General features: G+C 59.3%; 44 protein-coding genes, 6 tRNA genes, 3 rRNA genes, 1 pseudogene and 1 riboswitch (2 of these 55 cut by a window edge). Of the genes and pseudogenes, 13 read left to right on the top strand and 41 right to left on the bottom strand.

What is annotated here, in order from left to right:
- A protein-coding gene (locus C4J88_RS20255) for a dicarboxylate/amino acid:cation symporter (protein WP_124407955.1) crosses the window boundary here: on the bottom strand, positions 1–654 show its start. It extends 678 nt beyond the left edge of the window; 654 of the gene's 1,332 nt are visible here — the first part of the coding sequence; it begins with the start codon at positions 652–654; the stop codon falls past the left edge of the window.
- A gap of 340 nt (positions 655–994) precedes the next feature.
- On the opposite strand from C4J88_RS20255, the gene C4J88_RS20260 reads away from it, so the two are divergent.
- Positions 995–1,993 (top strand): AraC family transcriptional regulator, encoded by a 999-nt coding sequence (locus C4J88_RS20260; RefSeq protein WP_124368037.1) that lies wholly within the window; start codon positions 995–997, stop codon positions 1,991–1,993.
- A 231-nt stretch (positions 1,994–2,224) separates the two neighbouring features.
- Here the strand turns inward: C4J88_RS20260 and C4J88_RS20265 are convergent, their stop codons facing one another.
- Genes C4J88_RS20265 through C4J88_RS20275 form a run of 3 tightly spaced genes read right to left on the bottom strand, consistent with a single transcriptional unit; the run spans position 2,225 to position 4,572 of the window.
- Positions 2,225–3,571: an ATP-binding protein gene (locus C4J88_RS20265; protein ID WP_124368038.1), complete on the bottom strand. Its 1,347-nt coding sequence runs from the start codon at positions 3,569–3,571 to the stop codon at positions 2,225–2,227.
- Positions 3,568–4,245 (bottom strand): response regulator, encoded by a 678-nt coding sequence (locus C4J88_RS20270; RefSeq protein ID WP_010208358.1) that lies wholly within the window; start codon positions 4,243–4,245, stop codon positions 3,568–3,570. Before C4J88_RS20270 ends, C4J88_RS20265 begins: the two co-directional genes overlap by 4 nt.
- Positions 4,246–4,263: 18 nt before the next feature.
- On the bottom strand, positions 4,264–4,572 hold the full coding sequence (locus tag C4J88_RS20275; protein ID WP_124368039.1) for a hypothetical protein: 309 nt from the start codon (positions 4,570–4,572) through the stop codon (positions 4,264–4,266).
- A gap of 138 nt (positions 4,573–4,710) precedes the next feature.
- Here C4J88_RS20275 and C4J88_RS20280 point away from each other — a divergent pair, with 138 nt between their 5' ends.
- Complete coding sequence (locus C4J88_RS20280) at positions 4,711–5,427, top strand: 4'-phosphopantetheinyl transferase (protein WP_124369011.1); 717 nt, start codon at positions 4,711–4,713, stop codon at positions 5,425–5,427.
- Positions 5,428–5,479: 52 nt separating this feature from the next.
- Here the strand turns inward: C4J88_RS20280 and C4J88_RS20285 are convergent, their stop codons facing one another.
- Both C4J88_RS20285 and C4J88_RS20290 read right to left on the bottom strand, forming a co-directional pair.
- Positions 5,480–7,090 (bottom strand): ATP-binding protein, encoded by a 1,611-nt coding sequence (locus C4J88_RS20285; RefSeq protein WP_124407956.1) that lies wholly within the window; start codon positions 7,088–7,090, stop codon positions 5,480–5,482.
- The gene (locus C4J88_RS20290) at positions 7,087–7,812 is read right to left on the bottom strand and encodes a response regulator (RefSeq protein ID WP_124407957.1); all 726 of its coding nucleotides are present in this window, start codon (positions 7,810–7,812) and stop codon (positions 7,087–7,089) included. Before C4J88_RS20290 ends, C4J88_RS20285 begins: the two co-directional genes overlap by 4 nt.
- Positions 7,813–8,386: 574 nt before the next feature.
- Here C4J88_RS20290 and C4J88_RS20295 point away from each other — a divergent pair.
- Entirely contained in the window at positions 8,387–11,278 is a 2,892-nt protein-coding gene (locus C4J88_RS20295; protein ID WP_124368042.1) for a ribonucleoside-diphosphate reductase subunit alpha, read from the top strand.
- Between the two features lie 100 nt (positions 11,279–11,378).
- Here C4J88_RS20295 and C4J88_RS20300 read toward each other — a convergent pair whose 3' ends face one another.
- The 7 genes from C4J88_RS20300 to C4J88_RS20330 form a co-directional block, all read right to left on the bottom strand.
- On the bottom strand, positions 11,379–12,422 hold the full coding sequence (locus C4J88_RS20300; protein ID WP_124368043.1) for a hypothetical protein: 1,044 nt from the start codon (positions 12,420–12,422) through the stop codon (positions 11,379–11,381).
- A 179-nt stretch (positions 12,423–12,601) separates the two neighbouring features.
- Positions 12,602–13,912 (bottom strand): flagellar hook protein FlgE, encoded by a 1,311-nt coding sequence (gene flgE / locus C4J88_RS20305; protein WP_124368044.1) that lies wholly within the window; start codon positions 13,910–13,912, stop codon positions 12,602–12,604.
- 31 nt (positions 13,913–13,943) lie between these two features.
- Positions 13,944–14,663: a flagellar hook assembly protein FlgD gene (gene flgD, locus C4J88_RS20310; protein WP_124368045.1), complete on the bottom strand. Its 720-nt coding sequence runs from the start codon at positions 14,661–14,663 to the stop codon at positions 13,944–13,946.
- A 16-nt stretch (positions 14,664–14,679) separates the two neighbouring features.
- On the bottom strand, positions 14,680–15,123 hold the full coding sequence (flgC, locus tag C4J88_RS20315) for a flagellar basal body rod protein FlgC (protein WP_024076985.1): 444 nt from the start codon (positions 15,121–15,123) through the stop codon (positions 14,680–14,682).
- Positions 15,124–15,126: 3 nt separating this feature from the next.
- Complete coding sequence (flgB, locus tag C4J88_RS20320) at positions 15,127–15,534, bottom strand: flagellar basal body rod protein FlgB (protein WP_057726450.1); 408 nt, start codon at positions 15,532–15,534, stop codon at positions 15,127–15,129.
- A 306-nt stretch (positions 15,535–15,840) separates the two neighbouring features.
- Positions 15,841–16,668, bottom strand: coding sequence for a protein-glutamate O-methyltransferase CheR (gene cheR, locus C4J88_RS20325; RefSeq protein ID WP_124364034.1), 828 nt, complete (start codon positions 16,666–16,668; stop codon positions 15,841–15,843).
- Positions 16,669–16,711: 43 nt separating this feature from the next.
- The gene (locus C4J88_RS20330; RefSeq protein WP_124368046.1) at positions 16,712–17,644 is read right to left on the bottom strand and encodes a chemotaxis protein CheV; all 933 of its coding nucleotides are present in this window, start codon (positions 17,642–17,644) and stop codon (positions 16,712–16,714) included.
- A 75-nt stretch (positions 17,645–17,719) separates the two neighbouring features.
- Here C4J88_RS20330 and flgA point away from each other — a divergent pair, with 75 nt between their 5' ends.
- From flgA to C4J88_RS20350, 4 genes are all read left to right on the top strand, one after another.
- Positions 17,720–18,484 carry a flagellar basal body P-ring formation chaperone FlgA gene (gene flgA, locus C4J88_RS20335; protein ID WP_124407958.1) on the top strand — a complete coding sequence of 255 codons (765 nt, stop codon included), beginning with the start codon at positions 17,720–17,722 and terminating at the stop codon, positions 18,482–18,484.
- Positions 18,485–18,625: 141 nt separating this feature from the next.
- Positions 18,626–18,949: a flagellar biosynthesis anti-sigma factor FlgM gene (flgM, locus tag C4J88_RS20340; protein ID WP_124368048.1), complete on the top strand. Its 324-nt coding sequence runs from the start codon at positions 18,626–18,628 to the stop codon at positions 18,947–18,949.
- A gap of 48 nt (positions 18,950–18,997) precedes the next feature.
- Positions 18,998–19,468, top strand: coding sequence for a flagella synthesis protein FlgN (locus C4J88_RS20345; protein WP_124368049.1), 471 nt, complete (start codon positions 18,998–19,000; stop codon positions 19,466–19,468).
- A 96-nt stretch (positions 19,469–19,564) separates the two neighbouring features.
- Positions 19,565–20,314 carry a flagellar brake protein gene (locus C4J88_RS20350; protein WP_124368050.1) on the top strand — a complete coding sequence of 250 codons (750 nt, stop codon included), beginning with the start codon at positions 19,565–19,567 and terminating at the stop codon, positions 20,312–20,314.
- 60 nt (positions 20,315–20,374) lie between these two features.
- Here C4J88_RS20350 and C4J88_RS20355 read toward each other — a convergent pair whose 3' ends face one another.
- From C4J88_RS20355 to C4J88_RS20390, 7 genes are all read right to left on the bottom strand, one after another.
- Positions 20,375–21,748, bottom strand: coding sequence for an MFS transporter (locus C4J88_RS20355; RefSeq protein WP_124407959.1), 1,374 nt, complete (start codon positions 21,746–21,748; stop codon positions 20,375–20,377).
- Positions 21,749–22,141: 393 nt separating this feature from the next.
- A 5S ribosomal RNA gene (gene rrf, locus C4J88_RS20360) occupies positions 22,142–22,257 on the bottom strand.
- A 168-nt stretch (positions 22,258–22,425) separates the two neighbouring features.
- Positions 22,426–25,317, bottom strand: a 23S ribosomal RNA gene (locus C4J88_RS20365).
- Between the two features lie 249 nt (positions 25,318–25,566).
- Positions 25,567–25,642: transfer RNA gene (locus tag C4J88_RS20370), tRNA-Ala, on the bottom strand.
- Positions 25,643–25,672: 30 nt separating this feature from the next.
- Positions 25,673–25,749 (bottom strand) — tRNA-Ile (locus C4J88_RS20375).
- Positions 25,750–25,910: 161 nt separating this feature from the next.
- Positions 25,911–27,447 (bottom strand): 16S ribosomal RNA (locus tag C4J88_RS20380).
- Together the 16S, 23S and 5S rRNA genes with 2 tRNA genes alongside form the textbook arrangement of a ribosomal RNA operon.
- Before the next feature lie 536 nt (positions 27,448–27,983).
- A tRNA-Arg gene (locus tag C4J88_RS20390) sits at positions 27,984–28,060 on the bottom strand.
- 323 nt (positions 28,061–28,383) lie between these two features.
- On the opposite strand from C4J88_RS20390, the gene C4J88_RS20395 reads away from it, so the two are divergent.
- The 3 genes from C4J88_RS20395 to C4J88_RS20405 all read left to right on the top strand — a co-directional run bounded on the left by C4J88_RS20395 (position 28,384) and on the right by C4J88_RS20405 (position 29,511).
- On the top strand, positions 28,384–28,611 hold the full coding sequence (locus tag C4J88_RS20395; protein WP_124407960.1) for a hypothetical protein: 228 nt from the start codon (positions 28,384–28,386) through the stop codon (positions 28,609–28,611).
- A gap of 11 nt (positions 28,612–28,622) precedes the next feature.
- Positions 28,623–28,802, top strand: coding sequence for a PA3371 family protein (locus C4J88_RS27830; protein WP_124407961.1), 180 nt, complete (start codon positions 28,623–28,625; stop codon positions 28,800–28,802).
- A 382-nt stretch (positions 28,803–29,184) separates the two neighbouring features.
- Complete coding sequence (locus tag C4J88_RS20405) at positions 29,185–29,511, top strand: Arc family DNA-binding protein (protein WP_003193592.1); 327 nt, start codon at positions 29,185–29,187, stop codon at positions 29,509–29,511.
- A 100-nt stretch (positions 29,512–29,611) separates the two neighbouring features.
- On the opposite strand, the gene mgtE is transcribed toward C4J88_RS20405, so the two are convergent.
- The 8 genes from mgtE to ltaE form a co-directional block, all read right to left on the bottom strand.
- Positions 29,612–31,054: a magnesium transporter gene (gene mgtE / locus C4J88_RS20410; protein WP_065892684.1), complete on the bottom strand. Its 1,443-nt coding sequence runs from the start codon at positions 31,052–31,054 to the stop codon at positions 29,612–29,614.
- Between the two features lie 351 nt (positions 31,055–31,405).
- Positions 31,406–31,482 (bottom strand) — tRNA-Arg (locus tag C4J88_RS20415).
- A 73-nt stretch (positions 31,483–31,555) separates the two neighbouring features.
- A tRNA-Arg gene (locus tag C4J88_RS20420) sits at positions 31,556–31,632 on the bottom strand.
- Positions 31,633–31,740: 108 nt separating this feature from the next.
- Positions 31,741–31,831: transfer RNA gene (locus C4J88_RS20425), tRNA-Ser, on the bottom strand.
- 62 nt (positions 31,832–31,893) lie between these two features.
- The gene (csrA, locus tag C4J88_RS20430) at positions 31,894–32,082 is read right to left on the bottom strand and encodes a carbon storage regulator CsrA (protein ID WP_003175645.1); all 189 of its coding nucleotides are present in this window, start codon (positions 32,080–32,082) and stop codon (positions 31,894–31,896) included.
- A gap of 174 nt (positions 32,083–32,256) precedes the next feature.
- Positions 32,257–33,498 (bottom strand): aspartate kinase, encoded by a 1,242-nt coding sequence (locus C4J88_RS20435; RefSeq protein ID WP_124368054.1) that lies wholly within the window; start codon positions 33,496–33,498, stop codon positions 32,257–32,259.
- A gap of 97 nt (positions 33,499–33,595) precedes the next feature.
- Positions 33,596–36,214 (bottom strand): alanine--tRNA ligase, encoded by a 2,619-nt coding sequence (alaS, locus tag C4J88_RS20440; RefSeq protein WP_124364043.1) that lies wholly within the window; start codon positions 36,212–36,214, stop codon positions 33,596–33,598.
- A gap of 146 nt (positions 36,215–36,360) precedes the next feature.
- Positions 36,361–37,365 carry a low-specificity L-threonine aldolase gene (ltaE, locus tag C4J88_RS20445; RefSeq protein ID WP_124407962.1) on the bottom strand — a complete coding sequence of 335 codons (1,005 nt, stop codon included), beginning with the start codon at positions 37,363–37,365 and terminating at the stop codon, positions 36,361–36,363.
- A gap of 190 nt (positions 37,366–37,555) precedes the next feature.
- Positions 37,556–37,725, top strand: a riboswitch (FMN riboswitch).
- Positions 37,726–37,839: 114 nt separating this feature from the next.
- Between ltaE and C4J88_RS20450 the strand changes: the two genes are divergently transcribed.
- Positions 37,840–38,349, top strand: a complete 510-nt coding sequence (locus C4J88_RS20450; RefSeq protein WP_057723717.1) for a 6,7-dimethyl-8-ribityllumazine synthase — start codon at positions 37,840–37,842, stop codon at positions 38,347–38,349.
- 114 nt (positions 38,350–38,463) lie between these two features.
- Here the strand turns inward: C4J88_RS20450 and astE are convergent, their stop codons facing one another.
- The 7 genes from astE to C4J88_RS20485 all read right to left on the bottom strand — a co-directional run bounded on the left by astE (position 38,464) and on the right by C4J88_RS20485 (position 46,267).
- Positions 38,464–39,468, bottom strand: a complete 1,005-nt coding sequence (astE, locus tag C4J88_RS20455; RefSeq protein ID WP_124407963.1) for a succinylglutamate desuccinylase — start codon at positions 39,466–39,468, stop codon at positions 38,464–38,466.
- An 11-nt stretch (positions 39,469–39,479) separates the two neighbouring features.
- Complete coding sequence (locus C4J88_RS20460; RefSeq protein ID WP_124364046.1) at positions 39,480–39,764, bottom strand: topoisomerase II; 285 nt, start codon at positions 39,762–39,764, stop codon at positions 39,480–39,482.
- Positions 39,765–39,790: 26 nt separating this feature from the next.
- A complete protein-coding gene (astB, locus tag C4J88_RS20465; protein ID WP_124407964.1) occupies positions 39,791–41,137 on the bottom strand; it encodes an N-succinylarginine dihydrolase in 1,347 nt (448 codons plus the stop codon).
- Between the two features lie 150 nt (positions 41,138–41,287).
- Positions 41,288–42,757, bottom strand: a complete 1,470-nt coding sequence (gene astD, locus C4J88_RS20470) for a succinylglutamate-semialdehyde dehydrogenase (RefSeq protein WP_164487746.1) — start codon at positions 42,755–42,757, stop codon at positions 41,288–41,290.
- On the bottom strand, positions 42,754–43,779 hold the full coding sequence (gene astA / locus C4J88_RS20475; RefSeq protein WP_124407966.1) for an arginine N-succinyltransferase: 1,026 nt from the start codon (positions 43,777–43,779) through the stop codon (positions 42,754–42,756). Before astA ends, astD begins: the two co-directional genes overlap by 4 nt.
- Before the next feature lie 60 nt (positions 43,780–43,839).
- Positions 43,840–44,859 (bottom strand): arginine/ornithine succinyltransferase subunit alpha, encoded by a 1,020-nt coding sequence (aruF, locus tag C4J88_RS20480; protein ID WP_124364050.1) that lies wholly within the window; start codon positions 44,857–44,859, stop codon positions 43,840–43,842.
- Positions 44,860–45,046: 187 nt separating this feature from the next.
- On the bottom strand, positions 45,047–46,267 hold the full coding sequence (locus tag C4J88_RS20485; protein ID WP_124407967.1) for an aspartate aminotransferase family protein: 1,221 nt from the start codon (positions 46,265–46,267) through the stop codon (positions 45,047–45,049).
- 303 nt (positions 46,268–46,570) lie between these two features.
- On the opposite strand from C4J88_RS20485, the gene C4J88_RS20490 reads away from it, so the two are divergent.
- Positions 46,571–52,483 (top strand): dermonecrotic toxin domain-containing protein, encoded by a 5,913-nt coding sequence (locus tag C4J88_RS20490; RefSeq protein WP_124407968.1) that lies wholly within the window; start codon positions 46,571–46,573, stop codon positions 52,481–52,483.
- A 9-nt stretch (positions 52,484–52,492) separates the two neighbouring features.
- Here C4J88_RS20490 and argR read toward each other — a convergent pair whose 3' ends face one another.
- Complete coding sequence (gene argR, locus C4J88_RS20495) at positions 52,493–53,473, bottom strand: transcriptional regulator ArgR (protein WP_124371611.1); 981 nt, start codon at positions 53,471–53,473, stop codon at positions 52,493–52,495.
- A gap of 80 nt (positions 53,474–53,553) precedes the next feature.
- Here argR and C4J88_RS27835 point away from each other — a divergent pair.
- Positions 53,554–53,670 (top strand): annotated as a pseudogene (locus C4J88_RS27835) (outer membrane lipoprotein carrier protein LolA); the annotation flags it as partial.
- Between the two features lie 25 nt (positions 53,671–53,695).
- On the opposite strand, the gene C4J88_RS20505 reads toward C4J88_RS27835, so the two are convergent.
- The 5 genes from C4J88_RS20505 to C4J88_RS20525 form a co-directional block, all read right to left on the bottom strand.
- Entirely contained in the window at positions 53,696–54,460 is a 765-nt protein-coding gene (locus C4J88_RS20505) for an ABC transporter ATP-binding protein (protein WP_046069190.1), read from the bottom strand.
- A gap of 27 nt (positions 54,461–54,487) precedes the next feature.
- Positions 54,488–55,600 carry a succinylglutamate desuccinylase/aspartoacylase family protein gene (locus C4J88_RS20510; protein ID WP_124407969.1) on the bottom strand — a complete coding sequence of 371 codons (1,113 nt, stop codon included), beginning with the start codon at positions 55,598–55,600 and terminating at the stop codon, positions 54,488–54,490.
- Between the two features lies 1 nt (position 55,601).
- Positions 55,602–56,300 carry an ABC transporter permease gene (locus C4J88_RS20515; RefSeq protein WP_124371614.1) on the bottom strand — a complete coding sequence of 233 codons (699 nt, stop codon included), beginning with the start codon at positions 56,298–56,300 and terminating at the stop codon, positions 55,602–55,604.
- On the bottom strand, positions 56,297–56,986 hold the full coding sequence (locus C4J88_RS20520) for an ABC transporter permease (protein WP_078738713.1): 690 nt from the start codon (positions 56,984–56,986) through the stop codon (positions 56,297–56,299). The genes C4J88_RS20515 and C4J88_RS20520 overlap by 4 nt, the downstream gene beginning before the upstream one ends.
- Before the next feature lie 92 nt (positions 56,987–57,078).
- On the bottom strand, positions 57,079–57,671 hold the 3' portion of the coding sequence (locus C4J88_RS20525) for an ABC transporter substrate-binding protein (protein ID WP_124368067.1). Its footprint extends 193 nt past the window's final position; the window shows 593 of its 786 coding nt (coding positions 194–786); the start codon falls outside the window, past its right edge — the gene reads right to left on this strand; its stop codon occupies positions 57,079–57,081.

A 57,671-nucleotide genomic window follows, 5' to 3' on the forward strand; every position in this document is an offset into this window, starting at 1 on the left:
CAGGGAACCCACACCGTAGGCGCCGATGGTGAATGCCATGGCGCCCAGGGCACCGATTGGCGCGAGCTTCATGATCATGTTGATGATGTTGAACATCACGTGGGCGAAGCGATCGATGAAGTCCAGTACCGGCTTGCCGTAGGCACCCAGGCGGTGCAGGGCGAAACCGAAGATCACCGAGAACATCAGCACTTGCAGGATGTCGCCGTTGGCGAAGGCGCCGACGATGGTGTTAGGGATCACATTGAGGATAAAGCCGACGATGCTCTGGTCTTTACCGGCCGTCACGTAGGCGGCGACTTTGGAAGCGTCCAGGGTTGCCACGTCGATGTGCATGCCGGCGCCCGGTTGCACGACGTTGACCACGATCAGGCCGATCAGCAACGCGATGGTGGAAACCACTTCGAAGTACAGCAACGCATAGCCGCCGGTCTTGCCGACCGATTTCATGCTTTGCATGCCAGCGATGCCGCTGACCACGGTGCAGAAAATGATCGGGGCGATGACCATTTTGATCAGCTTGATAAAGCCGTCACCCAGTGGCTTGAGGGCCACGCCGGTCTCCGGGTAGAAGTGACCAAGCAAAATACCGATAACGATTGCAACGATCACCTGGAAATACAGGGATTTGTAGATTGGCTGACGAGTCGTCATTGCAAAGTTCCTCAATCGTCCCGTGTGGCAAATATCCGCCATTGCCCACGACACTTGAATTGCGAACCCTCCTGCACTGGAGGGATTTGTTGTTTGCGAGACCTGTAGGAACAAGCCTGCGCTGTCATCCTTACTGCAAACGGCGCGCCACTTTACGCTAAACACCCTGAAGGCCTTTAGGCATCAGGCCCGAAGGTCTACCGGGGCCCGCTCTGGACACGAGCCAGGTGGCGGATTTCCGCCTAGCTGCCCAATGACGTCCTGCAATTTGGCGGATATCCGCCTTGTCGCCTCGTCGGGTGATGACTACCATCGCCACTCCCATGGACGAGGCCCTGTCATGCGTGAACGCACCATCGCCAGTCACTTCGCCCGCGCCGCCCTGGAGGGCGCGCGTCGGGGCGGTTACGACTACTCGGGCCTGTTGCAGCAGGCGGGCATCACCCCCGAACTGCTGAGCGAACCCCGTGCGCGTATCGCTCCGGAGCAATTTACCCGGTTGCTGCAAATGCTCTGGCTGGCGCTGGATGACGAATACCTGGGTTTCGCCGACGGGCCAAGCAAGCGCGGCACCTTTGCCATGATGTGCCATGCGCTGATTCATTGCCGCACGCTGGAAAAAGCGCTGGAACGCGGCTTATTGTTTTATAGCCTATTCCCACACGGCCCGCGCTGGCAGCTGACACGGGAAGGCGACATGGCCTGCTTGAGCCTGGACGACTCGCAACTCTGGGACCCGGACCACTTTCTCAGCGAATGCCTGCTGGTGATCTGGCATCGCCTGGGCAGTTGGCTGATCGGCCAGCGCATCCGGTTGCACCAGACCACGTTCAGCTACCCGATGCCGCCACACGCCAATGAATATGACCTGTTGTTCCCCTGCCCCCTGGTATTCGGTGCACCGAACAGCAGTCTGGTGTTCCCCGCCCGCTACTTGAGCCTGCCGCTGTTGCAGGACGAGCGCACCCTCAAGCACTTTCTCGAGCGCTCCCCCGCCGACCTGTTGTCACGCCCGGATGAAGGCGACAGCCTGAGCAGCCAGTTGCGCCGCCTGTTGAGCCGCGACCGCACGCCCTGGCCAGACCTGGAAGCCGTTGCCCAGCACTTGCATATCAGCCCACAGACCCTGCGTCGGCATTTGCGCGAAGAAGGCAGCAGTTTTCAGGCACTCAAGGACGAGCTGCGGCGGGACATCGCCATCTACCATTTGGGGCGAGCGGATTTGTCATTACAAGAGATCGCCGAACAACTGGGCTTCTCCGAGCCGTCGGCGTTTCATCGGGCGTTCAAGAAGTGGACGGGGCTGACGCCGGGGGCCTATCGGGCGCAGGAGAGTTAGAAGAGTGTTGTGGCAGAGGGCCTCATCGGGGGCTTGCCCTAATGCCAGTCAGTTAAGGCTTTTTGTAGGAGCGAGGCGGGCGGCTAGCCCTTGCTCGCGAAAAACGTCAACGATAACGCGTGCTTTCTGAATGAACGCGGTGCCTGTGAGTTTTTCGCGAGCAAGCTCGCTCCTACAGACCGCGGTGTACGCTTAACTGACTGGCATTAGGGCTTGCCCAGTCACTACCGATCACACGGCCGGAAAATGGATCCTGAACGCCGCGCCCCCCAGCGCCGAATCACCCAGGGTCAGTCGTGCGTGATAGCTTTCAATGATGTCCTTGACCACCGCCAGCCCGATCCCCTGCCCTGGATGCTGACGGTCGAGCCGCTCGCCCCGCTGCAGAATCCGCGCGCGCTGATCCGGTGGTACGCCGGGGCCGTCGTCTTCGATGCACAACTCAATACCTTCAAGGTTTTCCACCAGACTGATGCGCACTTCGCTCAGGCATAGGCGATAGGCATTTTCCAGTAGGTTGCCGAGCATTTCGAGCAGGGCGCCTTTCTCGATGGGCACGTCGCACTCGTCGGGCAGCTCGAGGGAGACGGTGACGCGTTTGTCCCGGTAAACCTTGTCCAACGTGTCGCACAGGCTTTGCAGCACCGGTTCCAGGCGGACCTGGTGGCGTACCAGGCCGCTCTTGCGCAGGCTGGCGCGCTGCAATTGATAGCCGATCTGCTGGCTCATGCGCTCGATCTGCGATTGCAGCACCCAGGCCTGGCTGCGTTCTTCGGGGCGCTGGGCCATGTCTTCGCTGACCCCCTGCAGTACCGCCAGCGGGGTTTTCAGGCTATGGGCCAAGTCATCCAGAGAGTCGCGATAGCGCGCACGCTGCTCGCGTTCGCTGTGCAGCAAACGGTTGAGGGAACCGGTGAGGCGCAGCAGTTCCCGGGGATGTTCTTCGCTGAGGCTCTCGCGGGTGCCGCCTTCGATCTGGTCCAGTTCCTGGCTCAGCCGCCGCAAGGCCTGCAGGCCCCAGGTCAGGCCAAGCCACAGCAACGTCAGCAGCACCAGCAACGCCGCGCCGAACCCCAGGTAGAGATTCTCGCGCAGGCCTTCGAGGGTCAATTGGTACTCGCGCACCGGTTGCAGGGCGACGATGCTGAAGGCCGCACTTTTGCCGCCCAGCAACCGGACCTCGACGTCGTAGACAAAAAATTCCTGGCCGTTGGCCTCGCGAATGCGCGCAAATTCGTTGCCGCGTCCATCGTAGCGCGGCTTGTAGTTGATGTTTTCTTCCTGGGTCGCCCGCGAACGCCACACCAGGTGGCCTTCACGGTCGTAGATATAGCCGAGCAGGCGGCTGTCGGTCAGGTTGAAGCGTTCATCGGGCAGCTGCGCCGGCATCAGCAGCCGGTTATTTTCCACGCGTGCCGCAGAGATCAAGGTGGTTACATCTGACGCCAGGCGTTGCTCGATAGAATCCTGCAACGCCAGGCTGAACGCGCCTTGCATGGCGGGCAGCAAGCCCAGCATGAACAGCACCGCCAGGGTGGCGGCGGCCAGCATCAGGCGCACGCGTAGCGAGCGAATCAACGGCAGCGCTCATTGAACAGGTAGCCCAGGCCCCGCACGGTGTCGATCGGCTTGAACCCGGCCGGCCCTTCCAGCTTGCGGCGCAGGCGACCGACCAGTACTTCGATGACGTTCGGGTCGCGCTCGTCGTCATCGGGATACAGCTGCTCCATCAAGCGGTCCTTGGCCACCACTTGTTGATGATGGCGCATCAGGTACTCGAGGATCCGGTACTCATAGGCGGTCAGCGCCAGCGGCTGCTCATCCAGCGAGGCTTGCTTGCGATTGAGGTCCAGCAGCAGTGGGCCGGCAACGATGGTGGATTGGGTAAAGCCGCTGGAGCGGCGCAGCAAGGCGTTCATCCGCGCCTCCAGCTCTTCGAACTGGAACGGTTTGACCACATAGTCGTCGGCACCGGCAGCCAGGCCTTCGACTTTGTCCTGCCAGTTGCCACGGGCGGTAAGAATGAGGATCGGAAAGGTCTTGGCCTGGGTACGCAGTTGCCGGATCAGGTCCAGGCCGCCCATGCCGGGCAGGCCCAGGTCGATGATCGCCAGGTCATGGTTGAATTGGCCGGTCTGGTATAGGGCTTCCTCGGCATTGGCCACAGCCTCGACGACGTGGCCGCTGTCGGTCAGGCGGGTAAACAGGTGATGACGCAACAGCGCCTCATCTTCCACCACCAGCAATTTCATAAGGCTCTCCAAGGCAATTCAACAGTCCGACCGAGGGATATCATAGCGGCCCTGCACGTCTTGCGGGCGCAGTTTAATGCCATTGTAGTGGCCCGACTCAAGCGCGTAGCCGGTGCGGTAGCCCGGTTTTGGGACGCCAGCGCTCAGCGACTGGCCCCACGGGGCGGCCTGGATGCTCACCTCTTCGAAGCTGACCCGCTGGATCAGGTTGCTGGATTTCCTGTTCTTCTCGCGGCCAAAGCCGGCAAAGCTGCTATCGCTGGCTTGCACGCCGGCGGTGGCACTGAGCATGGTCAACGCCAACATCAGCTTCTTGATCGCAGTCATGGTCGTTACCTCGTACGCATTCAGGCTGTGACGTCCAGACTACGCAAGCGCCCCTGAACTCCCCCTGAACAGGCTTTGAACCTGGCCTTGACCGCAACGGGCTATGCACTGGCGCGCCAACTCGGCAAAATGTCGCGCATGATGCCCCTACCCGCCTGTTGTACCCCACTCGATGCCCATTGGCCGCTGCCTGCGCCCTTGCCTGGCACCGTATTCTTGAGCACGCGTTTCGACCCGGCCTTATTGAACCCTGAGGATTTTCAGCGCAGCGCCGTGCCGCCACCGGCGAGCATCCAGCGCTCGGTGGCCAAGCGCCAGGCGGAATTCCTCGCCGGCCGCCTGTGCGCCCGTGAAGCGTTGCAACGACTGGATAATCTCGACTGCATCCCGGCCATCGGTGAGGACCGCGCGCCGATCTGGCCAGGGCATATCAGTGGCTCCATTACCCACAGCACCGGGCACGCCGCAGCAATTGTCGGGCATAAGGCGCAATGGCGCGGGCTGGGGATGGACCTGGAGAACCTGCTGGCGCTGGAACGGGCGGAACGCCTGGCGGGGGAAATTCTCACCGTGGATGAACTGCAGCGCATGGCGGCCCTGCCCCGTGAGCAAATCGCCTTGCTGGTGACACTCACGTTTTCGGCCAAGGAAAGTCTGTTCAAGGCGCTCTACCCGATCGTGCAGAAGCGCTTCTATTTTGAGCATGCCGAGGTGGTGGAATGGTCACTGGCGGGGCAGGTGCGGCTGCGGTTGCTGACGGACCTGTCCAGTGAGTGGTGTCATGGCAAGGAGCTGGTTGGGCAGTTTGCGGTGGAGGGGGAGCAGTTGTTGAGCCTGGTGGCTGTCGGCGCTTGATAGACAGTCATCGGGGGCAAGCCCCCTCTCACATTTGGAATGCATGGCAATATCAGGGTTTCTCCTGATCCCTGGGCCAGCTCAGACTGAAACACGCGCCGCCCAGGTTATTGCTCTTGCTGATCAGCGCCCGCCCGCCATGCCAATGGATAATCCGCCGCACAATCGACAGGCCCAGGCCATGCCCGCCCGAGGCGCGGGTGCGGCTGTCGTCCAGGCGCAGGAAGGGTGTGAAGATGCGTTCCCAGGCGCTTTCCGGCACGCCGGGGCCATCGTCTTCCACGTCGATACGGCAACGCACCTGCCCCACCTGATAACTGATCAGCACCTGGCCCTTGGCGTGGCGCATGGCGTTACTCACCAGGTTCTGCAGCGCGCGATGCAGGTAGCGGGGTTCGGCATCGACCCAGGCATCCTGCCAATGCGCCGATGACAGGCAGGTACCCCGGCTGACGCTGACCTGCGGGCGCAGTGGCGACAATTCGCCGATCACCTGATCGAGCAATGCATCGAGGTCGACGCGCTGGAAGTTCAACGCCGGCGCGCCCTGCTCCAGGCGCGCATAAGTGAGCATTTCATCCACCAGGCCATCGAGGTCCTGGATATCCCCGTCCATGCCCTCCAGGTATTTGCGCCGTGCCTCGGCCGTGGTGGCATCGCCCAGCATCTCCAAGCCGAAGCGCAGGCGCGCTACCGGCGTGCGCAGCTCGTGGGACACCGCACGCACCAGTTCACGCTGAATCGCCAGCAATTGTTGCAGGTGCTCGGCCATGCCATTGAACGCGGCCGCGAGCCGCCCCACCGAATCGGCGCCACGGGCCGGTACGCGAACTTCCAGATTGCCCTTGGCGATACGCGTGGCCGCCGCCTCCAACCCCTTGAGCCGGCGCTCGAGCTGGCGCACCAACAGGTAGACGATCAAACCGATCAGGGTCAGGCCGATCAGGGCGATCAGGACCAGCCATTGCGCGGGGTACGGGTTCATTTGATACAGCGGGCCGATCTCCAGCACCCACGGCGTGCCGACCATGCCGGCGAACACGCGGATCGAGTCGCCGCCCTTGCCGAGAGCCATCACCGTATCGCCCTCCGCCACGCGACGGCGCTGGTCGTCGTCCATATCGGCCTGGTCGAGGGCCATCAGGTGCATCTCGAAACCAAAACCCTTGGCCTGCTTGAGATCAGCCAAACGTTGCGGCTGCTCGGCCACCGGGAACCGCACCAGTTCGTCGGCCAGCAGGTAGATCGTAGCGCGGGCCAGTTGCTCGCTGATCTGCTGCACTTCGCCGGTGAGCACCAATTGCTCCGGTTCGCTGACCAGGCGCACTACGCGCGCGGCATGAGGACCGGTCTGTTCCACCAGGACCTGGCCACGTTGCAGGCGCTTGCGCTGGCTCAGGTCGAGCTGTGCATCAGCGAAGGTGCGCAACTGCAGCGGGATGCCCAGCAATCGTTCCCACACCGCCAACGCGCGCTGGCGCTCGAGGGCGCTCATGGGCTGCAGGTTGTCGCCCATCAGCGCAAAGGTGCCGTGGGCCAGGCGCTCGCGGTATTGGTCGCTGCGCACATCGTTGAGCAAGTGCAGCGCCAGTACGCCCAGCAACGCGACCAGGATCAGCGCGGCGCACATGCCGCCGTAGATGCGCAGGAAGATCGAGTTCACAGGGGCATATCGGCGGCGGCTTCAGGCACGAACAGGTAGCCTTTGCTGCGGATGGTCTTGATCAGGCGCGGGTGGATCGGGTCATCGCCGATCTTCGGGCGAATACGTGAGATGCGCACATCAATCGAGCGATCCTGGCCGTCGTAGCCAACGCCACGCAGGGCAATGAAGATTTCTTCGCGCGAGAGAATGCGCCCGGCATTCGCCACCAACAGCCACAGCAGATCGAACTCGGCACTAGTCAGTTCGATACCCTTTTGGTGCAACCAGGCCTCGCGCAAGGCGTTGTCCACCACCAGCGGGCCGAATTGCAGGCGGCGCTGGTTTTCCACCACAACCGGTAACGCCGGCTCGCTGCGCCGCAGCAGGGCCTGGATGCGTGCCAGCAACAAGCGCGGGCGCACAGGTTTGCACACGTAGTCGTCGGCGCCCAGGTCCAGGCCGAGCACCTGGTCCATCTCATCGGTACGCGCCGTCAGCATCAGGATCACGCCCTCATAGCGCTCGCGCACCTTGCGGCAGATGCTCAGGCCGTCTTCGCCCGGCAGCATCAGGTCGAGGATCACCAGGTCCGGTTGTTCGGCGACGATGCGCGCTGCGGCCTGGGCGCCGTCGTTCTCCACCGACACCCGCAGGCCGTTGCTCTCCAGGTATTCGCGGGTCAGCTCGGCCAGCCGCTCGTCGTCCTCGACAATCAATATCTGCCAGGGTTCTTGCTCCACGCGGTGTCCTCATTGTTATAAGAAATGCTGATGGTCGACACGGTCGAGGCATACCCTGGTTGTCATGTATTGAGGGCATAACGAGGGTCGATTGTAGCCACGGGCCAACCCCTGAACACAAGCCTGGAAATCCATTCGGTCATGGCGTTTTTTTGTGATAGGGTTCGCGCCCTCAAAAATCCAACCGACAGTTTTTGCCTGGAAATATTCGGTGACAGGCGGCGTAATCCAGCAGTACTGCGGCCTACACGGGCGTTCCATGATTCATACACATTTTACCCACAGCGTTATCCACAGGTAGTGCGTTGCTAAGCCCCCAAAAACGCATTATCTTGTACCTCGGCTCTTCCAGAGACCCTACATGTAGGGTTTTGGTAATAAGCGCCCAACCACATAAGCAGCTCGAAATTCAAGCGTTTTATTGCTAGCACAGCGTGGAACCAACCGATTATCAGTAGACCAAACCGCTCACGCGGATGGCAGCTGTTTTTCATCCAAGTCATGGAAAACGGTACGGGTGTTGCAGGAAAGCCTGGCACTCGCAATCAAATATAGAACGTGGAGACAACCCCCCATGCAAACCGACACAACTCGCGAGAACCCGCAGGGCTCCGTGCCGCAGGCCGCTGATTCGAATATGGATCTGGCCGCCACTGCACCTGGCCAATTGCGCGTGATCAAGCGTAACGGCACTGTCGTTCCTTACACCGATGACAAAATCACCGTCGCCATCACCAAAGCGTTTCTTGCAGTTGAAGGCGGCACCGCTGCCGCCTCGTCGCGCATCCACGACACTGTTGCACGCCTGACCGAACAAGTGACCGCGACCTTCAAGCGCCGCATGCCATCGGGCGGCACTATCCACATCGAAGAAATCCAGGACCAGGTCGAACTGGCCCTGATGCGTGCCGGCGAGCAGAAAGTTGCCCGTGACTACGTGATCTACCGTGACTCCCGCGCCAAGGAACGTGCCGTGCACGCGCCGGCCGCCGAATCCGTCCAGGCGCATCCTTCGATCCGCATCACCCTGGCCGATGGCAGCTTTGCGCCGCTGGACCTGGGCCGCCTCAACACCATCATCACCGAAGCCTGCGAAGGCCTGGAAGAAGTCGATGGTGACCTGATCCAACGCGAAACCCTGAAGAACCTGTACGACGGCGTGGCCCTGACCGACGTCAACACCGCCCTGGTGATGACTGCCCGTACCCTGGTCGAGCGTGAGCCGAACTACTCGTTCGTCACCGCGCGCCTGCTGATGGACACCCTGCGCGCCGAAGGCCTGGGTTTCCTGGGCGTGGCCGACAGCGCCACCCACCACGAGATGGCTGACCTGTACGCCAAGGCGCTGCCCGCCTACATCGCCAAGGGTATTGAATTCGAATTGCTGAACCCGATCCTGGCCACCTTCGACCTGGAAAAACTCGGCAAGGCGATCAACCACGAGCGCGACCAGCAGTTCACCTACCTGGGCCTGCAAACCCTGTACGACCGTTACTTCATCCACAAGGACGGGATCCGCTTCGAACTGCCGCAAGTGTTCTTCATGCGCGTGGCCATGGGTCTGGCGATCGAAGAGAAGCACAAAGAAGACCGTGCGATCGAGTTCTACAACCTGTTGTCGTCCTTCGACTACATGTCGTCCACGCCGACCCTGTTCAACGCCGGTACCCTGCGTCCACAGCTGTCGAGCTGCTACCTGACCACCGTGCCGGATGACCTGTCGGGCATCTACCACGCGATCCACGACAACGCCATGCTGTCCAAATTCGCCGGTGGCCTGGGTAACGACTGGACGCCGGTTCGTGCACTGGGTTCGTACATCAAGGGCACCAATGGTAAATCCCAGGGCGTCGTACCGTTCCTCAAAGTAGTGAACGATACCGCCGTAGCCGTAAACCAGGGCGGCAAGCGCAAAGGCGCTGTGTGTGCCTACCTGGAAACCTGGCACATGGACATTGAAGAGTTCATCGAGCTGCGCAAGAACACCGGTGATGATCGTCGTCGTACCCACGACATGAACACCGCCAACTGGATCCCTGACCTGTTCATGAAGCGTGTCTTCGATGACGGCAAGTGGACCCTGTTCTCGCCATCCGAAGTGCCGGACCTGCACGACCTGACTGGCAAGGCCTTCGAAGAGCGCTACGAGTACTACGAAGCCCTCACCGAGTACCCAGGCAAGGTCAAGCTGTTCAAGACCATCCAGGCCAAAGACCTGTGGCGCAAAATGCTGTCCATGCTGTTCGAAACCGGCCACCCATGGCTGACCTTCAAAGACCCGTGCAACCTGCGCAGCCCGCAGCAGCACGTCGGCGTGGTGCATAGCTCGAACCTGTGCACCGAGATCACCTTGAACACCAACAAGGACGAGATCGCCGTTTGCAACCTGGGCTCGATCAACCTGCCGAACCACATCGTCAACGGCAAGCTGGACACCGTAAAGCTTGCGCGCACCGTCAACACCGCCGTACGCATGCTCGATAACGTGATCGACATCAACTACTACTCGGTGCCACAGGCGCAGAACTCCAACTTCAAGCACCGTCCGGTCGGCCTCGGCATCATGGGCTTCCAGGACGCTTTGTATCTGCAGCACATTCCTTACGGTTCGGATGCCGCCGTCGAGTTCGCCGACAAGTCCATGGAAGCGGTCAGCTACTACGCGATCCAGGCTTCCTGCGACCTGGCCGACGAGCGCGGCGCCTACGAGACGTTCCAGGGTTCCCTGTGGTCCAAGGGCATCCTGCCGCTGGATTCGCAACAGATCCTGATCGAGCAACGTGGCCAGAAGTACATTGACGTTGACTTGGAAGAATCCCTGGACTGGGCGCCGGTACGTGCCCGTGTGCAGAAAGGTATTCGTAACTCCAACATCATGGCCATCGCACCGACCGCGACCATCGCCAACATCACTGGCGTGTCGCAGTCGATCGAACCGACCTACCAGAACCTGTATGTGAAATCGAACCTGTCGGGCGAGTTCACCGTGATCAACCCGTACCTGGTCCGCGACCTGAAAGCCCGCGGCCTGTGGGACTCGGTGATGATCAACGACCTGAAGTACTACGACGGTTCGGTGCAGCAGATCGAGCGCATCCCGCAAGAGCTCAAAGAGCTCTACGCCACTGCGTTCGAAGTGGACACCAAGTGGATCGTTGACGCCGCCAGCCGTCGTCAGAAGTGGATCGACCAGGCGCAGTCCCTGAACCTCTACATCGCCGGCGCTTCGGGCAAGAAGCTCGACGTGACCTACCGCATGGCTTGGTACCGTGGCCTGAAAACCACGTACTACCTCCGTGCCCTGGCCGCGACCAGCACCGAGAAGTCGACCATTAACACCGGTAAGCTCAACGCTGTTTCCAGCGGCAACCATGGTGATGATTCGGTACTCGCTGCGCCTGCCGGCCCGGCACCGGTGCCGAAGGCTTGTGCGATTGACGAGCCGGATTGTGAGGCTTGCCAATAAGCTGAGCACGCCCTGGGTTTGACCCCAAGGCTGAAAAGCCCCCGATAGGCCTCTGGTGTATCGGGGGCTTTCTTTTGCCTGGTGAAACGTTCGTGCGCGGCTAAAACAATACGGTTGCGATACCCGCCTGAGGCACACCGCCTCGACGGCCCCACAACTCAACCCGCCCGTTGATCACCGCCATGGAATGCCCCCCGTACGCGACTGTACCCACCTTGCTGCTTCGCAAGTCGGCATCCGTAGCCTGCCTGTAATGATTCCTGAGCCCCAAACGGTCTAACCCTTCACGAGAGTACTCACCATCGTTCACACTTTTCATCGCTTCAATAAAACCCTTCCCAGCCGTGCCATCGTTGTTCTCCATTTGTGCCCGCTTGGCACTCATCGCAAACATGAAGTTGGCATCCGTCATCATTTGTGGATCATCACCCTTAAATCGTGCATAGGTTGCCGCTTGTTGCAATTCGTCCTTGGTTAACTTGTAGACCTTGTCGCTGTCCCTCATGACCACCTCGTAACCATTGGCGGTCTCTTTCACACTTTTGTAAATGTCTGTCGGTTTCTGGCCGAAATGCATCATGGCGGCCTTTATTGCAGAAACGGTAACGCAATTGCCATCAGGCCCCTGGCTGAAGCCACTCCAGATATTGTCCGGCTTTTTCCCCGGATTACTGTTATCAGGCTTGTAATTGAAATGCTTTGAGCCTTCGGTAATCGGCTTGTTGCTCATGGACTCGACAGGACCAAATCCCTCCGGGCTCACTCTACCGCCGCCACCTCCTCCACCACCGCGACCTCCCGGCGGCGGCGGGGCAGGCGGTGCTACATCATCATTGGGAAACCATTCCTCCAGCATCCGTTTGAGGAACTCAAGGAATTTGTCATCCGCTTCCTGGATCAGCTTGTTAAGCACTTCCTTGAATTTCTCATCACCCAGTTTCTGGCGCAGCTCATTCAACTTGTCGCGCAAATCCTGAGCCGTCTGGGTCTTGGAGCCTTGTTCGGCATCGAACAACTGGTTGAGTAATGTCTTGACCGCGGACACTTCACCAGCAGGTTCGGGGGGAGCTGACTCCCTACGCGCAATGACCGGTACATGATTTATGCGTCCAGCACCTGGCGCAGATATTCCTGAGCTCCACATACCAAGCCCTCCTCACTGATTCTTGAGCCCCCCAGGGCCGTTGCCCGATCAGTGGTGCGCCAGGATTGAAGCGTTCCTTCTCAAGCATTTCCGGGCGTTACCCGATGTGCCGCAGGCTATTTTCTTACGCCCACAAAAAAGCCCCTCCTAAGAGGGGCTTCTTGTCGAGCGCTACCGCATCACGTCATCTGAATGATGGTCTGCATGATGGTGCTCTGGGTGGAGATGGTCTTGGCGTTCGCCTGGTAGTTGCTCTGGGCCTTGATCAGGTCCACCAGCTCGTTGGTCAGGTTGACGTTGGAGTTCTCCAGGGAGTTGGCCACGATCGAACCCAAGGTGCCGGCTTGTGGGGTGTCGTACCCAGGCTGGCCCGAAGCGAAGGTCTCTTTCCAGGTGGTGCTGCCGGCAGGTTGCAGGCCTTGTTCGTTATTGAAGCTGGCCAGCGAGATCTGGCCGATGGCCTTGCTCTGCTGATTGCTGAAGGTGGCGAACATTACGCCGTTACCGTCGATCTTCAGGCCGGTGATCTGGCCGGTGGCATAGCCATCGGTGACCGGAGGGTTACGGTAGGTGGCCGAATTGTATTGGGTAATGTTGGCCATGTTGACGGCAATCCCGCCCGGGTTGGCGTTCGCGCCGTTAGCCTTCCACACACCATTAGTCACTGTGCCCGGCACCCAGCCTGCAACGGTGAGCGTCTTATCGGACACACCACCGGTCACCACGCTGGTGAGTTTGCCCGCGCCATCGAAGGTCAATGTCGACGCCACAGGCGGGGTCGATGGGGTGCCCGTCGGTGCCGAACCATCAGGATTGCGACCGTCGATCAGGGTGTAGGCATTCCACTTGTTGCCGTCGGTTTTCACCAGGTACTGCACCATTGGGTGCGCGTTGCCCTGGGAGTCGTACAAAGTGGTGCTGTATTGAGTGGTGAAGGTATCGGTCTTGGTGGGGTCGAACGGCTTGGCCGTTTGGTCGATCACAGGCTCCGAGGAATTCAGGTTACTGGTGGAGTCCACCTTGGTGGACGCCTTGGGCGGCAGGTTAGTCAGGTTCAGTTGCAGGTCGGTGAGCCCGCCCTTGATGATCTTGCCGTCATCATCCGCTGCGTAACCCTGCAGGCGCGAGGTACCCGTGTTGTTGGTGATGAAGCCGTCTTTGTCGGCACGGAAGGCACCGCTGCGGGTGTACTCCAGCGAACCGTCGCTGCCCTTCTGTACGAAGAAGCCACCGCCCTGGATCGCCATGTCCAGGATACCGCCGCTGCCGTTAACGTCACCCTGGGTGAATTGCTGGGACACCGCGGCCAGGTTCACACCATTGCCGATGCTGTTCTGGCCGGTGCCCAGTTTGGACGCCGCGTAGATATCCGCGAACTCTGCACGAGACGACTTGAAACCCGTGGTCGCGACGTTGGCGATGTTGTTGCCGGTCACGTCCAGTTGTTTGTTGGCCGCATAGAGGCCGCTAAGGCCGATATTAAAAGACATGTTTCTCTCCCTCTGCCGTATTTAGCCGGCTCTATGTACCGATAGTCTGAATTTGCGACAGCTTGACGCTGCCCATGCCGCCTGCCAGGTTCAGCAGCATCTCGCCGCCGGTCTTGCTCAGCGTCACGCTGGTGACGGTTGCCGGCAGCGAAGTGGCCAGGGCAACCGCATCGCCCTTGTCATTCTTGGTGGAGGCCGCGAAGGTGTAAGTACCGGCTGGGGCCACCTCACCCGCTTCGTTCTTGCCATCCCAGATAAAGTCCGAAGTCCCTGCGCTCTGAGCGCCCAGATCGAGGGTGCGCACCACGTTGCCGTCTTTATCGGTGATCTTGACCGAGACATTGCCCGTCGCCGCTGTCACCGCCACCGAACCGGTCATGCTCTTGCTGGTATCGACCAGCGCCTTGTCGGTCTGGGTGATGATCGAGCGTCCTACCAGCGACGAAGCCTGCAGCGCCTGGGAAGAACTGAAGTTGCTCGAGATGTTATTCACCGAGTCATTCAGGGTATTGATGCCTTCCAGGCTGCTGAACTGCGCCAGCTGGGCCACGAACGCACCGTTATCCTGCGGCGACAAGGGGTTCTGGTTTTTCAGCTGGGTCACCAGCAGTTGCAGGAATGCATCCTTGCCGAGGGCCTGGTCGCCGGTGGCGGCCTTGGAAACATTCGCTACATTGTTTGAAGCGTCCTTGACCTTGGAATTGAAGAGGTCCTGGACTGCCGTATTGTTCGACGTATCAACGATGGCCATTATTTGGCGCCCCTTATCACTGACCCAGGGTCAGGACCTTCTGCATCATGGTTTTGGCGGTGTTCATCATTTCCGCGTTGGTCTGGAACGAGCGACTGGCGGAAATCATGTCGGCCATTTCCTCGACCACGTTGACGTTGGGGTAGTAGACGTAACCCTTTTCGTTCGCCGCCGGATGGTTGGGCTCGTAACGCGCCTCGAGGTTGCTCTGGTCTTCGACCACGCCCAGCACCTGTACGCCTTGACCGGCGGCATCCTGGTTCTGGAACAACGAATCACTGCCGCCGCTCTGGCCGCCCTGGAACATGGTGGCGAACACTGGATGCCGGGCGCGGTAAGTCTGGTCAATGCTCGAAGACACGGTCTCGGCGTTGGCGATGTTACTGGCGACGGTGTTCAAACGCGTGGTCTGCGCGCTCATGCCACTGCCGGCAATATTGAAAACACTGGACAGGGACATGGCTTATTCTCCACGCAGGGCTGACATCAGCCCTTTGAATTTGCTGTTGAGCAGGGTAAAGCTGGCCTGGAAATTCACCGAATTTTCGGCATAGTTCGATTGTTCCAGCTGGGCATCGACGGTGTTCTGGTCGATCGATGGCTGCATGGGCGTGCGATACAGCAGCGACTCGTCACCACTGCTCAGGCCTTGCGCTTCGATATGACGGCTGTTGGTCATGTTCAAGGCGAAGGTGCCGTTCTTGGTCTTGTCCTGCTGCGCGGCGAGCACGGCGGAGAAGTCCAGATCCCGAGCCTTGTAGTTCGGGGTATCGGCGTTGGCAATGTTGTTGGCCAGGACTTCGGCACGCTGGGCGCGGAAGCCCAGGGCTTGTTCGTGGATACCGAGCGCTTTATCGAAGCTGATGCTCATGGCGGAAACCTTTAGGCTGACCTGCTATTCGTTAACAGGGCTATAGCAAGGTGCATGCCAAACTGCGGGGAGCCCGTATATCAAGGGCTGGCGGGGAGGCTGCCGGTGGCAATGCCAGAAAAGCGGCAAGTACTTTCCGCGTGGCGTCAGTAAAGCGGCAATACAATTTGCCGCTTCCGGTGGGATGGTGGCAAAACAAATGTGGGAGGGGGCTTGCTCCCGATGGCGGTGTATCAGTGATAAAGATATCAACTGAACCACCGCCATCGGGGGCAAGCCCCCTCCCACATTTTGACTGCTTACTGCTTATTTGGCCTGGTAGATGATTCCCGGACTGCACTGCACCATCTGGTAGTGATCCGGCAATCCGTTCAAGGCTTCCGAAGCGCCGAGGAACAGATACCCGCCACGCTTGAGCGTGCCATGGATGCGCAACAGGATGTCCTTCTTCACTTCGGCCGAGAAATAAATCAGCACGTTGCGGCAGAACACCATGTCGAACTTGCCCAGGCTGGCGTAGCTGTCGAGCAGGTTGAACGAGCGGAACTCCACGCGATTCTTGATCGGCGCCTTGATCGCCCAGCGCCCTGCCCCTTTCGGATCAAAGTAGCGCTGCAGACGCTCCGGGGACAAACCCCGGCCAAGGGCCAGGCTATCGTATTCACCCGTCTTGCAGTTGGTGAGCATGGTGCCGGACAAGTCGGTCGCGACGATTTGCGCGCCGGCCTTCAACTGTCCCATGTTGGTCCGTTCGAACTCGTCGATGGACATCGAGATCGAATACGGTTCCTGCCCGGAAGAGCACGCCGCCGACCAGATACGCAGGCGCTGGCCCGGGCTGGCCTTGATGGCCGCCGGCAGCACTTTGTTCTTGAGCACCTCAAACGGGTAGGTATCGCGAAACCACAGGGTTTCGTTAGTGGTCATGGCATCGACCACCATCTCCTTGAGCCCGCTGCGCGGCTGCCCCTGGATCCGCTGGACCAACTCACCCAGGGACTTGATGCCCTGCTGTTCCATCAGTTTGTTGAGACGGCTGGATACCAGGTATTGCTTGTTTTCACCGAGCAATATGCCACAGGCTTTTTCCAGGAAGACCCGGAACTGTTCGAAATCCAAATTACCCGTAGACAATGATACCGCCTCTTAAATCGTGTGACCGCCAGGGGAAATCCCTCTAGCCGTGATCTGCTGCCTTGATCCGGTCGACTACCCGGGATGCGAGGTCATCAGGCCGGAATTTGGCCAGGAAGTCATCTGCGCCGACCTTCTTGACCATTGCCTGATTGAATACCCCCGACAACGAAGTATGCAGGATGATATGTAATTTTTGCATGCGTGGATCGTTGCGTATTTCAGCTGTAAGGGTATAGCCGTCCATTTCCGGCATTTCAATGTCGGAGATCATCATCAGAAATTCTTCTTCCGGCTTCTTGCCCTCATCGACCAACTTGCGCAGGTAATCCAAGGCTTGGCGCCCGTCATTGAGGGCCACCACGTCGACGCCGATGGTTTGCAGGCAACGCGTGACCTGCTTGCGGGCGACAGAGGAGTCGTCCACGGTCAACACGCGCAGGGACACCGCCTTGTGCGCTGTCTCGGCATCCACCACACCGACCGAGATGGTCTCCGACGTGGGCGCGACTTCGGCGAGAATTTTCTCTACGTCGATGATTTCCACCAACTGGTTATCAACCCGCGTCACGGCCGTCAGGTAATGATCGCGCCCGGTGCCCTTGGGCGGCGGATGGATCTCTTCCCAGTTCATATTGACGATACGTTCCACCGAGCGCACCAGGAACCCCTGGGTCTTGGTGTTGTATTCGGTAATGATGACGAACGGGCTCTGACGGTCCTGCAAACCAGCGGAGCCGGTGGCCATTGCCAAATCAAGAATCGGAATGGTTGCGCCACGGATATTGGCTACGCCGCATACCACCGGACTGGATTTAGGCATGATCGTCAGCTTGGGGCACTGCAACACTTCCCGCACTTTGAACACGTTAATGCCGTACAGCTGCTTGCCGTCCAGGCGAAATAGCAACAACTCCAGGCGATTCTGCCCTACCAGCTGTGTGCGCTGGTTTACTGAATCCATTACTCCTGCCATGCCCAGACTCCTAAATCCCAGAGGTACGATGCGTACCCAACACTAAACGGCACGAGCTTTGCAATTTGCTTGGCTATGGATATTAAAATGACAGTTTCCCGACGTCCAAGCCGCCCAAAGTACCGCAGACTGCTCTGCGCCGCGATGGCGCTGCTTGTCTGGGGCGTGGGCGTCGCGGCTCGTGCCGACAACGTCACCCTGCCTGATCTACTTATCGGCGTCACCCAGGGCTTTCTTGAATTCACTGTAGAAGATTATCTGGCAACCACCCAGACACCGGGGCGCTATGAAATCCAGGTCAACCCATTGGACCCGCGTCTGCGCCTGCCAATGTGCGACAAGGAATTGACAGCCACCCTGGAAAGTCCCGCCCAGCCCATCGGTCGGGTAACCGTTAAAGTCCGCTGTGAGAGCGCCTCCCCCTGGACGGTGTTTGTGCCGGCCCAGGTCAAATTGTTCCGCGACGTGGTCGTGGTGGCGCGCCCTTTGAAGCGCACCGGCATTATTGGCTATGACGACGTTGTGCTGCGTGAACGGGATATCAGCCTGATCAACCAGGGTTACTTGACCTCCCTGGAACAGGCTGTCGGGCAGCGACTCACCCGACCAATGGTCACCGATCAGGTGATCACGCTGGTGCATCTGGAGCAGGCGGAAGTGATTCGCAAGGGTGACCAAGTGGTGATTTCCGCCAGCAGCGGCGGTTTGAACGTAAGAATGCCGGGGGAAGCGCTGTCCAATGGCGGTATGAGCGAACAGATCCGGGTCAAGAACCTCAACTCCAACCGTGTGATCAAGGCGCGGGTGACGGCCCCCGGCCAAGTCGAGGTGGCGCTATAGATGACTGGAATCAATTGCCCGCTTTTCCTACACTGTGGGTTGGATGCCGCGCCGTACAGGTTTATTGTCACTAAAGCCTAAAGTTTGTTTGGGTATGGCCGAAAACATGGCAAGCGTCCACTACCCAGAGGTTTTTTTATCATGGTCATTGATTTCAATCGTTTGAACAGCACTCAGCCCTTACCAGGCAACACGCGCACCAACGGTACCAAGGACAGCGTAGAAGCCAAGTCCCAGCCCTTGCCCGCCAAGGCAGAGCAAGCAAGCGCGAGCCAGAGTGGGGAATCGGTACACCTGAGCAATGAGGCTCAACAGTTGCAGAAGGTCACTGACTCGCTGCGCGATCAACCGATTGTCAATAAAGCCCGTGTGGCCGAGTTGAAACAGGCAATCGCCGATGGCACTTATACGGTCGACAGCAACCGTGTAGCCAGCAAGCTGCTTAACTTCGAAGCCGAGCGCTAGGCAAAGGCCTGCGCTGGGCTTCTGGACGCTTAAAACCCAAGGCCAGCCATGCACCACGACGAACATTTGCTTCAACTGATCATTGATGATCTGGCGCCGACGCAGCAATTGCTCGAGCTGCTCAAAGAGGAATCCCTGGCCCTGTATGGCCGGGATATGCCTTTGCTCGAAGAAATACTGGCGCGCAAACAGTCGCTGATTGTGCTGCTCGAACAGCACGGCAAGAAGCGCAGCGAAATCCTCACCAGCCTGGGCCTGCCCGCCGATCACGACGGCCTGGCACAGCTGGCGAGTCATTCTTCGGTCGGCGATCAATTGCTGGCGCAAAGCAAAGAACTCAATCAGTTGCTCGCCCAGTGCCAGGAAGCCAATCTGCTCAACGGCCAGTCGATCCAACTTCAGCAAGCCACCACCGCCAACCAGTTACGCATCCTTCACGGCGGCGAGCCACCGGCCCTGTATAACGCCCAAGGTTCCACTTCACGCCTGGTCAAGCCAAGCACCCGCAGCCAAGCCTGACGCCGGTTTACAGCGCGAGCTATCCAAGGTGCGCTACATACTGGCAAAATGCCGGTTCTTGCGTGTAGTCGTATTTTGCCTGGAGATGGAACAACTGTGTTTAACGCCCTTAATGCGGAAGATGCACCGCAGCCACCGAAGGTCCTCACCACGCCTCTGGAAATCGCCAGCACTTTGCGAATGCTCCAGGAAAGCCATGATCCATTGATCATCACTTTCCACGAACGCAGCCAACGCTTCCAAAGCTATCTGGTGGATATCGATCGGGATAACAAGACGCTGGCACTGGACGAAATGATCCCGCGCGATGGTGAACGTTACCTGGAAAATGGCGAGCCCTTCCGCATCGAGGGTTTCCATGATGGCGTGCGGGTCGCCTGGGAAAGTAACGGCACGCTGAGCATCAGCGAAAAAGACGGCCACCGTATCTACACTGGCAGCATGCCCGGCGAGGTGGTTTACCATCAACGTCGTAACGCATTTCGCGCTGCATTGAAGCTGGCGCAATTGGTGAACATCGAACTGGGCGGCGAGAAGCTCAAGGCACCGTTCAACGGCAAGCTGCTGGATATCTCGGCCACCGGATGCAAATTGCGCTTTGAAGGCGACATTTCCGACCGCTTGCAGCTGGGCCAAGTCTATGACCGTTTTGTCGCCGCGCTGCCGTTCGGCAACATGACCACCGCTGTCGAGCTGCGTTACCTGCATTTCGAAGACAAGATCAATACCACCTTCGCGGGTGTGCGCTTCCATAACATGAGCGGCCTGGTGCAGCGCCAGGTGGAGCGTTTTGTGTATCAACTGCAGCGCGAAGCTCGACGCTTCGACAAGGATGACGATTTTTAAGCCTTGGACGCAGCTGTAAAAAAACGGGCAGATCCTGATGGGATCTGCCCGTTTTTTCGTTCAGGGGCGTGCCCTGCTCAAATCATGGGGGTGATCGTCCGGGTCCGTTGATTCCGGTGGCGTCTGCGCAACCGCCTCGTCCACCGTGGGTTCGGGCTCTGGCTCAGGAACAGTGGCCTGCATCTGCTCCTGTACCACCTGCTCATCTACCCGTGGGTCAAGGGCGGCCACCAACGGCGAACTGGACATGCTGTCAGGCATCGCCACGTGATGCAGCGGCGCATCGTCTACCTGGTGCAGGTTAGTCACCGCCTTCGGCCGAATACGCCATACCAGGATCAACGCACACAAACTGAAGAAGGCGTACAGCATCTGGCTGCCGAACAGCTTCATCAGCACGCCCGCCAGAAGCGGCCCGATACTGGCCCCAATGCCGTAAGTCACCAGCAACATAGCGGTCAGCGACACCCTGCGATCACCTTCCACATGGTCGTTGGAAAACGCCACTGCCAACGGGTAAAGACAAAACTGCACGAGTGAACATAGGAAGCCCGCCACGAACAGCATTTCCAGAGGGACCTGGGTCATGATCGCCAGAGGCAACGCCGCCACCGCCAAACACAAGGCAAAGCAGCGAATCAGCAGTGCGCGGTCATAGCGGTCCGACAACCAGCCCAGCGGCCACTGCACGAGCAGTCCCGCGAAAATACAGGAGCCCATGAACAAACCGACCTGTTCGGTCGTCAACCCCTGCTGGGAGGCATAGAGCGGTGCCAAGCCATAGAAAGAGCCGACGATCAGCCCTGCCCCCAGCACTGTGCTGAGCGACTGGGGCACACGCTTGATAAAGAAACGCGGCTCCATCGGCGCCGGGTGCAATGGTGCCGGGTGAATGCGGCGGGTCATGGCCACCGGCACCAGGCACAGGGCGAAGCACAGCGCCACCAGCATCAGCAGTTCAAGACCCAGGTGGGGATGCATGACTAGGATCAGTTGGCCCAGCACCAGACCGAGGTAGGAGGCGATCATGTAGCCGCTGAACACTACGCCGCGCTGCTTGGCATCGGCCTGCTCGTTGAGCCAGCTTTCGATGACCATGTACTGGCACATCATTCCCAGGCCCACAATCACCCGCAGTACGATCCACGCCGGTAGCCAATCGATCAAGCCATGACCCAGCACGGCCGCGCCGACGATACCGGCGCAGGTCGCGTAGGCGCGTATATGCCCGACACGCGCAATCAAACGGTGTCCGATCTTGCCGCCCAGCACCAGGCCAAAGTAGTTGGCCGCCATCAGCGCACCGACCCACAGGCTATCGACGTTATCCGCCGCCAAACGCAAGGCCAGATAAGTACTGAGCAGGCCGGAGCCGATCAGCATCATCAGGGAGGCGAAATAGAGGGCTCGAAAAGATTTCCAGATTTGGCGCATCGGCGTTCCGAGCGGCTCCTTGCAGTGAGGGGACAGGGCTATCGGCATGATAGTCCGCAGTGGTCGGGTCCGGACAGGCGGCATGAGCCGTTTCCGGGATTATTTTGCTTAACCGTTCAGACGCTGTATGCGTGTCTGCGAGGTACATGAAGTGGAGATAAATATACAACGCACCATCTGTGAACCTTGATCATAGCCAAGGTTCGACTGGTCTTTAGGTATCTGCCATAAAAGGCCAGAATAGAGCGCTCTATAGGATATAGAGCCTTACCGGTACATTCGCATTGGCGTCGGCGATCTCGCGAGCAGGCTGGCGTTTGCAAGAGGTGTGAGGGTTTCGACCGCCCAAAACAAAACCCCACCTGCTTTCGCAAATGGGGTTTCGGAATTTAATCTTGACGATGACCTACTCTCACATGGGGAAACCCCACACTACCATCGGCGATGCATCGTTTCACTACTGAGTTCGGGATGGGATCAGGTGGTTCCAATGCTCTATGGTCGTCAAGAAATTCGGGTACTGAGTCGTGACCAGATGGCCTCGCTTCAGCAAATTGGGTATGGGATAGAAGTCGGTGTTTTGTGAGCCTCGAACTTTCGGTTCATTGCGTCTTCACACACCGCAATCTGGCCTCTTTCGTCTTTCAACTAGGAGCAACAAATTGCTTGGGTGTTATATGGTCAAGCCTCACGGGCAATTAGTATTGGTTAGCTCAACGCCTCACAGCGCTTACACACCCAACCTATCAACGTCGTAGTCTTCGACGGCCCTTCAGGGGACTCAAGGTCCCAGTGAGATCTCATCTTGAGGCTAGTTTCCCGCTTAGATGCTTTCAGCGGTTATCTATTCCGAACATAGCTACCCGGCAATGCCACTGGCGTGACAACCGGAACACCAGAGGTTCGTCCACTCCGGTCCTCTCGTACTAGGAGCAGCCCCTCTCAAATCTCAAACGTCCACGGCAGATAGGGACCGAACTGTCTCACGACGTTCTAAACCCAGCTCGCGTACCACTTTAAATGGCGAACAGCCATACCCTTGGGACCGGCTTCAGCCCCAGGATGTGATGAGCCGACATCGAGGTGCCAAACACCGCCGTCGATATGAACTCTTGGGCGGTATCAGCCTGTTATCCCCGGAGTACCTTTTATCCGTTGAGCGATGGCCCTTCCATACAGAACCACCGGATCACTAAGACCTACTTTCGTACCTGCTCGACGTGTCTGTCTCGCAGTCAAGCGCGCTTTTGCCTTTATACTCTACGACCGATTTCCGACCGGTCTGAGCGCACCTTCGTACTCCTCCGTTACTCTTTAGGAGGAGACCGCCCCAGTCAAACTACCCACCATACACTGTCCTCGATCCGGATAACGGACCTGAGTTAGAACCTCAAAGTTGCCAGGGTGGTATTTCAAGGTTGGCTCCACGCGAACTGGCGTCCACGCTTCAAAGCCTCCCACCTATCCTACACAAGCAAATTCAAAGTCCAGTGCAAAGCTATAGTAAAGGTTCACGGGGTCTTTCCGTCTAGCCGCGGATACACTGCATCTTCACAGCGATTTCAATTTCACTGAGTCTCGGGTGGAGACAGCGCCGCCATCGTTACGCCATTCGTGCAGGTCGGAACTTACCCGACAAGGAATTTCGCTACCTTAGGACCGTTATAGTTACGGCCGCCGTTTACCGGGGCTTCGATCAAGAGCTTCGCGTTAGCTAACCCCATCAATTAACCTTCCGGCACCGGGCAGGCGTCACACCCTATACGTCCACTTTCGTGTTTGCAGAGTGCTGTGTTTTTAATAAACAGTCGCAGCGGCCTGGTATCTTCGACCGGCATGAGCTTACGGAGCAAGTCCTTCACCCTCACCGGCGCACCTTCTCCCGAAGTTACGGTGCCATTTTGCCTAGTTCCTTCACCCGAGTTCTCTCAAGCGCCTTGGTATTCTCTACCCAACCACCTGTGTCGGTTTGGGGTACGGTTCCTGGTTACCTGAAGCTTAGAAGCTTTTCTTGGAAGCATGGCATCAACCACTTCGTCGTCTAAAAGACAACTCGTCATCAGCTCTCGGCCTTAGAATCCCGGATTTACCTAAGATTCCAGCCTACCACCTTAAACTTGGACAACCAACGCCAAGCTGGCCTAGCCTTCTCCGTCCCTCCATCGCAATAACCAGAAGTACAGGAATATTAACCTGTTTTCCATCGACTACGCTTTTCAGCCTCGCCTTAGGGACCGACTAACCCTGCGTCGATTAACGTTGCGCAGGAAACCTTGGTCTTTCGGCGTGGGTGTTTTTCACACCCATTGTCGTTACTCATGTCAGCATTCGCACTTCTGATACCTCCAGCAAGCTTCTCAACTCACCTTCACAGGCTTACAGAACGCTCCTCTACCGCATCACTTACGTGATACCCGTAGCTTCGGTGTATGGTTTGAGCCCCGTTACATCTTCCGCGCAGGCCGACTCGACTAGTGAGCTATTACGCTTTCTTTAAAGGGTGGCTGCTTCTAAGCCAACCTCCTAGCTGTCTAAGCCTTCCCACATCGTTTCCCACTTAACCATAACTTTGGGACCTTAGCTGACGGTCTGGGTTGTTTCCCTTTTCACGACGGACGTTAGCACCCGCCGTGTGTCTCCCATGCTCGGCACTTGTAGGTATTCGGAGTTTGCATCGGTTTGGTAAGTCGGGATGACCCCCTAGCCGAAACAGTGCTCTACCCCCTACAGTGATACATGAGGCGCTACCTAAATAGCTTTCGAGGAGAACCAGCTATCTCCGAGCTTGATTAGCCTTTCACTCCGATCCACAGGTCATCCGCTAACTTTTCAACGGTAGTCGGTTCGGTCCTCCAGTTAGTGTTACCCAACCTTCAACCTGCCCATGGATAGATCGCCCGGTTTCGGGTCTATTCCCAGCGACTAGACGCCCTATTAAGACTCGCTTTCGCTACGCCTCCCCTATTCGGTTAAGCTCGCCACTGAAAATAAGTCGCTGACCCATTATACAAAAGGTACGCAGTCACCCAACAAAGTAGGCTCCCACTGCTTGTACGCATACGGTTTCAGGATCTATTTCACTCCCCTCTCCGGGGTTCTTTTCGCCTTTCCCTCACGGTACTAGTTCACTATCGGTCAGTCAGTAGTATTTAGCCTTGGAGGATGGTCCCCCCATATTCAGACAAAGTTTCTCGTGCTCCGTCCTACTCGATTTCATGACTAAGAGATTTTCGCGTACAGGGCTATCACCCACTATGGCCGCACTTTCCAGAGCGTTCCGCTAATCTCAAAGCCACTTAAGGGCTAGTCCCCGTTCGCTCGCCACTACTAAGGGAATCTCGGTTGATTTCTTTTCCTCAGGGTACTTAGATGTTTCAGTTCCCCTGGTTCGCTCCATACACCTATGTATTCAGTGTAAGGTAACCATCTTATGATGGCTGGGTTCCCCCATTCAGACATCTCCGGATCAAAGTCTGTTTGCCGACTCCCCGAAGCTTTTCGCAGGCTACCACGTCTTTCATCGCCTCTGACTGCCAAGGCATCCACCGTATGCGCTTCTTCACTTGACCATATAACCCCAAGCAATCTGGTTATACTGTGAAGACAACATTCGCCGAAAATTCGATCATACTCAATTAAGAGCGACTCACAAATTTTACCTTAGCCTGAGCCGTTACCAGTGAAAGTAACGTCCAGTCTATCTTTCTATCACATACCCAAATTTTTAAAGAACGAACTAGTCAAAGACTAGAAATCAACATTCACCATCACAACGATGGAATGCTCATTTCTAAGCTTTCTACAAACAGAAGCAGTAGTGGTGGAGCCAAACGGGATCGAACCGTTGACCTCCTGCGTGCAAGGCAGGCGCTCTCCCAGCTGAGCTATGGCCCCGTATTTCTACAGGCGTTTCCCACACAAAATTGGTGGGTCTGGGCAGATTCGAACTGCCGACCTCACCCTTATCAGGGGTGCGCTCTAACCAACTGAGCTACAGACCCAATTTCGAGCTGCTAAGGCCGACCTCACCCTGCTCTTTACCACAAAGCATGGGGTGCGCTCTAACCAACTAAGCTACAACACTTTGGGCTGCTTCTTTTCGTCTTCTTCAATGAATCAAGCAATTCGTGTGGGAGCTCATGAAGCAGCTGATGCCGTCGATTAAGGAGGTGATCCAGCCGCAGGTTCCCCTACGGCTACCTTGTTACGACTTCACCCCAGTCATGAATCACACCGTGGTAACCGTCCTCCCGAAGGTTAGACTAGCTACTTCTGGTGCAACCCACTCCCATGGTGTGACGGGCGGTGTGTACAAGGCCCGGGAACGTATTCACCGCGACATTCTGATTCGCGATTACTAGCGATTCCGACTTCACGCAGTCGAGTTGCAGACTGCGATCCGGACTACGATCGGTTTTCTGGGATTAGCTCCACCTCGCGGCTTGGCAACCCTCTGTACCGACCATTGTAGCACGTGTGTAGCCCAGGCCGTAAGGGCCATGATGACTTGACGTCATCCCCACCTTCCTCCGGTTTGTCACCGGCAGTCTCCTTAGAGTGCCCACCATGACGTGCTGGTAACTAAGGACAAGGGTTGCGCTCGTTACGGGACTTAACCCAACATCTCACGACACGAGCTGACGACAGCCATGCAGCACCTGTCTCAATGTTCCCGAAGGCACCAATCCATCTCTGGAAAGTTCATTGGATGTCAAGGCCTGGTAAGGTTCTTCGCGTTGCTTCGAATTAAACCACATGCTCCACCGCTTGTGCGGGCCCCCGTCAATTCATTTGAGTTTTAACCTTGCGGCCGTACTCCCCAGGCGGTCAACTTAATGCGTTAGCTGCGCCACTAAGAGCTCAAGGCTCCCAACGGCTAGTTGACATCGTTTACGGCGTGGACTACCAGGGTATCTAATCCTGTTTGCTCCCCACGCTTTCGCACCTCAGTGTCAGTGTTGGTCCAGGTGGTCGCCTTCGCCACTGGTGTTCCTTCCTATATCTACGCATTTCACCGCTACACAGGAAATTCCACCACCCTCTACCACACTCTAGTCAGTCAGTTTTGAATGCAGTTCCCAGGTTGAGCCCGGGGATTTCACATCCAACTTAACAAACCACCTACGCGCGCTTTACGCCCAGTAATTCCGATTAACGCTTGCACCCTCTGTATTACCGCGGCTGCTGGCACAGAGTTAGCCGGTGCTTATTCTGTCGGTAACGTCAAAACAATCACGTATTAGGTAACTGCCCTTCCTCCCAACTTAAAGTGCTTTACAATCCGAAGACCTTCTTCACACACGCGGCATGGCTGGATCAGGCTTTCGCCCATTGTCCAATATTCCCCACTGCTGCCTCCCGTAGGAGTCTGGACCGTGTCTCAGTTCCAGTGTGACTGATCATCCTCTCAGACCAGTTACGGATCGTCGCCTTGGTGAGCCATTACCTCACCAACTAGCTAATCCGACCTAGGCTCATCTGATAGCGCAAGGCCCGAAGGTCCCCTGCTTTCTCCCGTAGGACGTATGCGGTATTAGCGTCCGTTTCCGAACGTTATCCCCCACTACCAGGCAGATTCCTAGGCATTACTCACCCGTCCGCCGCTCTCAAGAGAAGCAAGCTTCTCTCTACCGCTCGACTTGCATGTGTTAGGCCTGCCGCCAGCGTTCAATCTGAGCCATGATCAAACTCTTCAGTTCAAACATCTTTGGGTTTTTAAGAAACCCTAAACTTGGCTCAGCAATCGTTGGTTACATCTTTGATTTCTCGCGGAGTAACTTGTGATGCTGATAATCTTGTTGACTATCAGTCTGACTCCACAAGCACCCACACGAATTGCTTGATTCAGTTGTTAAAGAGCGGTTGGTTAAGAGCTATTCGTCTCAACCGAGGCGCGCATTCTACAGCAGCCTCATTTGCTGTCAAGCGGTTATTTTCAGAAGTTTTCGAAGATTTCTTCAACAACTTCAACCACTTGCGCTTGCGATCTCTCGTAAGCGGGAGGCGAATTTTACAGCTTTAAGCAGGAGCGTCAAGCAGTTAAATCGAAAACCTGAGAATTCTTTTCCATTCCACCGCCCTCTATATAGAGGAAACAAAAGGACGACCCAGGATCATCGCGATTCGATCGCCCACCGACCAGCAACTGAATACCGCCGCACTTCTCACGGCTACAGTCAGGAAGCTAAGCGATTGATTTGATATTGACGAACGCAACAAGACAACAACTGAGGAATGGTGTCCCAGGGCCGGTTCGAACGGCCAACCTTCCCCTTAGGAGGGGGATGCTCTATCCAATTGAGCTACTGGGACAAATCGCAATCGACAAGCCAAAGGCTCAACGACGGACGGCGTGCATGTTAACGGGCAAGGTAGTTTTTGTCATGTCATCCCTTGGCTTTTTGATCGTAAGCCAACGCTTGCAAGCATGCGGTAGCGCAGCCCAATACAATCCGGGCGGCCTATGCCGTCGTGCAAAATGCACTCCCCCCAAAGTGCCATCATTGCAAATTGCACTATACGACTCCCCATAAACCAATATAACCCATTGATTATATTGAATAAATCAGTTGGCACGCGACCTGCAACACTTCTCCCATAAACCCATTTGGCCAAGGCATACGGAGAAGAAGACTATGAACAGCGCCCTACTACTCGCCCTCAACGCAATGGCACTGACTGCGCTGGTAACTTTTCATTTCTTCCCAGCCAAATTGCAAGACCCGGCTCAAATCACCCAGGCCGTACCGCACCACCTGCAGCAAAGACCACAGCTGGCGGTGATGACAGCCGACCCTCAATCCCCTATTCGCTTAACCCAAGGCACCCAAGCCACCCCAACATCCGAACACTGGGTTTTCTGAGAGCGCTACTCATGTCCAAATCTGCATGGTTTTTTTTGTGCCTGACGCTCGCAACCGCCCTACTGGGCTTAAGTAATGCTATGCAAAACACTCGCACCCTGGCGTTCATCGCCAGTGCTGTTTTTGGATGCCTCCTGATCCTGACGCTCGCCCTCGGGCGGCGGATAAAATTCGACCCCATACTGCGCTAATCCCCCTCCAGCCCGACCTTATGTCGCTTTGCGCTAGCAAATCAGCAAACTGCCACTACCCTTACAGATGAGGCAAAAGGCCATGTCGCTTAGGGCGTGCGCTCTTCAACCCGATTTCGGATAAGGCTTGCGCGAAGATCAGGAATACCCGACCCAACGCGAAAACTTTTCCAACCAGTCCGCAAAAATGCAAATCAGTGCTGGCATAAAGCCTTTAGGCGGTTCAATATTTGTCACAGAATTGACGCCAAGGAAATGTCAAATCTGAGGCATGATGCGGCCTCTTTGCAATTCGGGTTGAACTTTGGTCGTGAGCCTTGTCTTAACACTCATCTTGCGGCCAATTCCAAAAACCGCTCCCCTGAACTAACCGGTTAAATATATGCGCCCATTGAAACAGGCAATTTATTCCAGCCGTACGGCTGACAAGTTCGTCGTACGTCTGCCAGACGGAATGCGGGAACGCATTGCCGAGGTGGCTCGCAATCATCATCGCAGCATGAACTCCGAAATCATCGCTCGCCTGGAACAGAGCCTTATTCAGGAAGGTGCCTTGGGTGAAGAGTTGAGCATGCGCCTGGACAGCCCAGAGCTGTCACTGCACGAACGCGAACTGCTGCAGCGTTTTCGTCAGCTTTCCCACCGCCAGCAAAATGCTCTCGTCTCGCTGATCGCGCACGACGTAGAGGCGGCCGCAGAAGCCAATTGATTTGCAGCTGAAAGTCGAAGCCAGCCATGTGCTGGCTTTTTTTTGCGTGGGAGTTGAGCAAGAAAGCAATGCGAGGGCAGATTTGCCCCCGCAGGAAAGGTCAGAGCAGGAAGATCGTAGCCAAGCCCAGGAAGATGAAGAAGCCACCACTGTCAGTCATGGCCGTGATCATCACGCTGGCCCCCATGGCAGGATCGCGCCCCAGACGCGCCAGGGTCATAGGGATCAAAACCCCCATGAGGGCAGCCAGAAGCAAATTGAGGGTCATTGCAGCGGTCATCACCACACCCAGCGACCAACTGCCATATAGCAAGTAAGCCACCACGCCGATTACCCCTCCCCACACCAGGCCGTTGATGAGCCCCACGGCCAGCTCCTTGCGCAGCAGACGCGAAGAGTTGGCGGTACTGACCTGATCCAGCGCCATGGCGCGTACGATCATGGTGATGGTCTGGTTACCGGAGTTACCGCCGATGCCGGCCACAATCGGCATCAACGCCGCCAGGGCCACCAACTTTTCGATGGAGCCCTCGAACAGCCCGATCACGCGGGAGGCGATAAATGCAGTAATCAGGTTAACGGCCAACCAAGCCCAACGGTTGTGCAGCGACCGCCAGACTGACGCGAAAATATCTTCCTCTTCACGCAAACCCGCCATGTTGAGGACTTCGGTTTCACTCTCTTCGCGAATAAGGTCAACGATTTCGTCAATCGTCAAACGGCCGATCAACTTGCCGTTCTTGTCCACCACCGGGGCAGAGATCAAGTCGTAACGCTCAAAAGCCTGGGCTGCGTCGTAGGCATCTTCATCCGGGTGAAAGCTCACGGTATCGCTGGCCATCAGGTCAGCAACTCTCTTCTCCGGATCATTTACCAGCAGGCGCTTGATGGGCAATACGCCCTTGAGAATGCCTTCATAGTCGACCACAAACAGCTTGTCGGTATGCCCCGGCAGCTCTTTGAGACGGCGCAGGTAGCGCAGTACCACTTCCAGGCTGACGTCTTCGCGGATGGTGACCATCTCGAAGTCCATCAGCGCGCCGACCTGGTCTTCATCATAAGACAGTGCGGAACGCACACGCTCACGCTGCTGAGTGTCCAACGCCTCCATCAGCTCATGAACAACATCGCGCGGCAATTCAGGCGCCAGGTCGGCCAGCTCGTCCGCATCCATCTCCTTGGCCGCAGCCAGGAGCTCATGATCGTCCATGTCGGCGATCAGGGTTTCACGGACCGAATCAGATACTTCGAGGAGAATGTCGCCGTCGCGATCAGCCTTGACCAACTGCCAGAGCGTCAGGCGATCATCCAGCGGCAAGGCTTCGAGAATATAAGCAACGTCGGCGGAGTGCAGGTCATCGAGTTTGCGTTGCAGCTCGACGAGATTTTGCCGGTGAACCAGGTTTTCGACGCGGTCGTGGTGCGGACCTTCCTGGCGGTGCGTGAGGTCTTCGACCACGCGCTGGCGCTGCAGCAGCTCGATAACTTGAGCCAGGCGATCCTGCAGGCTTTCTTGTGTTTTCTTTACTTCTACTTCGGTCATAGGCGAACTCCACTCCCAGCAGCGGAGCGCGCCGGAAGAATCAATCAGTCAATTCATGATTGGTAAAGCGGGATACTGAGTAACTACTGGGTAAGTCCATGGAGGCATTCCACAAGCCCCGGCGGGGCTGACCGGCGCATGATACACCGCTCGGCCGCTTTTAACGTCAAAAAAAAACTGGAAAGAACAAGCGCTTGCAAGCCAAAGCTGAGTGCTGGCTACATCTATGAACTGCGACGACGCAGCGGGAAGGGAAAACACAAGGGAAACAGAAAAAGACGTACGCCAGGATAAAGCCTACACAAACCCCAGACGGCAAAAAGCCCGCACTAGGCGGGCTTTTTGTTTGTATGGTGCACTCGACAGGATTCGAACCTGTGACCGCTCGGTTCGTAGCCGAGTACTCTATCCAGCTGAGCTACGAGTGCAGAGTGTGTTTTTTAGACCAGATCACAACTGGTTGAAACCAAGCCATCTGCATTGCTGCAATTGACTCTTAAATGGTGCACTCGACAGGATTCGAACCTGTGACCGCTCGGTTCGTAGCCGAGTACTCTATCCAGCTGAGCTACGAGTGCATTTGTTGCCGCGCATTATAGGCCGTTCAATCTCTATGTAAAGCTATTTTTTCGATCAATTTCAACAACTTACCGAAAAAACCAGATTGCAACGTACTAAGCAAATAATGGCGGAGAACGGGGGATTCGAACCCCCGACACCCTTTTGAGGTGTACTCCCTTAGCAGGGGAGCGCCTTCGGCCACTCGGCCAGCTCTCCGCAACACGGGGCGTATATTAACCACGTTCCTCCCCGTTTGCAAACATAAAAAACGATAAAAATTAAAGGCTTGGTTCTTCGTCCTTCTCTTTCTTGATCCGCAGGTAGATTTCCTCGCGATGGACCGCTACCTCTTTCGGAGCGTTAACCCCGATACGCACTTGATTGCCTTTGACGCCGAGCACGGTCACGGTGATTTCGCCATCACCGATAATCAGGCTTTCTGCGCAACGACGAGTCAGAATCAACATACCTTTCACCTCACGCAATTCATTTCAGGAACAACAGTCTGCAAAAAAAAGGCATTCGACCTACAACCAAAAGGCCGTAGCCCTACCGCCTAAGTATTGTCGAGCCCACGCAAAAGAACATGCGCCCTACAAAAAAATGAAAGGCGCGGTAAGCCGCGCCTTCCTGGCATCGCATCACTCGCCCTGTCGGGCCGGAGCGTCCAGCTCAAAAGCGGTATGCAGCGCGCGCACGGCCAGTTCCAGGTATTTTTCTTCAATCACTACCGAGACTTTGATTTCCGACGTGGAGATCATCTGGATGTTGATGCTTTCCTTGGCCAGCGCTTCGAACATGCGACTGGCAACACCGGCATGGGAGCGCATGCCCACACCCACGATCGACACCTTGGCAATCTTGGTATCGCCGATCACTTCACGGGCGCCGATCTCGCTTGCAGTGTTCTGCAGGATACGCTCGGCCGCATCGTACTCGTTGCGGTGCACGGTGAAGGTGAAATCGGTGGTGTTATCGTGCGAAACGTTCTGCACGATCATGTCGACTTCGATATTCGCGCCGCTGATAGGACCGAGGATCTTGAAGGCCACACCCGGGGTGTCTGGCACGCCACGGATCGTCAGCTTGGCTTCATCGCGGTTGAAAGCGATGCCGGAAATGATCGGCTGTTCCATGGATTCCTCTTCATCAATAGTAATGAGGGTGCCCGGCCCCTCTTTGAAGCTGTGCAATACGCGCAGCGGAACGTTGTACTTGCCGGCGAATTCCACCGCACGAATCTGCAGCACCTTGGAACCGAGGCTGGCCATTTCCAGCATCTCTTCAAAGGTGATCTTGTCCAGGCGCTGGGCCACGGACACGACGCGCGGGTCGGTGGTGTAGACGCCATCGACATCGGTATAGATCTGGCATTCGTCAGCCTTGAGAGCCGCTGCCAGTGCCACGCCCGTGGTGTCCGAACCGCCACGCCCAAGCGTGGTGATATTGCCCTGCTCGTCAACACCCTGGAAACCCGCTACCACGACCACGCGCCCAGCCTTCAGATCAGCACGAATCTTCTGATCGTCGATCTGCAGGATGCGCGCCTTGGTATGTGCGCTGTCGGTAAGGATGCGCACCTGACTCCCAGTGTAGGACACCGCTGGCACACCACGCTTGTTCAGGGCCATGGCCAGCAGCGCAATGGTTACCTGCTCACCAGTGGACACAATCACGTCCAGCTCACGCGGGAGCGGTTGTTGATCACCGCTGATGGCCTTGGCCAGGTCGATCAGGCGATTGGTCTCGCCGCTCATGGCCGACAGCACCACCACCAGGTCGTCGCCGGCATCACGGAACTTCTTAACCTTGTCGGCCACCTGCTCGATTCTTTCGACAGAACCGACCGAGGTGCCTCCGAATTTCTGTACGATCAAAGCCATTTCTAAGCCGCCTCAGCCCGTAAAGGGGCGCCCAATAAACGAATCTTCCAGCAACCGAGCGAGCCCACGACTAGACCATGGGCTCATTAACAGCGCCTTAAATACCTGCCTCGACAAACGGCACGGTCAAGGCCAGCGCCGCGTCCAGGGCGCCGGCATCTACCCCGCCACCTTGCGCCATGTCCGGACGACCACCGCCCTTGCCGCCCACTGCCGCAGCGGCTTGCTTCATCAAATCACCGGCTTTGAGTTGGCCAGTCAGGTCCTTGGTTACACCGGCAACCAGCACGACCTTATCCTCATGGACACTGCCGAGCAGGATCACTGCGCGGCCGAGCTTGTTCTTCAACTGATCGACCAAGGCCAGTAACGCCTTGCCGTCCTGACCGTCCAGGCGCGCCGCCAGGACTTTTACGTCCTTGACGTCAACCGCCGAGGCCGACAGATCGTCGCCCGCAGCACTGGCCGCCTTGGCTTGCAACTGCTCCAGCTGTTTCTCCAGCGCACGGTTGCGCTCAAGCACGGCGGACAGCTTGTCGATCAGATTGTCACGGCTACCCTTGACCAGGCCGGCCGCTTCCTTGAGTTGTTCTTCGGCTGCATTGAGGTAGGCCAGCGCCGCGGCACCGGTGACTGCCTCGATACGACGCACACCGGAGGCCACACCGCCTTCGCTGATGATTTTCAACAGGCCAATGTCACCGGTGCGGTTGGCGTGGATACCGCCACACAGTTCCACCGAGAAACTGCCGCCCATGCTCAGTACGCGTACTTCATCGCCATACTTCTCGCCAAACAGCGCCATGGCGCCCTTGTTCCTGGCGGTTTCGATATCCGTCTCCTCGGTTTCAACCGGGGTGTTCTTACGGATCTCGGCGTTGACGATATCTTCCAGCGCCTTGATCTGATCAGGCTTGATCGCTTCGAAGTGGCTGAAGTCGAAACGCAGGCGCTGGCTGTCGACCAACGAGCCCTTCTGCTGAACATGCTCGCCCAGCACCTGACGCAATGCAGCGTGCAGCAAGTGAGTAGCCGAGTGGTTCAACGCGGTTGCATGCCGTACATCGGCATCGACCTGAGTCTCGACTGGCGCGCCGACGACCAGGTTGCCCAGTACCAACACACCATGGTGCAGGAACGCACCACCGGTCTTGGTGGTGTCGCGCACGTCGAAACGACCGGACGTCGAGCTGAGGAAACCACAGTCACCGATTTGCCCGCCCGACTCCGCGTAGAACGGCGTCTGGTCCAGAACCACTACCGCTTCATCGCCCTCGTTCAGCACATCGACTGACTTGCCGTCTTTATAAATGGCAACGATTTTGGCTGCGCCGGCGGTAGCCTTGTAGCCGATGAACTCGGTAGGCACATCAACCTTGACCAGGGTGTTGTAGTCCAGGCCAAACGAGCTGGCGGAACGCGCACGCACACGCTGGGCTTCCATCTCACGCTCGAAGCCGGCCTCATCGACGGTCAGCTCACGCTCACGGGCGATGTCGGCGGTCAGGTCCATCGGGAAACCATAGGTGTCGTAGAGCTTGAACACCACATCGCCCGGCACCACGGTGCCTTTGAGTTCAGCCAGGTCCTGCTCGAGAATTTTCAGGCCGTGCTCCAGGGTCTTGGAGAACTGCTCTTCCTCAGCCTTGAGCACCCGCTCGATGTTGGCTTGTTGCTGCTTCAGTTCCGGGAAGGCATCGCCCATCTCGGCCACCAGGGCAGCCACGATCTTGTAGAAGAAGCTGCCGGTAGCGCCCAGTTTGTTACCGTGACGGCAGGCGCGACGGATAATGCGGCGCAGCACATAGCCACGGCCTTCGTTGGACGGCAGCACCCCATCGGCAATCAGGAAACCGCAGGAGCGGATGTGGTCCGATACGACCTTGAGCGAAGACTGGCCTTCATTGGCGCAGCCAATGGCCGCAGCCGATGCACTCAACAGGTTGGTGAACAGGTCGATTTCATAGTTGGAATGAACGTGCTGCATGACCGCACTGATCCGTTCCAGCCCCATGCCGGTGTCCACCGACGGTGCCGGCAACGGATGCAACACGCCATCAGCGGTGCGGTTGAACTGCATGAACACGTTGTTCCAGATTTCGATGTAGCGGTCGCCGTCTTCATCCGGCGAACCCGGCGGGCCACCCCAGATGTCGGCGCCGTGATCGTAGAAAATCTCGGTGCAGGGGCCGCAAGGGCCGGTGTCGCCCATGGTCCAGAAGTTATCGGAGGCGTACGGCGCGCCTTTGTTGTCGCCGATGCGGATCATGCGCTCGGCGGGCACGCCGATTTGCTGGGTCCAGATGTCATACGCTTCGTCATCCGTGGCATAGACGGTTACCCAGAGCTTTTCCTTGGGCAGTTTCAGAACGCCGGTCAGGAAGGTCCAGGCGAAGGTGATCGCGTCTTTCTTGAAATAATCGCCGAAGCTGAAGTTACCCAGCATTTCGAAGAAGGTGTGGTGGCGCGCGGTGTAACCCACGTTTTCCAGGTCACTGTTCTTGCCGCCGGCGCGTACGCACTTCTGACTGCTGGTGGCGCGAGTGTAGGCGCGTTTTTCCTGGCCCAGGAAACAGTCCTTGAACTGGTTCATCCCCGCGTTAGTGAACAGCAGGGTGGGGTCATTGCCTGGGATCAAGGAGCTTGAGGCTACACGGGTGTGGCCTTGCTCTTCGAAGAAGCGGAGGAAGGCTTCACGGATTTCTGCGCTTTTCATTAGGTTCTTCCACGGAGGCTGCGGCCAAAGGCCAGTGCGCAACATCATCAGACGAAGCGACGGCAAAGGGCCGCATTATATCGGCCCTTTGCCGGTGGTACAGCGTGTTTATGTGATAGAAGCAGTCAATTAGACGGCCTGCACTGTCATTTCTGCGAAAATGCGACGAATGTCTGCACGACTTGCTCAATCTGCGCCCGGCTGACGTCCAGGTGCGTCACCATGCGCAGGCGCGGAGCGGCGCTCAACTTGATCCCGCGCTCGGCGGCAAACGCTTTCAACTCCTGGGCCCGGTCACCGATCTGCACATAGACCATGTTGGTCTGCACCGGCTCCACCGTATAACCCGCCTGGCGCAACTCATCCCCCAGCCACTGCGCATTGGCGTGGTCATCGGCCAAACGCTGCACCTGGTGATCCAGGGCATACAGGCCTGCCGCCGCCAGTGAACCGGCCTGGCGCATGCCGCCGCCGACCATCTTGCGCAGACGCCGTGCCTTGGCGATCAATGCCGTGGAACCGCACAGCACCGAGCCGACCGGCGCGCCGAGCCCCTTGGACAGGCACACCGACACTGAGTCGAAATGCCCGGCAATTTCCCGCGCGTCCACGCCCAGCTTGACCGCTGCGTTGTAGAGCCGCGCGCCATCCAGATGCAACGCCAGGCCGTGTTCACGGGTAAACGCCCGCGCCTTGGCCAGGTATGCCAATGGCAGCACTTTGCCTTGCATGGTGTTTTCCAGCGCCAGCAAGCGCGTGCGGGCGAAGTGAAAATCATCGGGTTTGATCGCTGCCAGCACCTGGTCGAGGTCCAGGGAACCGTCTGGCTGCACCTCCAGCGGCTGCGGCTGGATCGAACCCAGCACGGCCGCCCCGCCCCCTTCGTATTTGTAGGTGTGGGCCTGTTGCCCGACGATGTATTCCTCGCCGCGCTCACAGTGGGCCATCAACGCCAGCAGGTTGCTCATGGTGCCGGTGGGCACGAACAGCGCGGCCGCAAAGCCCAGGCGCCTGGCCAACTCAGCCTCCAGTCGGTTGACGCTGGGGTCTTCGCCGTAGACGTCATCACCGCTGACGGCGCTAGCCATCGCATCGAGCATACCGGGGGTGGGTTGGGTCACGGTGTCGCTGCGCAGGTCGATCACGGTCATGAAGGGGGCCTCTAACGGAATGGATAAGTCCTTTTGTGAGTGATTACTGCGGGCAAAGCCACGCAATATCAAGTCCCCGCTGCATTCAATCGAATACCCACCAAACAAACCGATATAGCTTATCGATACGGCAACCGTGCAGTTTTTGAAAAAGCATGTTAAAAACTCTCCGCCGCCAGGGTTCTGGTGGCAACGTTCTCAGGGCGGGGTGCAATTCCCCACCGGCGGTAATTGCGCGCAATGTGCATAGCCCGCGAGCGCTTGGCGCCTCGAACTGCTCAGGCAGGACGGCGACAAGGTCAGCAGACCCGGTGTGATCCCGGGGCCGACGGTCATAGTCCGGATGAAGAGAGAACGGGATTGGCACCTAAGGGCCGCGCGTTGAATTCATGCCTGCATGAAAACAGCGGTGCATACCCTTAAATCCCATTCGATTCATAACGCCCTGTTTTTTTCTTAAACAGGAGTCAGAACATGCAACCTACCGCAATCGACAGCAAAAGCAAAAACCACCACGGCGAGCGCGTCGCGTTTATCCAGGCCTGCTGGCACAAGGATATTGTCGACCAGTCGCGTAAAGGTTTCCTCGCCGAAATGATCGCCCAGGGCTACCAGGAATCGGATATCGATTTTTTCGAAGTCGGCGGCGCCTTTGAAATGCCTCTGCACGCCAAGCTGCTGGCCAAGACCGGCCGTTACGCCGGTATCGTCGCCGCCGCGCTGGTGGTGGATGGCGGCATCTACCGTCACGAATTCGTCGCGCAATCGGTGGTCAGCGGCCTGATGCAGGTGCAGTTGGAAACCGAAGTGCCGGTGTTCTCGGTATCGCTGACACCGCACCACTTCCACGGCGGCAGCGAACACACCACATTCTTCTACGAGCACTTCGTGCACAAGGGTCAGGAAGCTGCGCGTACGTGTGCCGACACGCTGCACAAAGTGCGGGCGATCCGTCGTAGTGAGCCGCGGGCTGTAGCGGTATAAGCAACACCGCAAAAACAATGTGGGAGGGGGCTTGCTCCCGATAACAGTGTGTCAGTCAGCTCATCTGTAACTGATACACCGCCATCGGGAGCAAGCCCCCTCCCACATTTGCATCTACGCCAGGTCGGCGTCCGTGGTCGGCACGATCAATATCCCCGCGCGCAAACCATTCTTCACCTTCGGGTTGGGGAAGATGATGCGTGCGCCCTCTTCCTCGATTACCCAGCGGGTCTTGGCTACGTCTTCGGCCAGCAGGTAGCCTTTTTCCAACTCCGAAAAGTTTTCCACATCCGCCGGCAGGTGCAGCAGGAAGGCGTCACTGTGCTTGATCACTTCACGCGCAACGGCGAACAGCTGCATACCGTCGAGGCTGTCCGTGGCAGGTTCGGTGCCTTCGATGATCTGCCTGAGGCGCAGCTCCAGGCGGGAAACATCCACGCCCTCGTTATGCCCGAACGGCCGCGCCTTGCCCAACTCCAGGGTGAAGGCCTCGGCGTCCAGCTGTTCGTAGGTAAAGGCGGTGAAGGTGATCGAGGTCTTGTTCTGCAACAGCACCGCTTGCATGCCGGCTGCGTGCAGGCGCTCAAGCTCACGGCGTGAATGCTGGCGCCCTTCCTTCCACGGGTACAGCGCAAACTGCTCGATCTTCGAGCCACGAATCGCGGTGTGCAGGTCGTAATGCAGGCGCGAACGGCCAGGCTGGCTGAAAAAGCTGCGGGCCAGCTGTTCCAGTTCGGCGGCGCGCATGGCTTCGGGGCCGATGTTGCTTTCATGCCGGCCGTTGAACAGCCGGTTGACGTCCAGTTCAAGGTAACGCTCGCCGCGACGCATGGCCTCGGGGTTGCCGAACAGGAACAGAATACGGGTGCGGGGTTTGATTTCCCCCCGGGCGATGCCATGCAACAGACGGTCGAGCAACTCGATCGGCGCGGTTTCGTTGCCATGGATGCCGGACGACAACAGCAGGTCGCTGCCATTGTCCCGTGCTTCAGGAGGACGCACTTCAAGCGCGCCCTCACTGAGCCAGCGCATCTGCACGCCGTCGACAGTCAGTTGAATTTTTTGCGCCGGTTCGCGACCGGCGAGGGTCAGTTCAAGCAGTTTGCCGAGGGCGAGCATAAGCAGCTTCCTTAGTGGTTGCAGCCAGGGCCATGGACGTGATCGTCGTCGCCTTCAACCTCGGCCGGTTCCATTTCCAGTTGCAGGCTCATCAGGTTGGTTGCCAATGGGCGCATCAGCAGGTTGGCGTACTCGGCATCACCCTCCTCCACATCCACACCGATCAGCAGTTGGCCACGGCCGTCGTGCTGGATCCAGATCTCCTTGCCCTGCCAGACCACGGCAACGCGGGTGCAGGAGGTTTCCAGCTGGGTGCCGTCGGTGTCTTCAAGGATCAGCTTAAGGGTGTCGGTCATAAATAAAATATCTCAGCCGTAGGGCGTTAATGGGTCTGGAAAGGATAAACCGAGCCCAGTTTAAGGATTTGCGTCAGTTCATCCAGTGCCGTCCGGCACTCAAGCAGCAGTTGCGGGTCAGCCAGGTCGGTTTCGCGCAGGCTGTCGCGGTAGTGCTTGTTGACCCACTGGGTCAGGGTGTCGTACAGCGGCGCGGTCATGATAACGCCTGGATTCACCGCCGCCAGTTCGGTTTCGTTCAGCGCCACACGCAAACGCAGGCACGCCGGGCCGCCGCCGTTCTGCATGCTTTGCTTGAGGTCGAACACCTTCACTTCGCGGATCAAGCCGCCGGAGGCCGTGAGCTGTTGCAGGTACTGCCAGACGCGCTCGTTGGCGCGGCATTCTTCCGGCACGATCAGCAGCATCGAGCCGTCAGGACGGGTCAGCAACTGGCTGTTGAACAGGTAGGAGCGCACCGCGTCCTCCACACTGACCTGGGCACGCGGCACGCAGACCGACTGGAAATTGCCGCCCAGCTTGCCCAGTTTGCCCTGCAACTCAGCGAGCATCTGTTCGGTATGGAGGAACGCGTCCTCGTGGTAGAACAGCACTTCGCCGTTACCTACCGCAATCACGTCGTTGTGGAACACACCGGCATCAATCACTGCCGGGTTCTGCTGGGCGTAGACCACGCCTTCATCCTTCAGGCCGTGCAGACGCGCAACCGCCTGGGACGCCTCGAGCGTCTGGCGCGCCGGGTATTTCTGCGGCGCCGGGTAACGAGCGTCAAACGCACTGCGGCCGAAGACAAAGAACTCTACGCCCGCCTCGCCATAGTCACGGCAAAAACGCGTGTGGTTCGCCGCGCCTTCATCACCGAACTGCGCCACTGCCGGCAACGCGGCGTGGTGCGCGAAGTGCTGCTGATCGGCAAACATCGCCCCCAGCACGCGGCTGGTGGTCGGGTGTTCGATGCTGCGGTGGTATTTGCAGTTGAGGTTGGCAGCGGTGAAGTGCACGCGGCCGTCCGCCGTATCGGCGCTGGGGCTGACCGTGGCCGCGTTGGCCACCCACATGCTCGATGCCGAGCAACTCGCCACCAGCAACGGCATGGCTTGCTTGGCCGCCTGCTGAATGACCTGCGCGTCGGTGCCGCTGAAACCGAGGCTGCGCAAGGCGGCCACGTCCGGACGTTCCTGGGGTGCAAGCACGCCTTGCACAAAGCCCATGTCCATCAGCGCTTTCATTTTCTGCAGCCCCTGCAACGCCGCTTCCTTGGGGTTGGAGTGTTGCTGGCTGTTGCTCTGGGACGCGACGTTGCCGAAGGACAAACCGCCGTAGTTATGGGTCGGCCCCACTAGACCGTCAAAATTGACTTCATAGGATTTCATCGGCGAGGCTCCACGAACATCTGTTTTTATAAGCAATCTTCAACACATCACAGATTCAGTGTGGGAGGGGGCTTGCTCCCGATAGCAGTCTGTCTGTTGATAAATCAGGTGACTGGTCCACCGCTATCGGGGGCAAGCCCCCTCCCACATTTAGACCAGTGTTATGCCCGGGGTTAGTGTGGCTGGAACCGCTAGGCTCGGGGTTTCCAGCGACGCCACCGGATACGCGCAATAATCCGCCGCGTAATACGCACTGGCGCGGTGGTTGCCCGAAGCCCCTACCCCGCCGAACGGTGCGGTGCTGGCGGCGCCGGTCAGCTGTTTGTTCCAGTTGACGATGCCGGCGCGGCTTTCCAGCCAGAACTGCTGGTAACGCTCCTCGGAATCCGAGAGCAAACCAGCAGCCAGGCCGTACTGGGTGTTATTGGCCTCAGTGATGGCCGCAGCAAAATCCGCGTAGCGAATCACCTGCAACAGCGGGCCGAACAGTTCTTCATCTTCGCGCTCGGCCACCGCCGTCACGTCGATGATGCCTGGGGTCAGCAAGGCGGCCTGGTCCCGGGGTTGGGTCATTTCCAGCAGCGCCACGGCGCCATTGGCCAACATCAGTTCCTGGGCGTCCATCAAGGCTTTGGCGGCCGCCAGGGAAATCACCGAGCCCATGAACGGCGCCGGTTGCTGGTCGAACGCGCCCACTTCAATGGCCGCGCTGACCGCCACCAGGCGCGCCAGCAACGCATCACCCCAGGCGCCTTGTGGCACCAGCAAGCGACGGGCGCAGGTGCAGCGTTGGCCGGCGGAGATAAACGCCGACTGGATGATGGTGTACACCGCCGCATCCATGTCGGCCACTTCGTCCACTAACAGCGGGTTGTTGCCGCCCATCTCCAGGGCCAGGATCTTGTCCGGACGCCCGGAAAACTGCTGGTGCAGATGGTTGCCGGTGCGGCTGGAACCGGTGAAGAACAACCCGTCGATGCCTGGGTTGGCCGCCAACGCTATGCCGGTTTCCCGCGCACCTTGCAGCAGGTTCAACACGCCCGCCGGTAAACCCGCTTCGACCCAGCACTGCACGGTCAACTCGGCCACTTTCGGCGTGAGCTCGCTCGGCTTGAACAGTACGGTGTTACCCGCCAGCAGCGCCGGGACGATATGCCCGTTCGGCAAGTGGCCAGGAAAGTTGTAAGGGCCGAACACCGCCACCACGCCGTGGGGCTTGTGACGCAGCACAGCGGTGGCGTCGCCCAGGGGGCCGCTCTTCTCGCCGGTACGCTCGCGATAACTTTGCACCGAGATCGCGATCTTGTTGGCCATGCTGGTGACTTCGGTGGCCGATTCCCACAGCGGCTTACCGGTTTCCTCACCGATGCAACGGGCGATTTCATCGGCGCGGCTTTTCAGGGTACTGGCGAAGGTTTCGAGCACGCTGATGCGCTCTTCCAGCGAACGCCGGGCCCAGCCTGGAAATGCCTGGCGTGCGGCCTGCACGGCGGACTCGACCTGCTCGGCCGTCGCACCGTTGCCGCTCCACAGCACCTGCTGGGTCACCGGGTTACGCGATTCAAACAGTTCACCCTGGCCAGCCAGCCAGCTACCTGCGATGTACAACGAATTCATTATTTCGACCCCCGGGCTGCGGACAACGGTACGGCACGCACTTGATCACCGACCACAAGCTGCAGACGCTTGGCGGTCAGCGGATCGACCACCAACGTGCCCGCCGCCAGGCGAGCCGGGGCAGCAGTGATGCGGCAGTCTTCGCGTTTGCGGTTATGGATCAGGAACGGCGTGGCGTCGTCCCCCGGCGTGCCGATGGCCAGCACCAGCGCCTGGCTGTCGCGCACCGCACGAATCTTGCTGGTTTCACACTCCACCGCCGGGCCGGCGTCGAAGATATCCACATAGCCCTGGTAGCTGAAGCCTTCGCTCTTGAGCATGCTCAGCGCCGGTTCGGTATCCGGATGGACCTTGCCGATCACGTTGCGCGCGTCTTCGGAAAGAAAGCAGCTGTACAGCGGAAACTTGGGCATCAGCTCAGCGATAAACGCTTTGTTGCCGACACCGGTGAGGTAGTCGGCCTGGCTGAATTCCATTTTGAAGAAGTGCCGGCCCAGGCTCTCCCAGAACGGCGAGCGCCCCGCTTCGTTGGACACGCCGCGCATCTCGGCGATGATCTTGTTGCCGAACAGTTGCGGGAACTCGGCAATGAACAGCATGCGCGCCTTGGCCAGCATGCGGCCGTTGAGGCCGTTGCGGTAATCGGCGTGCAGGAACAACGAACACAGCTCGGAGTTGCCGGTAAGGTCGTTGGCCAGGAACAGCGTCGGAATTTCGCGGTAGATGTTCAATTCCTGGGAGGCGCTGACCGTCAGGCCGACCCGGAAGTTGTACCACGGCTCGCGCAGGCCGACGGCGCCGGCGATGGCCGAAATGCCCACCACGCGGCCTTCGTCGTTCTCCAGCACGAACAGGTAGTCGGCATCGCCGCGCCCGGCTTCGCCGCGAAAGGTTTTTTCAGCCCAGCCCACGCGGTGGGTCAGGCGCTCTTCGTTGGCCGGCAAGGTGGTGAGGCCGGTGCCGGTGCTGCGCGCCAGATCAATCAGGGCCGGTAAATCGCTGCTGCGTACGGGACGAACGATCATGCTATCTCCTCGAACGGGCCGCTTTGCAGCCACCCGCGAAACTCTGTTTTATACCGGCTCTCAGACTGCAACAAGACGCACGCTCGCGCCTTCGCCAACGCCCAGGGCTTCGGCGGCGGCGAGGTCGAGGGTCACCGGTTTGCCGGGCGCGTAGTCCAGCTCCAGCATCACCGCACGGTAATCCTGCAACTGCGCGTTGCTGACCAGGTACTGGCGGCCGACACCCTTGAGCATCTCGCCGATCTTTACCGGCACCACGCGGCTCTGGGCGATCGAGCGGATGCCCGAAACCCGTGCGTGCAGCGTCGGGCCGCCGTCGAAGATGTCGATGTAATGGTCGGTTTCGAAGCCCTCGCGCATGAGGATATCGAAGGTGATCTGCGCACGCGGGTGCACCTGGCCCATGGCTTCCTGGGCTTCGTCCGGCAGCAGCGGCACGTAGATCGGGTAATGCGGCATCAGCTCGGCGAGGAACGTACGGCTTTTCAGCCCGCACAGGCGCTCGGCGGCGGCGTAATTGAGGTCGAAGAAGTTGCGACCGATGGCGTCCCAGAACGGCGAATCACCGTTCTCGTCGCTGTAGCCGACGATCTCGGTCACAACTGAATCGGCAAAGCGCTCGGGGTGGCTGGCGACGAACAACAGGCGGCCACGGGAGTTGAGCTCCGACCACGGCGAACCGACCAGCTCAGGCACCACGTAGAAACTGGTGAGCAGGCTGTTACCGGTGAGGTCGTGACACTGGGACAACACATGGATCTTGTTGTGGATCTTCAGCTCGCGGGAGGCGTGCACGAAGGTTTCGTTACGGAAACTGTAGAAGGGCTCCGAGTAGCCGGCCGACGCGACGATGGCCGAACAGCCCGCGAGCTTGCCCGTCTCGGTGTCTTCGAGCACGAAGAAATAGCTTTCTTCACCGTTGAAACTCACCTCGGCCGCGAAGGACGCTTCGCTGGCCGCGATCTTGTCGCTCAGGCGTTCCACATCATCCGGCAAGGAGGTGACACCAATCGGGCTGTCCGCAGCCAGACGCTGTACCTCGCCCAGATCAGCCATTTGCGCGGGGCGCATCACCAGCATGGTGTCACTCCTTAACTCTAGAACTCATAGGAAAAAATACCGGACACGTCAGGCACAACCCATATCCAATGTGGGAGGGGGCTTGCTCCCGATGGCGGTGGTTCAGTACCAGTTGCATCAACTGACCGTCCGCTATCGGGAGCAAGCCCCCTCCCACATTTGATCCGGTCCGGCAGAAAGATGTGTATCAGGCTTGGGTCAGCGTTTTTACGGCACGTTCGAAGCGATCCAGACCTTCGTTGATGTCCGCCTCTTCCACCACCAGGCTCGGCGCGAAACGCACCACGTCGGGGCCGGCTTGCAGGATCATCAGGTTTTCTTTCTCGGCGGCGTTGAACACGTCCTTGGCCTTGCCCTTGAACGCATCGCTCAATACGCAACCGATCAGCAGGCCCATGCCACGCACTTGGGTGAAGATGCCGTACTGCTCGCCGATCTGCTCCAGGCGCGCCTTGAACAGGTCGTGCTTGGCATTCACGCCGGCCAGCACCTCGGGAGTGTTGACCACGTCGATCACCGCTTCAGCCACTGCGCACGCCAGCGGGTTACCGCCGTAGGTGGTGCCGTGGGTGCCGACCACCAGGTGCTTGGCCAAGTCTTCACGGGTGAGCATCGCGGCAATCGGGAAACCGCCGCCCAGGCTCTTGGCGCTGGTGAGGATGTCCGGCACCACGCCGTAGTGTTGGTAAGCAAACAGGTGGCCGCTGCGGCCCATGCCGGTTTGCACTTCGTCGAACACCAGCAGCGCGTTATTCGCGTCGCACAATTCGCGAGCACCTTGCAGATAAGCCAGCTCGGCCGGCAGTACGCCGCCTTCGCCCTGAATCGGCTCCAGCACCACGGCGCAGGTCTTGTCCGACACGGCGGCTTTCAAAGCCTCCAGGTCGTTATAAGGAACGTGGGTGATGCCGGTAATTTTAGGCCCGAAACCATCGGAGTACTTCGACTGACCACCGACGTTGACGGTGAACAGGGTCCGGCCGTGGAAGCTGTTCAGCGCGGCGATGATTTCGTACTTCTCGCTGCCGAAACGGTCGAACGCCACGCGACGGGCCAGCTTGAAGGCGGCCTCGTTGGCTTCGGCGCCGGAGTTGCAGAAGAACACACGCTCGGCAAACGTGGCGTCGATCAGCTTGTGCGCCAGGCGCAGCGCCGGCTCATTGGTGAACACGTTGGAGACATGCCACAGCTTGTTGGCCTGTTCGGTCAGTGCGCCGACCAGCGCCGGGTGGGCGTGGCCCAATACGTTGACCGCGATGCCGCCGGCAAAGTCGATCAGCTCGCGACCGGCCTGGTCCCACACGCGCGAACCTGCGCCACGCACGGGAATGAAGGCGGCAGGTGCGTAGTTAGGCACCATGACCTGGTCGAAATCGGCACGTTGCACCGGGGCTTGCTCAACGGACATCGGAGTCTCCTGAAGAGGAACGCCTGCCTGGAACTGGCGGGCGATGCAGGGATTGTAAGGACAGTTTTCAGTGCGGCCTTGCCGCCAAGCGACAACTTCTTATAGCGCCAACCCGCGTTTTACGCGGGTTTACGCCAATGCGACAAATTGCGTCGCAATGGCGCAGTTTAAACCGTGCGCCCGCTCCGTGCGCAGGGGATCTTCGCAAATCGGCGCGGGCGTGGCGCCCCACGTATTTACCGCCGTCGATCGGGCGTGGACTGGTCTGCTGGATTAACACCTGTAGCCTCAAGGACCGATCCAATGCGCCAACGCCCCATCCCCATCGCACCCGACATCCACCACGCAATTCTCACGCAGGCCATCCCCCACTGGCTGGGGGATGCCGCGCCCGCCAGGCGTTCGGCCCTTGGCGAACATGCGCCGAGTATTCCCGACTGGTACAAGCACGCCTGCGACGCCCAACACGCAGAACTCAAGCGCCTGAACGGCGAAGCCTGGACCCGGCAGAACCAAGTGGACAAAGCCCTGGCCGAGCTCAAGAGCCCGGAGACGTTTGGCGCCGAGTTGCTGCAAGCGGCGCTCAAGCGCCAATATGCGCTGGACCTGGATGTGCGCAGCACCTGGCTGCAACTCTACGTGCCCTTGACCCTCGCTGGGGTTCGCGTCAGGGCCGGGGCTTCGCGCACCTGGAGCGTATCGCTGCTGAAGGCCGCGCTGCACAACTTCGAGCCGGCTGAAGCCGAGCCCGATGCCTACGAGCACAACTCCGGCTTCAGCACCCAGCCCAATGCCGCCGGACACTTCCAGAGCCTGCCGGCGATTGCAGCGCGCATCAGCGTCGCGCAATTCGCCACACTGTGCCGCGAACTCGATATAGGCGGGCGCTACCAGCGTTATCTCGAGGATTACCTGGGGCTGGGCAACCCCGTGGCCGAAGCGGTGCTTCAGGCCCGCATCGAGCAAAGCCAGGCCAGCGCGCTCAAGCTGTCGCTGTACATGGCGCTGCTCAAGGGCGACATCCCGCAGGCCGGGTATGACGCTGTGCACAGCCTTATCAGCCACGCCAGCCAGCGCCCGGCATTGATCGCCCATGAGCTGGCCATCATGTCCAGTCGCCTGGTCGGGATTGTGGTGTTTTCGCCGCATCTGGACTCAAGCCGCGCGGTGGCGCCGGTCATCGCCTATATCCCCGACGACCCGCAGCACCCGATCAAGCAATACCCCAGCACGCAGGCGTTTATGCAGGCGCTCACGGCACGGCTGCGTTCGACGGACTTTCAACACTTTTTCAGCCGTTTTGTCAGCCATGCCGATATCGGCAGCTTCTTCGCCGACCTCAACCGCCGCCTGAGCGAAGTGACCTGGCACCCCCATACGACGGGCGATCCGCTGCCGAGCTGGCGCGAGACCGAGGTGGGCCGGCCGAAGCTGGAGTTTCGTGGCCTGCCCATCAAGCAACCCCTGTTCCAGCACCTGCACCAGATGAAGTTGAGTAAGTTGCGCGATGACGCGAGCAGCCAAGCGGTGTCCACCGCCGCCGTCAACCGCAAGGCCCGTTGGGAACGCTGGGACCTGGTGCAGAAAATCGGCTCGGCGCTGCTGCAAGTGGCAGCCCTGATTGCCAGCCCCTTTGTTCCACCGCTTGGGCTGCTGATGCTGGGCTACACCGCTTACCAACTGCTGGACGAGGCCTTCGAGGGCGTTATCGACTGGGCTGAAGGCCTGACGCGGGAAGCGTTCGGGCACACCATGGGGTTTGTCGAGCAACTGGTGCAACTGGGCTTGTTTGCCACCGGAATCCCTATCGCCCAAGGCCTGTTGCGCAAGGTACTGCCCGGCGAGTGCCTGGGTTTTCTCAACGGCCTGACACCCGTGACCACACCCGAGGGCCGTCAGCGCCTGTGGAAACCCGACCTTGCGCCCTATCGTGTCAAGTTCACACCGCCCAAGACAGTACGTCCCGACCCACAAGGCCTGTACCGCTATAATGGCAACATCCTGCTGCCCTTGGATGGCGATTACTACAGCCTGCAACAAGACCCCGCCAGCCTGCGCTATTCCCTACGCCATCCCAGCCGCCCAGCCGCCTACGCTCCACGGTTACTGAACAACGGCCAGGGCGCCTGGATCACCGAAATGGAGCGCCCGCTGAACTGGGACAATGCCACCCTGATGCGTCGCCTCGGCTACCGGGCGGACGGGCTCAGCGACGCCCGCCTGCGCCAGGCACATAGCGTCAGCGGCACCCACGACAATGCCTTGCGCAAGATGCACATGCGCCAGCAAACGCTCCCCCCGCTGCTGGCCGACACCCTCAAGCGCTTCAAGATTGACCAGGCGCTGCAAGACTTCATCACGCAAATGAACAGCGATGACCCCGGAATTTACCGGCAGGCCGATATCCAGACTCAGTTGCAGGTACTGACCAGCAATGGCCTATGGCCGGTATCCAGGACACTGCGTCTTGTCGACTCCAGCGGCAATACCCAGTGGGAGTTCGCCGGGCAATCCGGTGCGCACGTGGTGCAGGTGCGCGAAATCCAGCTGAAAAACGGTGAATTGCTGCGCATCCTGATCGACAGCCTGGATGAACCCGAGCGCAAGCTGCTGCTGGAGGAACCCGCCGACCTGCCCGCCCCGCACACTCACCTGCGCGCCGGCGCCCTGCGCAAAAAAATCGCCCGGCTTGCCCACGACAAACGCTTCAACCTGTTCGACTCCCGCTACCGCAGCGAAGAACGCAGCCCCACTGCCTCGCTGCAAAAAATCATTGATGCCGCCCCGGAACGCGGGCTGCCCACCAGCGTGGCCGAGGAACTGCTGGCCAGTGCCAGCGGCGCGGAGTGGCGGGCCATCGACCTCGGCAAGGTGCCCGCCCGTATCGTCGAGCAGGCCGCCTCGGCCCAGTTGGAGGTACGCACCACCCGTGCCTACGAAGGGTTGTACCTGGACGCCGTCGACAACCCGGACACCTATCTGCTGGTCCTGCGGTCCCTGGAGCGCCTGCCCGGATGGTCGACCGACCTGCGCCTGGAACTGCGCGAGTACCACGCCAACGGCCCACTGCTGCAAGCCATCGGCGCCGAAGGCGCCACACTCAAGAGGACCCTGGTGCGCACCGAAACGGGCCACTACACCCCGGTCGATGAAACGGGGCCGGTGTTCGCCGACACCGATTTCTACACCGCCATCCTCCAGGCTATCCCGGACAGCCAACGCGACGCCCTGGACATCCATATCGGCCAGGGCGAACGCCTGCGCCAGGCGGTTGCCGAACATGTACTGGACCGCGAGCAATTGCGCGCCCTGCTCGGCAAGGACACCTATCGCGAACCCACCTATGATCCCGAAGTGATGCGCCTGCGTGGCGGCATGGAAGGCTACCAGGCCGCCGGACCGTCACAGGCGCAGCTCTCCCTCGAACAGCGCGCCCACCACCTGCTGCCTCGGCTCAACCGCGAGCAGATCAGCGAACTGGTGCAAACCCTGGAAGCCCGACCGGGCGGCGCCCTGCCCAGCCTGATCACGCTGCAGGCCGAGTACGACAAAATGGACACCGACCTTGCCGTGTGGGAGCACGCGACGCCGCCGTTCCACCCCATTACCGAGGCACCACTGACGACCCAGGAGTATCAATACGCCCGCCGCGATCGCGGGCTGTGGGCCGAAGAAATCAGGCGTAGCTGGCGTCAGGAAACCGAGATTGATGAGTTTCACGAACAGCCGGCTCTCAGCGGCCATAAGCTGCAATTGACGATGCCCATCTACGGCGAACTGCCGGTACTCACCGCGCATTTCGAGCACATCACCCTGCTGGAGTTGAGCGGTGCGCACGCCCCGCTGGAGGTGGACAGGTTTGTGCAAATGTTTCAACGCCTGCGTCACTTGACCATCAGCAAATTTTCCCTCGGCCGCCTTGCGCCGAGCATCACCCGACTGCCCGCCCTCAACACCCTGATCCTGAGCGACTGCAACATTATCTTGAGCGAAGAAAGCCGTGCAGTCCTCGGCGGCATGACCCGCCTGGTGACCCTGGACCTGTACAACAACCCGCTGGGCCTGACCCCCAGCGTCGCCAATATGCCCCGGCTGCAGCACCTGGATTTAAGCTATACCGGCATTCGCGAGCTGCCGCCGGGCATGCTCGACCGCCCGCAGCTGGAACTGGCGGTGCTGTCGAACAACCAGATCGGCGAGCTGCCGGCAGCGCTCTTCGATTTGCCGGTGGCCACCAGCCGCAAGTTCGACCTCAGCGCCAACCCGCTCTCGCGGGCGACCCTGCAGCGCGTCAAGGCTTACTATCAAAGGACCACAGGCCGCTGGGATATCGATGCGCCCAGTGCGGACATCGAGCAGGCCAAACGCCTGTTCCCGACCCTGAGCGACGATGACATCAATCAGCTCATTTTTGATTTTCCAGGTGACCTCGACGCCACCCAGGCCGCGCTGGAGCAGCTTGGCACCGATTACCGCAGCATTCGCCAGGACCTGAGTCCCTGGGCCGAAGACCCGCTGGCCTCGGTCCAGGCGCGCGCCGCCCGCGCACGGTTGGTGGACACCCTCGAGGCTGTCTGGCGCCGGGAAGCCGAGCAGGATGAACAGGCCCAGGGCGATCAGCCATGCTTCACACTCAGGCTGACGCAGCCCGTCAGCGGCGAGCTTCCCGCCCTGAGCCGGCCACTCAAGCAGGTCTCATCCCTGCTGCTGAGCGGCGATGGTTCCGACCTGCTGTTGGGGGCGTTCCTGCGCAGTTTTCCCAACCTGGAACGGCTGTCCGTTGAGCACTATGCCCTCAGTCACTTTCCCAAGACCTTGCCGCACTTGCTGCGATTGACCCACCTGCGCCTGGACGACTGCGGCCTCACCCTCAACCCCGTCAGCACCCAGGTGCTGTCCGGCATGGTTCACCTCAAACACCTGGACCTGGCGAACAACCGCCTGAGCTGGCTGCCGGACTTCAACCGCCTGAGCAACCTCGCCAGCCTGTCGCTCAGTAACACAGGCCTGCGCGAAATTCCGCCGGCGCTGCTCTCCGGCAGTGTTTATCGAACACGGGTCGACCTGAGCCACAACGTCATCGAGGACATTTCCGATCAGGGGTTTGCATTGCCCGCCGCCTTCGGCGCGTCGCTCGACCTGGCGGGCAACCCGTTGTCGCGGCAAACATTGGCGCGTATCAAGACCTACTGCCAGGCCAGCGGCGAACACTGGAACGTCGAGGCGCCCCCGGTGCACGTGCAGCAGCTTCAGGCGCTGTACCCAAGCCTGGACGCCCGCGAAATCAACCGCCTGTATTTTCAGTTGCCCGGCGACCTGGACGCCGCCGCGCCTGAAATCACGCGCCGGGGCGTCGAATACCGCCAGTTGCAACGCCAGTTGCTGGCCTGGGCCACGGACATCCCGCAACGGGATCCGCTGCTCGACACGGTGCTGGACGAAGACACCCGCGCACGTGAACAACTGCGCCGACTGGCCTTCAAAAGCCTGCTCGAACGTTGCTGGCGCCGGGAGGGCGAACTGGACGACTCCAGCGTGTTTATCCGACGCAGCTTCAAGCTGGTGTTCGACGGGCAACTGTTGGGGGACATGCCGACGCTGACCGCGCGCTTCGACCACGTCACCCTGCTGGAAATCATCGGCGACGGCACCAATCAACAGGTCGACGGGTTGCTCAGGTGTTTTCCCAACCTGATCAACCTGACCATCGAGAGCCACACGCTGGGCGACCTGCCCGCCTCGTTGGCGCACCTGGGACGCCTGCGCTACCTGAAGCTGGCGCAAAACCACATCCGCTTGACGCCCGCCAGCAATGAGCTGCTGTCGGGCCTGGTCCAGCTGGAATACCTGGACCTGAGCAACAACCCCCTGACCCTGACGCCTGACCTGCGTCATTTCCGGCGGTTGGTATCGGTCTACCTGCACAGCTGTGAGCTGACAAACGTACCGGAAGGGCTCTTCAGCCTGCGCCGCCTGCGGGTCGTGGACCTGAGCGACAACCAGATCATGGAGCTGCCCAGCGACCTGCTGGAAATGCCCATGCCGCTGGATGACGACTCTGATTTGAGCGGCAATCCGTTGTCTGCGCAAAGCCTGGAACTGCTGCGCAGTTACTACCGCCAGACGGGCTACGAATTAGGCGTGGAAGACGCGATGTTCGACGGCGCCGGCGTTCCCCTGTCGGCGCCCGGCACGCCCCAGCCGATGGAGGAATAACGGCGCGACTCAACCGCGCTCGGACGGCACCGACGACAGTTCGAACGGGCTGCTGCTGCGCCGCTGGTTGCGGTCTTCACGCGGGGTGGCGCCGAAGAAGTTGCGGTAGGCGCTGGAAAAATGCGGCCCCGAAGAGAAGCCGCAGGACAGGCCAATCTGGATGATCGACTTGCTGGTCTGCATGAGCATCTGGCGCGCCTTGTTCAGGCGCAGTTCCAGGTAGTACTGGCTGGGGACGCGATTGAGGTACTGCTTGAAGATCCGCTCCAGTTGTCGTCGCGACACACACACGTGCTGGGCGATTTCATCGGTGGTCAGCGGCTCCTCGATATTGGCTTCCATCAGCAACACCGCCTGGGTCAGCTTCGGATGGCTGGAGCCCAGGCGGTTTTGCAGCGGAATGCGCTGGCGCTCGCCGCCTTCGCGGATACGCTCCACCACCAGTTCTTCGGAGACCGCACCGGCCAGTTCGGCGCCGTGATCACGGGCCAGCACCGCCAGCAGCAGGTCGAGTACCGACATGCCACCGCAGGCGGTCAGGCGGTCGCGATCCCAGTCGAACAGATGGCTGGTGGCGATGACCTTGGGGAAACGCTCGGCAAAATCATCCTGCCAGCGCCAGTGCACGGCGGCGCGGTAGCCGTCGAGCAAGCCCAACTGGGCCAAGGGGTAGACACCGGCCGACAGGCCACCGATCACACACCCTGCCCGCACCAGTTGCTTGAGCGCCGAACTGAGCTGGGAAGCGATGACGGTCGGCGGCTCATCGGCCAGCAGGAACAGCTTCTGAAACCCCTCCAGCTTGCCGGCCCACGGTTCGCCCGGCAGTTGCCAAGCGCCTTCGGTGGCCGGCTCTGCGAGCAAAAACGACAGCTCGTAGACCACGTCCGGATGCACCCGCTGAGCAACGCGCAAGGCCTCCTCAGCCAGCGCAAGCGTGAGGGCTTTTGTGCTGGGCCAAATCAGGAAACCAATTTTGTGGGCGGTCATGGAAGGCTATCCGAAGCGAGTAACGGTAATGAAGACAAAGGCCAATGCTAGCCGGTAAACCAACACAAATCTCAAAAACAATGAAGCCCTGCCCTCCTGTAGGAGCGAGCTTGCTCGCGAAAATCGTCAACGATAACGCGGGAAGCCTGACACCCCGTGGCGTTCTCAGGTTTTTCGCGAGCAAGCTCGCTCCTACAGGTTGGGGGTGCAAAGCAGTCTTGGTTATTTCAAGCTACCGGACAGGAACTGCTGAAGACGCACAGACTGCGGATTCACCAGCACTTCACGCGGATTGCCGCGCTCTTCGACGATACCTTTGTGCAAGAACACCAACTGGTTCGACACTTCACGGGCAAAGCCCATTTCGTGGGTCACCACCACCATGGTGCGGCCTTCCTGGGCCAGGTCCTGCATCACCTTGAGCACTTCGCCGACCAGCTCCGGGTCGAGGGCCGAGGTGGGTTCGTCGAACAGCATCACCTCCGGCTCCATCGCCAGGGCACGGGCGATCGCCACGCGCTGCTGCTCGCCGCCGGACATGTGGCCGGGGAACGCATCCTTGCGATGGCCCACGCCGACCTTGGCCAGATAATGCTCGGCCTTTTCACGGGCGTCTTTTTTCGACATGCCAAGCACGTGCACCGGCGCTTCCATCACGTTTTCCAGCGCGGTCATGTGCGACCACAGGTTGAAATGCTGGAACACCATGGACAGGCGCGAACGCATGCGTTGCAGTTGTTTAGGGTCGGCGGCCTTCATGGCGCCGTCTTTGTTTGCGACCAGTTTCAGCTCTTCGTTATTGAGCAGGATCTTGCCGGCGTGAGGTTGCTCGAGCAGGTTGATACAGCGCAAAAAGGTACTTTTGCCCGAACCGCTGGAGCCGATGATGCTGATCACATCACCGGCAGCGGCGGCCAGGGACACGCCTTTGAGCACTTCATGACTGCCATAGCGTTTATGCAGGTCTTGGACTTCAAGTTTGTACATGCGGTCGGTTCTCACAAAAACAGGTGGTCAGTCGTTGAGCAAGCGCCCGTGACGCAGCGCTTCGCGCCCCGCCACCTTGGCTAGCCAGAAACCCGCTTGGGCATAACGCAGCCGTTCAACGGCGAACAACACCCCGGACGTGCCCGCGCAGACAATGCTGACGCGGTCGGTCAGAGGATTAATCACTTCAAAAATCGGTTCGCCGGTTTCAACCCAGTCACCGGCTTTACGCAGGTAACTGATCACCCCGGCGTGGGGTGCGAACAGCAACTCGGTGCCTTCGAAGGGCATGCCTTCACACGCCTCGTGCTGCGGTGCGGGCCATTCGCCCTTGATCAAGCCTTGTTCGGCGAGGAACGCCAGGATGCCCTCGGCGTGGAAGATCGCCTCGTCGCGGCCGGTGTCGGCCTGGCCGCCCAACTCCAGGGTTGTCGCCAGACAGGCCAGCGCAATCTGCGCCTCGGGGAACGCCCGGGACAAACGCAGCCACGGCAGCGAACACGCCTCGTCAAACGAACTGCCACCGGAATCTTCCGCCAGCAGGCCGACTTTTACATTCAAATGCGCCGACAGCGAACGCCACTGCGGCCAGTGCTGGGGCAGCGCATACATGTGCAGCGCGGCTTCGGCGTCGCAATGCAGGTCGAGGACGATGTCGGCGGTGCAGGCATGGCCCAGCAGAATGCGCTGCATGCCTTGCAACTGGCTGCTCGGCGGCGGCAAGGCGTTGAGCACATCGCTCATGGCCTGGCGGATCAGGCGCACATTGGCGTGGGGGTCATCGCCCAGCTTGCCGTGCAGACGCTCGGCGACGGGCGCGCTCAACTCGACGAAATCGCGGTTGAAATTCTTGCCGCTGCCGACCTCGAAACGCCCCTGGTGGCTGCCTTGCAGCAGCTGGCCCAGGCCCATCGGATTGGCCACGGGCACCAGCTCGATCACGCCATTGAGCGCCCCTTGGCGTTCCAGGTCGGTAAGGCGTTTTTTCAGCTCCCAGGCGGCGCGCATGCCGGGCAATTCATCGGCGTGCAGGCTGGCCTGGATGTAGGCCTTGCGCTCGCCACTGCCGAAACGGAACACACTCAGCTGGCGCTCACAACCCAGGTGGCCCCAGGGCAACAGGTGATCGATACGTTCCATATCAATGCTTCCGTGGCGCCAGGTAGCTCAGCCAGCGGCGCTCGGCCAACTTGAACAGGCGCACCAGGATGAACGTCAGGCACAGGTAGAACGCGCCGGCGGTGATATAGGCTTCAAACGGCAGGTAGTACTGGGCGTTCACCGTGCGCGCGGCACCGGTGATGTCGATCAAGGTGACGATGGAGGCCAGGCTGGTGGTCTGCAGCATCATGATCACTTCGTTGCTGTACTGCGGCAGCGCGCGGCGCAGGGCCGACGGCAACAGGATGCGACGGTACAGCTTGTAGCGCGACATGCCCATGGCCTTGGCCGCTTCGATCTCGCCATTGGGCGTGGCCTTGAGGCTGCCGGCGATGATCTCGGCGGTGTAGGCGCTGGTGTTGATCGCGAACGCCAGGCACGCGCAAAACGTGGCACTGGACAGCAACGGCCACAGGAAGCTTTCCCGTACGGCCTCGAACTGGGCCAGGCCGTAATAGATCAAAAACAGCTGCACCAGCATCGGCGTGCCGCGGATCACATAGGTGTAGAGCCATGCCACGCCGTTGACGATCGGCTGCTTGGACACGCGCATCAAGCCCAGGGGCAAGGCGGCGAGCAAGCCGAAGAACAGCGAGATGGCGAGCAGTTTCAGGGTGGTCAGCAAGCCGCCAAGGTACAGCGGCATGGCCTCCCAGATGACGTTGTAGTCGAAGATCATAGATCAGCCGCCCTTACGCCTACCGAGTAGCGCTTCTCAAGATAGCGCAGGGCCAGCAACGACACGCTGGTGATCACCAGGTACATCGCCGCCACTGCGAGGAAGAAGGTAAAAGGCTCGCGGGTGGCGTCGGCCGCCTGCTTGGCCTTGAACATCATGTCTTGCAGGCCCACCACCGAAATCAGCGCGGTGGCCTTGGTGAGTACCAGCCAGTTATTGGTGAAACCGGGGATCGCCAGCCGGATCATCTGCGGCACCATCACCCGGAAAAACACCTGGAAGCTGCTCATGCCATACGCCAGGCCGGCCTCGGCCTGCCCCTTGGGAATAGCCATGAAGGCACCGCGGAAGGTTTCCGACAGGTAGGCGCCAAAGATGAAACCCAGGGTGCCGATACCGGCGGCCAGGGGGTTCAGGTCAATATAGTCGTCAAAGCCGAGCATCGGCGCGACGCGGTTAAGCAAGTCCTGGCCACCGTAGAAAATCAGCAGGATCAGCACCAGGTCGGGGATCCCGCGGATCACCGTGGAGTACAGGTCGCCCAGCCACGCCAGCCAGCGCACCGGCGACAGGCGCAACGCGACCCCGATCAGACCCAGAACAATGGCCAGGGCCATGGACGACAAGGCGAGCTGAAGCGTCAACCATGCGCCATCGAGGATGACGGCCCCGTAGCCTTTCAACATGATTCAGGTCCTCGAAAAGGGGGATGAAAAAATGGCGCAAACTTCAGAGTGTTCTGTTGCTTGCGCCATTTCGGACAGACAGCTGCGATTATTTACTGGGCATCAGCGCCATAAATATCGAAGTCGAAGTACTTGTCCTGGATCTTCTTGTATTCGCCATTGGCACGGATCGCGGCGATAGCGGCGTTGATGCGCTCCAGGTTTTCCTTGTCGCCTTTGCGAACCGCGATGCCTACGCCGTCGCCGAAGTATTTGACGTCGGTGAACGCGGGACCTGTGAACGCGTAGCCTTTGCCGGCGTCGGTTTTCAGGAAACCGTCCTGCAGCAGGGTGGCATCGGCCACGGTGCCGTCGAGGCGACCGGCTTGCACGTCCAGGTAGATTTCGTTCTGGGTGCCGTAGGGAACGATGGTGGCGCCCTTCGGTGCCAGGACTTCCTTGGCGAAACGGTCATGGATCGAACCACGCTGCACGCCGATCTTCTTGCCTTTCAATTCATCCAGGCTGTCGCTGACGGCAGTGCCTTCCTTCATCACCAGGCGAGCTGGGGTGAGGTAGTAGCGGGTGGTGAAGTCCACGGATTTCTTGCGGTCTTCAGTAATGGACATGGATGACAGGATCGCGTCGATCTTGCGCACTTTCAGCGCCGGGATCAGACCGTCGAATTCCTGCTCGACCCACGTGC

It is taken from the genome of Pseudomonas sp. R4-39-08 (assembly GCF_003852275.1).
GTDB lineage: Bacteria > Pseudomonadota > Gammaproteobacteria > Pseudomonadales > Pseudomonadaceae > Aquipseudomonas.

Bases quoted from the DNA above. Each gene is read 5' to 3' on its own strand.
- C4J88_RS20490 (WP_124407968.1), top strand. From the start codon at position 46,571: ATGCGCCAACGCCCCATCCCCATCGCACCCGACATCCACCACGCAATT.
- C4J88_RS20280 (WP_124369011.1), top strand. From the start codon at position 4,711: ATGATGCCCCTACCCGCCTGTTGTACCCCACTCGATGCCCATTGGCCG.
- aruF (WP_124364050.1), bottom strand. From the start codon at position 44,859: ATGCTGGTGATGCGCCCCGCGCAAATGGCTGATCTGGGCGAGGTACAG.
- ltaE (WP_124407962.1), bottom strand. From the start codon at position 37,365: ATGACCGTGATCGACCTGCGCAGCGACACCGTGACCCAACCCACCCCC.
- argR (WP_124371611.1), bottom strand. From the start codon at position 53,473: ATGACCGCCCACAAAATTGGTTTCCTGATTTGGCCCAGCACAAAAGCC.
- flgC (WP_024076985.1), bottom strand. From the start codon at position 15,123: ATGTCCCTGTCCAGTGTTTTCAATATTGCCGGCAGTGGCATGAGCGCG.
- astE (WP_124407963.1), bottom strand. From the start codon at position 39,468: ATGCTCGCCCTCGGCAAACTGCTTGAACTGACCCTCGCCGGTCGCGAA.
- flgB (WP_057726450.1), bottom strand. From the start codon at position 15,534: ATGAGCATCAGCTTCGATAAAGCGCTCGGTATCCACGAACAAGCCCTG.
- C4J88_RS20435 (WP_124368054.1), bottom strand. From the start codon at position 33,498: ATGGCTTTGATCGTACAGAAATTCGGAGGCACCTCGGTCGGTTCTGTC.
- csrA (WP_003175645.1), bottom strand. From the start codon at position 32,082: ATGTTGATTCTGACTCGTCGTTGCGCAGAAAGCCTGATTATCGGTGAT.
- C4J88_RS20275 (WP_124368039.1), bottom strand. From the start codon at position 4,572: ATGACTGCGATCAAGAAGCTGATGTTGGCGTTGACCATGCTCAGTGCC.
- flgM (WP_124368048.1), top strand. From the start codon at position 18,626: ATGGTCATTGATTTCAATCGTTTGAACAGCACTCAGCCCTTACCAGGC.
- C4J88_RS20405 (WP_003193592.1), top strand. From the start codon at position 29,185: ATGCGCCCATTGAAACAGGCAATTTATTCCAGCCGTACGGCTGACAAG.
- flgA (WP_124407958.1), top strand. From the start codon at position 17,720: ATGGATATTAAAATGACAGTTTCCCGACGTCCAAGCCGCCCAAAGTAC.
- astB (WP_124407964.1), bottom strand. From the start codon at position 41,137: ATGAAATCCTATGAAGTCAATTTTGACGGTCTAGTGGGGCCGACCCAT.
- C4J88_RS20300 (WP_124368043.1), bottom strand. From the start codon at position 12,422: ATGTGGAGCTCAGGAATATCTGCGCCAGGTGCTGGACGCATAAATCAT.
- mgtE (WP_065892684.1), bottom strand. From the start codon at position 31,054: ATGACCGAAGTAGAAGTAAAGAAAACACAAGAAAGCCTGCAGGATCGC.
- C4J88_RS20450 (WP_057723717.1), top strand. From the start codon at position 37,840: ATGCAACCTACCGCAATCGACAGCAAAAGCAAAAACCACCACGGCGAG.
- C4J88_RS27830 (WP_124407961.1), top strand. From the start codon at position 28,623: ATGTCCAAATCTGCATGGTTTTTTTTGTGCCTGACGCTCGCAACCGCC.
- C4J88_RS20345 (WP_124368049.1), top strand. From the start codon at position 18,998: ATGCACCACGACGAACATTTGCTTCAACTGATCATTGATGATCTGGCG.
- C4J88_RS20395 (WP_124407960.1), top strand. From the start codon at position 28,384: ATGAACAGCGCCCTACTACTCGCCCTCAACGCAATGGCACTGACTGCG.
- C4J88_RS20520 (WP_078738713.1), bottom strand. From the start codon at position 56,986: ATGTTGAAAGGCTACGGGGCCGTCATCCTCGATGGCGCATGGTTGACG.
- C4J88_RS20260 (WP_124368037.1), top strand. From the start codon at position 995: ATGCGTGAACGCACCATCGCCAGTCACTTCGCCCGCGCCGCCCTGGAG.
- C4J88_RS20295 (WP_124368042.1), top strand. From the start codon at position 8,387: ATGCAAACCGACACAACTCGCGAGAACCCGCAGGGCTCCGTGCCGCAG.
- C4J88_RS20515 (WP_124371614.1), bottom strand. From the start codon at position 56,300: ATGATCTTCGACTACAACGTCATCTGGGAGGCCATGCCGCTGTACCTT.
- C4J88_RS20270 (WP_010208358.1), bottom strand. From the start codon at position 4,245: ATGAAATTGCTGGTGGTGGAAGATGAGGCGCTGTTGCGTCATCACCTG.
- C4J88_RS20330 (WP_124368046.1), bottom strand. From the start codon at position 17,644: ATGGCAGGAGTAATGGATTCAGTAAACCAGCGCACACAGCTGGTAGGG.
- C4J88_RS20355 (WP_124407959.1), bottom strand. From the start codon at position 21,748: ATGCGCCAAATCTGGAAATCTTTTCGAGCCCTCTATTTCGCCTCCCTG.
- flgE (WP_124368044.1), bottom strand. From the start codon at position 13,912: ATGTCTTTTAATATCGGCCTTAGCGGCCTCTATGCGGCCAACAAACAA.
- astA (WP_124407966.1), bottom strand. From the start codon at position 43,779: ATGATCGTTCGTCCCGTACGCAGCAGCGATTTACCGGCCCTGATTGAT.
- C4J88_RS20485 (WP_124407967.1), bottom strand. From the start codon at position 46,267: ATGTCCGTTGAGCAAGCCCCGGTGCAACGTGCCGATTTCGACCAGGTC.
- flgD (WP_124368045.1), bottom strand. From the start codon at position 14,663: ATGGCCATCGTTGATACGTCGAACAATACGGCAGTCCAGGACCTCTTC.
- C4J88_RS20505 (WP_046069190.1), bottom strand. From the start codon at position 54,460: ATGTACAAACTTGAAGTCCAAGACCTGCATAAACGCTATGGCAGTCAT.
- C4J88_RS20510 (WP_124407969.1), bottom strand. From the start codon at position 55,600: ATGGAACGTATCGATCACCTGTTGCCCTGGGGCCACCTGGGTTGTGAG.
- alaS (WP_124364043.1), bottom strand. From the start codon at position 36,214: ATGAAAAGCGCAGAAATCCGTGAAGCCTTCCTCCGCTTCTTCGAAGAG.
- C4J88_RS20460 (WP_124364046.1), bottom strand. From the start codon at position 39,764: ATGACCGACACCCTTAAGCTGATCCTTGAAGACACCGACGGCACCCAG.